Origin of the sequence: Vibrio sp. ZF57 (assembly GCF_001691235.1) — a bacterium.
In the GTDB taxonomy this organism is placed as follows: Bacteria; Pseudomonadota; Gammaproteobacteria; order Enterobacterales; family Vibrionaceae; genus Vibrio; species Vibrio crassostreae_C.
Genome location: NZ_MAKD01000046.1, coordinates 1 through 43,235 on the forward strand (window position 1 = coordinate 1; position 43,235 = coordinate 43,235).

The following is a 43,235-nucleotide window of genomic DNA, read 5'->3' on the forward strand; positions in this document are numbered from 1 at the left end:
ATATCGAAGATCAGAACATTGCCATATTGGGTAAAGAAGAAGATGCGGTTGATAACCTAGCAACCGTGCTACTGCTTAACTACGTAGAGCATGGGGCCGACGCTGCTATCAGCGCTGCAGACATGTTCGCTTTCGAGTCAGAAGACCGCCCAGAGTATTACGACTTGGGGGAATACATCGACGAGCACAGTTTCGACCTGCAGCGTTACTTCTCCACGTTATGCTTGGTGTATGGCAGCGATCCCGATGCCTATAAGAACTTGCTCGATGAAGTGGAAAACGACTATTTGAAAGACAGAAAAGAGTTCTGCGTTGAGCACTTTGACGTGATCAATGAAAATTGGCATCAGTATTTAAAAAAGAGTGACGATGCTTAGATGCTTAAAGGTTAGTGTCGAGAACTAGGAAAACGGCTTTGGCATCAAATTCCAAAGCCGTCACTCGATAGATTGGCTTAAGTCTTACGTGTTAAGAGTTAAGAGTTAAGAGTTAAGAGCTTAAACCCTAGACGTTCACTTTGTACTTCAAATCTTGTGCTTCATCGCCCGTCATCCCTCGAAAACCCCAACAATGTGAAGGCTGCTCTTTAATGGTGATTTCAATATCAATCGGAGAGATAGAGAGCTGCTTTTCAATCTCAGAAAAGATCTTCTTGATTAGACGCTTTTTGGTGTTTACCGCTCGACCTTCCATCATGTTGATCTCAATGACGGTATAGGCTTCTGTTCTTCCTTCTGGGTAAAAGAAGTCATCCCGTTCCAATGGCACAAATCGATGTGCTCGCTTGTCATCGGGTAAACCCATTTCACTATTCAAGCACTGCTGCAACACATTAGAGAGCTGCAACTTAATTGGATTTAAGCACTCTTTGATACCATAAATAACAATCATGACCATTCCTTTGATGCGATGTTAGGTATAGAAGAACGTCAGATAGAAGCATCGTCTGGCAACTACCCATTCGCTTACTATTTGTTCATATATTACCTAATGACGCGTATGAGAAAAGGTAAAAACAATGAATTTATAAACAGGTGCAACAAAATATCTATCCCTTTGCGAACATAAGCCGAAGCGAATTGATCGAACACCACCCTCCCCGCGTATATCTTCTCGAATCACATCTGAACTAAGGAGTACTATGTGCCGAATTCACCTAGGAAGACCACGCGGACAGACGCCGAACCAGAAACACCCGTAGAGTCTTCTCTGGAGCTCGCTGTGTTTCCCCTCCCCATCTTCCTTTTACCGGGAGGCAGACAAAGACTGCGCATTTTTGAGCCAAAGTATCTCGCGATGGTCGCTCACGCAGCGCAGGGCGATGGTTTCATTATCGCCACTCAAGACAAATCTAACTCTGATCATCTCAGCTCTTGGGGAACAAAGGTGACCATCGTCGACTTCAATATGTCGGACGACCAGATATTAGAAATTGATGTCGAAGGCGAAAAGTTGGTGCAATTGCATGGGTCGTTTCGAGACGATGATGACCTGATTAAAAGTAAGTTCAGCTTGTTGCCTCACTGGCCTACAGATGAATATAAAGTGCCTAACGTGTTTACCGCTTTTTTGGTTCAGTTGTTTCGCGACCACGATTCGATAAGAACACTCTATCCCACTCCTGATTTTGAGAGCCCACAATGGATCTGTGCGCGATTGCTCGAAATGATGCCTATCCCACTGGAAAAGAAAACAGAATTTACTGAGCCAGCCAGTTTTCCGTCTCTAGTTCCTTTTTTGAATCAAATCATTACGGGGCAATAAGCACTTTTCTTCACTATAATTTTGTATAGTAGAAATTAATTTAAATTAAAGTGATCCCGACTTTCTCCTTTCACGTAGTGCCCATCAAATTCGCATGATGGTTAGTTACTATGCAAGTGGAAAGCAGAAGTTCAGGGAACGGCAAGGAGCATGTCATTATTCCCGATAACAAAGTACCTACAGACAACAAAGTACCGACAGAGCTCTCGAGCTGGCTGGTGTTGGTTGGTACAGACCGAGACAAGCAGGCGTTCACCTGTTTGTTCAAGTTCTTCGCTCCTAAGATCAAGCGTTTTGGTATCAGTAAGTTGGGTGGCGAAGCTGCTGCAAACGAGCTAGTTCAAGACACGATGACTAATGTTTGGAAGAAAGCACATCTCTACAATGTAGATAAAGGCGCTGCGACCACTTGGGTCTACACGGTAATGCGTAATGCAGCATTCGACATGTTGCGCAAAGTGAAAGCGAAAGCCGAACAAACGATAGCCGACGATATCTGGCCAATCGATGCGATGGTAGCCGAGTCTCAAAGCGAAGATTTGCCATTCGGTGACCATTTGATGAGCCGACACGTAATGACTCAAATAGAAAAGTTGCCTCTCGCTCAGAAAACCATCGTCAAAGGCGTTTACTTTCAAGAGCTCTCTCAAGAGCAACTCGCTCAGCAACTTGGCGTCCCACTTGGAACAGTGAAATCACGTCTGAGACTCGCTTTAGCCAAATTAAAAGTTCACATGGGGGAACAAGACCATGATTAAACATCACCCAAACGCGGCAATCTTGAAAGACTTCGTCGATGGCACGTTGGCTGATTCAGTTTCTTTGATTGTTTCTAGCCATGTAGAGCTGTGTGAACACTGCCAACAACAAGTCAAGCAGCTTACAGCTGTAGCAGCGAATAATGCTTTTGACGCAGAGCCAGTATTCTCAAATGAAGATCTAGACAGCTTCTCAATGGACGACATGGACTTTGATTTTGACGCGATAGAGCAAATCACAGCTGATACTTCTCAGTCTGTTGAAGTGACTCCAGAGGTTCAGAAAGTAACTGTTGCTGACACGACATTCACAATCCCTCGCGCTCTAAACTCAGTAGCGAGAAAGGACTGGATGAACCTAGGCAAAATTTCACGAGCAAGACTCGATTTTGCTGACGAAGCACACCACACCAGCTTGTTGCACATCGACAAAGATGGACAAGTGCCTTGCCACACCCACAAAGGCTTCGAGATCACGCTTCTTCTAGAGGGCAGTTTCGAAGACGAAATGGGCGTTTACAACAAAGGTGACTTCATCTGGTTGGATGGCAATCACACTCATCAACCGGCAACAAAAGAAGGTTGTGTCTGTTTAACCGTTTCAAGTGATGCGCTTTACTTCACAAAAGGTGTGAGCCAACTATTCAATCCACTTGGAAAATATATCTATTAACCCAGTTGCAGGCTATAAATATACAGGATGGCATAAAGCTATCCTGTATATCGTCAATACATCTGAATAAAAACAACTACGGTGTCAAAGTAAAAACACACCCAGCTCTGTAAATACGATTAGCAATGTTGAACTATAAGAAAAAGCTCAGAGCAAGAGCAAAGGAGTTGGCCAATGGAAAAGAAAATCAAAATCGGTATCAGTGCATGTGTTGCTGGACATAAAGTACGTTTCGACACAGGTCATAAACGCTCTCGTTTTTGTACAGACGACCTAGCAGACTACGTGGAATTGGAACCTGTTTGCCCAGAGATGGCTGTTGGTCTTCCAACCCCTCGTCCAACCATTCGTCAAACAAGAATGCTAGATGACATCATCCATGTTTCTCGCCCTGATGGCTCAGGTGATGTGACCAACGAACTGATCGAGTTCGGTCAAAACTACTCAAAGAAAAACCAACACATTGCTGGCTTTATTGTGTGTCAAAAAAGCCCAACCTGCGGCATGGAGCGCGTGAAGGTGTACCACCACCATGGTCGCGGCTCTGAATCGACAGGCATAGGCATGTTCACCCAACAAATTATGGACGGCAACCCGTTACTTCCCGTTGAAGAAAACGGCCGCCTTAACGATCCCATTTTGCGTGAAAACTTCATGACTCGAGTGTTCACTTACCAAAAATGGCTCGATCTTGTGGATGAAGGTGTGACCAAGCACAAACTGATTCAGTTCCACAGCGCCCACAAATATCTAGTCATGTGTCACCACGTTGAGGGTTACAAAAGCTTAGGCAAACTGCTAGCGGGTAATGATTTAGATATCGACGAACTAGCGGCTCAATACATCGAAGGCTTGATGACGGCGTTGTCTCATCACGCGAATCGAGGCAGTCACGCCAATACGCTGCATCATTTGCAGGGTTACTTTAAAAAACAACTGAGTAGCGCTCACAAGCAAGAGCTGACCAACCAGATCGCATCATTCAGAGAGGGCGTTGTTCCACTGCTAGTGCCACTGACACTGATCAATCACTACCTGATGGAATACCCGAACGAATACCTAGAATCACAGGTTTACCTAAACCCGCACCCTCAAGAACTTAAACTGAGATACGGATATTGAGCGACATACTATGGATACGACGAGACCTGCGGATTCACGATAACCCAGCGCTCGTCGCGGCAGTTGAAAACGGCGTAACGACCGCCGTTTTCATTTCAACGCCTCAAACGTGGCGGCAACACCACCTTGCGCCGATCAAAGCTGATTTCATCTATCGTCATCTAAAACAACTCGATTCCCAGCTCGCTGAATTCGGGATAACGTTGCTTCACCTGAAAGCTAGCGACTTTGACGACCAATCCAAACAGCTCATCGATTTGTGCCAGCAGCTTGATGCCAAGTGCGTCTACGCTAACTCTGAACCAGAGGTCGATGAACAAGCTCGCGATAAAAAGCTGATTTCAAGCGGCCTAAACCTGAAGATCAGCGATTGTGACGTTATGCTGCCACTCGGTAGCGTTCTCAACAAACAAGGCGAGATGTTCAAAGTCTTTACGCCCTTTAAGAACGCTTGGTTAAAAGAAGTTCAGGTGAAAGGCATCATCTGCAGTCCAGCTCCTGTCGAGTCAGCTGAACGTTCACAAACACAGCTTCCTGACGACTTACAAGCCTTAACCATCTCTGCTGACTATGATTTCGATTTTCCGCGTGTTGATTCGAGTCGCTGGCCATTAAGCCAAGATGTATTGGGCAATGTGATTCCCAATTTCTTAGGCAATAAAGTCAACGACTACGCACGTCTGAGAGATATTCCCTCAGTTAAAGGAACATCGGGGCTATCACCTTATTTAGCGATTGGCGCCGTGAGCCCACGTTGGTTAGCGATTCAATTGATTCAGCAGCAACCCGATCTGTTATTTGATACGCAATTACCGGCCTTTTGTTGGCTCAATGAATTGATTTGGCGAGATTTTTATAAGCATTTGATGTTCCACCACCCTAAACTGGTCAAAGGTGCTAACTTTCAGCAAAAATACAATGGTTTAGATTGGTATCACGATCATCCTAGCTTCAAAGCTTGGTGCGAAGGAAAAACAGGATATCCATTGGTTGATGCCGCAATGCGTCAACTGGTTGAAACGGGCTGGATGCACAACAGACTAAGAATGGTGGTGGCAAGCTTCCTAACCAAGCACCTGCTTATTGACTGGCGTTGGGGCGAGCGTTTCTTTATGTCGCACCTTATCGACGGAGACTTTAGCGCCAACAATGGTGGCTGGCAGTGGGCTTCAAGTACTGGCTGTGATGCTCAACCTTACTTCCGAATTTTCAATCCAATCACTCAGAGTGAAAAGTTTGATCCAAAAGGAATTTTTATTCGTAAGTACATACCAGAGCTGCAAAATATCCCAGATAAGCATGTACATTTCCCACATGACTTTATCGCTAAAAACGGAATAGACAGCGAATACTGGCAACCCATCGTTGAGCATAAAGAAGCACGATTGAGAGCCTTAGCCTTCTTCAAATAATTAGAGTGAATATTATGGATAACTCTCTATGGCTTGATAACTTTCTCAACATGTATCGAGAACTCGGAACCGACAATTTCGACGTGCTTAAGACGGTTTATCACCCTGATATTGAATTCCAAGATCCGCTGCATCATGTCAGCGGTATTTCGGCGCTTACGCACTACTTCGAGAACCTCTACACCCAAGTAACCAGCTGTTACTTTCATATCGAACACACTTTCGAAGCGAACGACGAAGCTTCCGTTTACTGGACGATGCAGTTTGCTCACAAGCAATTAAATGGGCAAAAGCCAATCGAAGTACAAGGGCACAGCCACCTTAAGATGCTCGACGGTCAAGTGGTCTACCACAGAGACTATCTTGATGTCGGCTCTATGTTGTACGAACACATTCCAGTTCTGGGCTGCGCCATCAAATCCATCAAAAAGAGAGCGAGCCAATAATGCGTATTATGATCACAGGCGCGACCTCAGGTATCGGCCAATCACTCGCTATCGATTATGCTCAACAAGGGCATCAGGTGATTGCTTGTGGCCGTAACCCAGACAAGCTGCAAGCCTTGGTTGATTCTCACAAGACAGACATCGCGCATTCATCCATTACACCGCTCTGTTTCGATCTGACCGATTACCACAACTTCCCAGAACTCGACCAAGACAAGCCGCTCGATCTGCTGATTTTAAATGCGGGTGATTGTGAGTACATCGACGACCCAGTGAATTTTGATGCCGAGCTTTTTGAGCGCGTCATCAACATAAACCTAATTTCAATTGGCTACGCCCTTAAAGCTTGGTTAAAAAACATCAAGCCCGGCGGCCGTTTGGTTTTAGTCAGCTCCAGCGCCAGCTTTTTACCTTTGCCAAGAGCCGAGGCTTATGGCGCTTCAAAGGCAGCCCTCACCTACTTAGGCAGAACACTTTCGGTTGATCTGGCAACGCACAACATTCATGTATCAATTGTGCACCCTGGCTTCGTTGAAACGCCATTAACCGAGCGAAATACGTTCTCTATGCCTATGATTATTAGTAGTGAGGCCGCAACTCAGCGAATCGTAAATGGTATCGCTCAAGGAAAGAGTGAAATCGATTTCCCAAGACGATTCATCATGTTGATGAAGCTACTAAGAATGCTCCCAACTCCAGTTTGGCAAAAACTCGCTTCAAGGATGGTATAACAATGAAGAAAATCGCCATTATTGGTTCAGGTATCTCTGGACTCACTTGCGCGCATATATTAGATAAGCACCACGACGTAACAGTATTCGAAAAGAATGATTACGTTGGGGGGCACACCGCGACCGTTGATATTGAACATCAAGGCTCGGCGTTTTCGATAGATACAGGTTTCATCGTATTCAACGATCGAACCTACCCGAATTTCAATCAGCTTCTAGAACAACTCGATGTCGAAAGGCAACCGACTGAGATGAGCTTCAGCGTCCACAACACGACGACCAAGTTTGAATACAACGGCCACAGCATTAATTCGTTATTCGCGCAGAGGAGCAACATCTTCAAACCTCAGTTCTGGTCTTTAGTGTCTGACATTCTCAAGTTCAACAAGCTGTGTAAGGCTCAGTTTGAAAGCAATGAATTCACACCAGACGTTACCCTTGGCAGTTTCCTACGAGATAATCAATTTTCCGACTTTTTCAGTCAGCACTATATTCTACCGATGGGCGCCGCTATTTGGTCGACAAGCTTGGAAGAGATGGAAGAGTTTGAGCTCAAGTTCTTCATCCAGTTTTTCTACAACCACGGATTGCTCGATATCGCCAACCGTCCCCAGTGGTATGTGATTCCAAAGGGATCGCGTTCTTATGTTGAAATCATCCTTTCACGCCTAAGTAAGCCTGTTGCACTCAATACATCGATTAAACAAGTGACTCGCCAAGAAACGGGCATCACGATTGAATTTGAAGATGGCAGCACACAAGGTTTCGACGAAGTAATCTTTGCTTGCCACTCAGACCAAGCCTTACGCCTGCTTGGTGATGCGACAGAACAAGAGCAACAGGTACTGAGCGAGATCCCATACAGCCGCAATGAAGTGGTTCTGCACACCGATACTCGCTTACTCCCAGATAGAAAACTGGCTTGGGCAAGTTGGAACTACATGTTGGTTGGCGACAGTAAACGACCTGCTTGTGTCACGTACAACATGAACATTCTGCAAGGCATCGAAAGCCAAGACACCTTCTGTGTCACCTTGAATCAAAGCGAAGCCATCGACCCAGAAAAAATTATTCGCAGCTTTGTTTATCATCACCCGGTACTTAATTCGAACACGGTCGAAGCTCAGCACAAGCGTGAGCAAATCTGTGGCAAAAACCAGACGCACTTTGCTGGCGCTTATTGGTATAACGGCTTCCATGAAGACGGTGTCCACAGTGCACTCGATGTGACCAAACGCTTCGGTTTAGATTTGAGTACGAGTTCCGCGCTATGAACAGTCAAACCCTGACACCCGAGATGGGGATCGCATCCGAAAAGAGTGAAGAGCTCAGCGGTATCTATTGGGGTAACGTCAGACATCGCCGCTTTGGCGACATCACTCATGAGTTCAGCTATCAGCTGTATATGATGGGGTTAGATCTTGATGAGCTGCCCCAAACCACAGCGCGCAGTGCGCTGTTCGGAACTCGTTGGTACAACCCGATTCGCTTTGTCGAATCGGATTATCTCGCTGAAAAAAAAGAAAATGTCACCACGGATGAACCAAAATCACTTAAGCAACGTATAGCTTCCAAAGTGCAACAACTTGGTGGGGTTTGGTCTGATTCAAACCGTGTGACGATGCTGGCTCAGTGCCGCTGTTTAGGCATCTACTTCAGCCCAATCAACTGTTTCTTCTGTTATGACGAGACTGGAGATTGTAAGTACATGTTGGCTGAGGTGAGTAACACGCCTTGGCGAGAAAGACACTACTATCTCATCGACATGCACCAAGAATTGAAGGTAAAAAAAGAGTTTCACGTTTCGCCGTTCATGGATTTGAACATGACTTATTTTTGGAAGATTAAGCCACCAGCGAAACGCACGTTAGTTCACATCGAAAGCCGCCGAGACGACAAGCTTTTCGATGCGACACTAGCCCTGACGAAGCAGTCAGTAACCAAGACAAACATTAGACGAACGGTATTCAAGATTCCGGCGATGACGATAAAAGTCGTGATGGGAATTTATTATCAGGCTCTCAAATTATTCCTGAAAAAAGTACCGTTTGTGGCGCATCCAGACTCAACGTCTTAAGCGCACATGAAAGAACTCAATTGAAGCTTGGGTTCGCTCCAATCAAGGAGCAGAACTCAGCTTAGTTGGCACAAAATATTAGAATGAGTTATCAGCGAGGTTTACATGGAACAGCTTGCCAAACAAAACAACAATATTGAACAACAGGCTAAAGCCGTTGCTGTTTCAAGCAACTGTAAATATCGAGCTTTAATCTTCAAGGTGTTAGAAAGCCTGCAATTCGCGACGCTCGAGATCATTGAGCGCGACCAGCATTCGGTGTTCGGTGATCGAGAAGCAGACTTGAAAGGTCGAATCGTGATTCATGATGCGACCTTTTTTAGAGATGTGGTCATCAACGGCAGTATCGGCGCATCTGAAGCGTACATCGATGGTAAATGGACCAGCCCAAATCTAACGCGTGTGATTCAAATCATGGCTCGTAACCAAGCCCAATTGGATGAGCTTGATGACAAGACACAATGGGTTTCTCGCATCAAAAACCTATTGCTGCGTCGTAAGAATGCCAACACCGAGCAAGGCTCTAAGCGAAATATTCTCGCCCACTACGATATTGGCAACGAGCTGTATGAGCGCTTCTTAGATAGCTCGATGCAGTACTCTTCCGCAATCTACAGCGAAGACGCAGAAACCTTGTCGAAGGCTCAACAAAACAAAATGAAAACCATCTGTGAGCGACTAGAACTGTCTGAGAAAGATAGCGTGGTCGAGATAGGCACAGGGTGGGGCGGCTTAGCCATCTTCATGGCGCAACACTACGGTTGCCACGTCACCACTACCACTATCTCAGATGCCCAACATGCACTTGCTGAACAGAGAGTAAAAGCGCTTGGTTTAACCGACAAAATCACCCTGCTCAAAGAGGATTATCGCAATCTCACTGGTGAGTATGACAAGTTGGTTTCGATCGAGATGATAGAGGCGGTCGGACATGAGTATCTACAAACCTTCTTTGAAAAATGTTCCTCGCTACTTAAGCCCTCAGGCAAGATGCTGATTCAAGCAATTACTATTGCTGACAGCCGTTACGACAAATACCGCAAAGGTGTCGACTTTATTCAGAAGTACATCTTCCCCGGCGGTTGCCTACCTTCTGTTTCAGTGATGACCCAACACCTTGCGACCAGCACCGACCTTGTGGTTCAAGAAATTGATGACATTGGCCTGCACTACGCTCGAACGCTGAATGATTGGAACATCGCCTTTGAAAATAGTTGGGAAGAGCTAGAGTCTCTCGGCTATTCAGAAGAGTTTAAACGCTTATGGACCTTCTACTTCTGCTACTGTGAAGGCGCATTCAAAGAGCGCGTGATCAGCACTCACCATGTAGTCGCAAGAAAACCTCGTTACTTTGGAGCAAAAGATGAAGCGGTTTTGGATTATTAATCTCGTACTGTTTCAAGCGACCTGGGTTTGCAGCGCTTTCTTTACCGCGCAAGCCCCGTTCGTCACACCACTGATTGTAGTGGTTCACTTCCTTCTATCACCGACTCGCAGTAGCGATTTGAAGATACTCATTTTATTACCATTGGGGCTATTGCTTGATAGCCTCTTACTCCACTTCGGCGTGTTTGCCGTCGACTCTGAAATTGCGAATCAATCGTGGTTCCCGGTGTGGCTTGTCTGCCTGTGGATCATGTTCTTAATCAGTTTTAACCACAGCCTAAATTGGCTAAAAAAATGCTCGAAAGTGATCTTGTTTGTCATAGGGTTCGTAGCAGGTACTAGTAGTTATTGGGGAGGCATCAAAGCTGGTGCTCTTCTTACTACTTGGCCAGATGCATCGGTAGTTGCTGCCCTTGCAATAAGTTGGGGGATTTTGTTGCCCTTACTGGTGGCCGCCTACTCCAACTTAATACAACCTAAAATGGCAATAACGAGGTGACTTATGGCTTATCCACGCAACCCGACACAAACGTTCAAACCTGAGCGCGGTATTGTTCGCACTCATCAGCAAGCAAAAAACACACTTCTAAGCTTTATTACTCTCTCGTTAATCTTTGCTGCGCTGTTATTTGCCGGAAATGCTAAAGCCTCTGCTGTCGATGATCTGAACAAACGTGGTGAAGGTGAAATGAGTTACCTGTTTTGGACTCTCTACTCGGCAGAATTCTACGCGACTCCAACCAACTCTGAACGAGCCTTAAAGCTTGAGTATTACCGCTCTATCGATAGCAAAGACCTCGTAGACGCTACCGAAGATCAGTGGAACAAGCTTGGCTACTCTGACAGCAACATTCAACGTTGGTTGAAACCCTTGTACGCGATGTGGCCGAACGTGGAAGAAGGAAGCACACTCACGATTCGTGTCGCTGAAGATAACGTAAGTCGTTTTTATTTCGATGAACAACCGATCGGCACCATCCAAGACAAGCAATTTGGTGAAGCCTTTCTAGCGATTTGGTTGTCTGAAAACACCTCTGAACCCGGTCTTCGTAAACAACTTTTAGGTTTGAACAAATGAATCCAAAAACAACAATAATAAAATTTGCTCTGGCATTTTTTTCACTCACTTGGCTAGTGGGCTGTGGCTCTGCAAGTTTAGAAGACCATGTCGACACTACGCCAGAGCTCAAGCTTGAAACCTTTTTTAATGGCGAGCTAATGGCCTACGGCATGGTGCTAGACCGCTCTGGTAACTTACTGCGCCGCTTTGATGCCAAACTGATCGCGACTTGGGACGGTGACAACGGAAAAATAAAAGAGTGGTTCTCTTTTGCTGATGGCGAGCGCTCAACTCGCGTTTGGAATCTGATCAAAACGGGCGAAAACACCTATTCTGGGACTGCCAACGATGTCGTTGGAACCGCTTATGGTGAAACCCAAGGTTCTGCGCTGTATTGGAAATATGATCTAGAAATTGAAGTAGACGGCAGCACCTATGAAGTGGTGCTCGATGATTGGATGTTCTTAATGGACGATAAACGCTTGTTCAACAAGACTGAGATGTCTAAGTTTGGCTTTAAAGTCGGAGAGGTCATCTTATACATCGAGAAGATTTGATGTAACTGCCGTTTCTGATTCTTAGTTTTAAAACGATGACTACATCTACAGTACGTAACAAAACAGCCCACAACGAAAATTGTGGGCTGTTTTGTTTGATCCCTCGAATAGCATACCTGCATGCTCAAGTCATTGTGCTAAGATGCGCCACCAGCATACAAATGGACTAGACTGACACTAAGCAGTCCCCATTTGTTTCGCTAAGCGTAGATTCCCTACCATGAATAATTGAAAAGGCTTTAAAGCATGAGCAAGTTGACCTCAGCGGAGCGTAAAGCTCGCGACAATGAACGTTTCTCACAACGCGTAAACGACCGCAGAGAAAAAGGTGAAGACGTAGTTGCTTACGCACTGACCAACAAAAAAGCTGTAAAATTCCTGACTAAGTCAGAGAAAAAACGTTTCAACGAAACGAGAGCGACTCTACAAGAAGAGAAGCGAGTGAAAGAACAAGAAGAGCTTAACCGAATCGAAGACGCGTTCACGATCAAACAGTTCGACGACGAATAATCACTTATGATTACTCAAAAGCGCTGGCTCTATGCCGGCGCTTTTACTTGTTAGTTCGTTGTTTTTTAACGCTGTTATTTCTTGCTAAACCCGTCGATTCTTAACGGCTTTCCCCCACTTTCTTAGCTCAGCCTTACCGCTCGACCGATCACCCAAGCTATTAACCTATCAACCTATCAACCTATCAACCAGGCTATCGATCAACTTTAGCCATAGATCTCAGAAAATCTTAGCCTAGCCCCTTACTATCTCGAATCAACTCTACAAATTGAAGACAGTATGATTTTAATTACCGGATCAAGCAGCGGTTTAGGCGCAGCTCTCGCGAAACAATATGCTAACGCCGACGCTCAGCGCGTAGCCATTACAGGTCGCAATGCACAACGTTTAGCAGAAGTGGCGCAAGGCCTACCTGCGAATACCATTAGCCAAGCGTGTGATCTCTGTGACCCGCACTCAGTGAGCGAGTTATTGGATGCGTTACCTGAAATGCCGAAGCTGGTGATCCACAGCGCTGGCAGTGGGTACTTCGGTAAGATAGAACAGCAAGATCCAACCATCATCAGCGACATGCTGAAGAACAATATTGAGTCTTCGATCTTTTTGATTCGCGAGCTTGTACAGCGCTACAAAGATCAATCGGTCACCATCGCTGTGGTGATGTCGACGGCGGCACAAGGTGCTAAAGCGGAAGAGTCCACCTACTGCGCGGCAAAATGGGCCGTGAAAGGCTTTATCGAATCGGTAAGGTTAGAGCTAAAAGGTCACCCGATGAAAATCGTGGCGGTTTACCCTGGAGGAATGGCGACCGAGTTTTGGAATACAAGCGGTAAAGGCATGGATACCTCGAGCTTTATGACCGCGCAAGAAGCCGCTCAGATGCTACAACAGGCGTTGACCAGCACAGAGCATGGATTCGTGTCAGATATCACGATAAACCGCGGCTAGCAGGTAAACAGCTCGCTTAATCGGTAAATAGAGCGACACATTACCAAAGAAATGATTAGAGTAATTATTTGTGAGGGTGAGCATGAAAGTGTGCGACAATGCTCGGCGTAAATTCATATTCAAGGTTTATTATGAAACTTCTAGTTCGTAACCTATCGCGCTCTACCTCTGAGCAAGACATCCGTGTGCTATTTTCTGAGTTTGGCTCAGTAAAAGAGTGCAGCCTAGTTTTAGACCAAGAAACTGGCGACTCAAAAGGCTTCGCTTTTGTTGAAATGCCAGAGCAAGAAGAAGCTAAAGCGGCACTAAACAAGCTGAACTTGTCAAAGCTTGGCAAAAACACGATTCGTGTAAAAGTAGCGAACTCTTAATCGATTCAATGCTTCATCAGCCGCATGGCTTAGCTTAACAGCAGCACAGATGATAAAGCCCGTAACGATATGACGTTTTCCAGCGCAATATCGTTACGGGCTTTTTGCTGCTCGCAATTCTCTTTTCACACGATTTGAATACGCCTACAGACCTTCATGTTCATCAATAGCACGTCTTGCTTCGGCCATTGAACATCCAGATTCCATCACCAGCTGAGCCACAGTCATTGAAGGTGTAGCGGCCAACAGAGATGCCAAACACACCACGGGTTTAGGCAGCACTTTGTCGATTGCAATTGCTATCCAACCGTCTTTTTCATGGGTTAACATCGTTTTAAATTCAACGAGTTGATACTCTTGAGCGACCAACAGCCAATTACGCGAACGACGAACTCGTTTCAACTGACATCCACATTCCGCAGCATTCACCATCACTTGGCTTTTATCACTCACACGATGTACAAAACTATTCAATGGGACGCTAAACATAACTCTCTGCTAATCAATCTATTCCTACCATTCAAGAGCTCTCTACCTATCTCTCAAAACTTTCTAACTGTCACTCAATTAAAACCGTACGTAGGATTACACAGACACAAAAAAACCGCCAGTGATGCACTAAGCAACCTCGCGGTTTTTGGATGTTAACGTGTGTGGTTTACGCTTTAGTTTCTACCACAATGTCCGTTTTTACCGAGTTCGCGATAAAGCAGTTTTTGTGCGCCAAGTGGTGCAGTTTGTCGAGCTGCTTGGCGGTGGGCTTTTTGGTACCTAAAAACACAATTTTAGGGCGCAGAGTCACCTTAGTGACCGATGAGCGGCCAGATTCATCTTCTTCCAGCACACCAATCGCATCATCGACATAGGAGTCGATCACGTACTTCTGCTTTGCGGCAATGCCCAAAAACGTCAGCATATGGCAGCTAGAAAGTGCCGCGATAAACGCTTCTTCTGGATCAACATTCGCTTCCACCGAAAACGGCAGTGGCACAACATGTGGAGAGGACGAAGCAGGCACAGTGACACCACCATCGAACTCCCACGTATGACCTCGACTGTATTGATTGTCGCTAAAGACTTCATCTTCTGCTTTTTTCCAGCGAATGACCGCTCCATATTCAGACATAATTTCTTCCCTTTTTAAAGCTCAATAAATTAACGATCAGCTGGATGATTGACACCATCGTTGGTCACCACATCACCAATATCAAAAGGATTTACCCCTTCCAAACAGCCGATGTTAAAACCGTATTCATTTGGGCTAGAACGGCGTTGATGATGGGTATAGATGCCGCAGTTTGAGCAGAAATAATGCTTTGCGGTGTTGGTATTGAATTGATAAAGCTTGAGATGCTCCGCACCTTTGAGGATCTTGATGCCGTCCAGTGCAACAGAGCCCACAATCGCTCCCCTGCGACGACAGATAGAGCAATCACAGCGGCGTGGTTTTTCTATCCCGTTAGGTAAGCTGAACTCTAGTTCAACCGCACCGCAATGGCAGGTTGCCTTGTGAAAAGGTTGGATAACCGTATCTCCGACGACTTTCATTTTTCTCTCCAATCACATCCTTATGTTGGTCGTATCATAACCAGTTCAATGTTCTCTGTCCGTACCCGGGTGTTGAGTTCGAGAGATCTGTCATGCGCTGCTTCTCGGCTAATCTAACTAGACTTTTCAACCAAATCGCCAAACCGCTCAAACAAGAAATCAAGAAACAACCGGATACGCTTGGGCTGATATTTCTTGCTGATGTACACCACATTCAAATCGGCACTCGACACCGACATCGCGGTATTGAAGTTTTTCATGTAACCATTCAGCAGAGTAACAAGGCGTTGGTTATTGATGTCGTCTTGCACATCCAACACCGATTTAAGCGCAATGCCCTCACCTTTTAATGCCCAGTACCGAATCACTTCACCATCATCTGAAAATCGCTTCGGCACAACCGTCACCGACTTCTTCATATCATTGTCTTGGAAGTGCCATGTCTTGAGCTCTTCATTGCTACGCAGCATGGCTAAACAGTCGTGTTCGACCAAATCTTGTGGTGTTAACGGTGTTCCATGTTTAGCAAGATATTCAGGAGAAGCGCACAACACACGTCGGCTTGGCGATAAGCGTCTGGATATCAAACTGCTGTCGACCAGTTCACCATAACGGACCACGATATCCATGCCAGATTCAGCAATGTTCGAGAGGTTATCGTTCAAATACAGGTAAGGAATAACGTCCGGATACTGCTGGCAAAACTCCGACAAAATAGGAAGAATGTACTGCTTTCCGATGTCTTTTGGCGCGGCGATTTTTAGCGAGCCTTTGACTTCTTTTACGCCATTTTGAATCAGGTTTTCGGCCTCACTGACGTTGTCTAAAATCTCCAAACATGCCTTGTGATACAGATCTCCAGAGTCGGTCAAAGACACATGACGCGTACTTCGATTCAACAACTTCACACCATATCGTTCTTCAAGCGCCTGCAGCCTTGCTGTCATGGTCGCAGGCGATAAACCCAGTTCGCGCCCCGCCGCCGCTAACCCGTGATGCTTAACAATACTGACGAACATCGCCATATCTGAAAACTTATCCATACGATTCTCGCTTCCACCTCTTCGTCTTACTTCTCGATCTTAATGCTCGATTTGAATACTCAGTCACACTATTCAGCTTAACCGAATAATGAATTTATATTTTAACCAATTATCAAATTTAGTCGAATAAATATAATGGCAAACATCAACAGAACAACGCAGGAATTCAGAGAATGACTAACGAATCGACTAAACAAGAGCAACGCACTTTCGTCATCATTGGTGGCACATCAGGTATCGGCAAAGCACTAGCGATGCAACTAAGAAACGAGAACAACACGGTACATATTGCCAGCCGACACACAGGCGTTGATATCACCGATGAAAAGTCGATTTGTGAATACTTCGAATCGATTGGCGTGTTTGACCACTTAATCGTAACGGCTGGCTCATCCGCTCCCGCAGGAAAAGTAACAGACGTAGCAACCGCAAACGCTAAGACAGCTTTTGACACTAAGTTTTGGGGCAGCTTAAACGTAGCCAAACATGCCGCACGCTACATGACGCCAAACGGCTCTATCACCTTCACAACTGGTATGTTGTCACGCAAAGTTGTTGCTGGTACTTACGTAAAAACCGCCATCAACGCCGCACTAGAAAGCGTAACCAAAATACTGGCGAAAGAGCTATCACCCATTCGAGTCAATGCCGTTAGCCCGGGTTTAACCATGACGGAAGCCTACAAAAACATGGACGATTCCGCTCGTGCAAACATGTACGACAACGCCAAAAACAACCTACCCGCAGGTAAGGTTGGCGAGCCTTCAGAGATAGCCATGGGTTACCTGTTCGCAATTAATAACCCATACGTCACTGGGTCAATCATCGATATCGATGGCGGCGCTCTACTCGGCTAACACTCCGCAAAGAAGCAAAGAAGCAAAGAAGCAAAGACATAAAGAACAATCGTTAGGGCGTGTATCTCACGTCCTAACAAACAAGAATTAACACAGGTACTTCACTATGAAATCAGAAGCGATCCATAAAGAAAAGATCCCATTCCAAGTTTGGATACTGACACTCGCAGCTTTTGCCATCGGCACCGCTGAGTTTGTTATTGCAGGCATCCTTCCACAAATTGCCACATCCCTTTCGATCACCGAAGGTCAAGCCGGATACCTAATCAGTGCTTACGCATTGGCTATCGTTATTGGTGGCCCGATCTTAACCATCTACCTCGCACGTTTTAACAAGAAGATGGTACTGATTGGCTTAATGGCACTGTTCATCATCGGTAATGTCTTATCAGCCCTTGCTCCTAGCTACCCACTTCTACTTGCCAGCCGTGTTATCGCAGGCTTAGTGCAAGGCCCTTTTTATGGTATCGGTGCGGTTGTTGCAACCAACTTAGTGTCTGAAAAAATGGCAGGTCGTGCCGTTGGCCAAATGTTCGCAGGCTTAACACTCGCTAACGTTCTTGGCGTTCCAGCTGGTACATGGGTCAGCTTGCAATTCGGCTGGCACACTACTTTCTTTACCGTGGCAGCACTTGGCACTATCGCGATGCTTGCCATTTTGATATCGATTAAATCGACAGGTCACAGTGAAGCGAAAGACATCAAAACTCAGCTTCTAGCGTTCAAAAACCCAATGCTGCTGATCAGCTTGGCAATCACTGCTTTTGCTTGGTCTGGCTTCATGACGCTATACGGATACCTTGCGCCAATCGCTATGCACATCACCGGCTACGGTCAAGAGTCTGTTACTTGGATCTTAGTGATTGTGGGTGTCGGCTTAATCATCGGTAACACCTTGGGCGGACGCTCTTCAGATAAAAACCTAGGCAAAGCTTCAATGTTTTGGGCCGTTGCAATGATCGTGTCATTGGTTGTAGTTGGCCTTGTGGTAGACAACAAAATCCTCTTCGTTGCAGCTGCATTTGTCTTTGGTATTGCATCATTTGCGAACGTCCCTGCCATGCAACTTCGAGTAATGAACCACGGTGGCGAAGGCCAAGAGCTAGCAGCAACTGCGAATATCTCAGCGTTTAACTTAGCCAATGCCTTTGGTGGATTCCTTGGCGGCATGGTACTCGACAGCCAACTAGGCGCAGGCATGATTCCATTCGCAGCCGTTGTTGTCCCAGTGATTGGTTTGCTGCTTATCGCCAAAGCCAACCGAGCGGGCAAGCCACAAAGCAACTCTATTTTCAGCCCAGCAGAAAGCAAATAACGCGACTTCTCGCCCCAATACAAAACGAAAGATCACAGCATTAAAACAAGGTAGAAACCATGAACAAATTATTTGAAAAATCAGAACTGAAAGGCCTAGAACTGCAAAATCGCGTGGTTATGGCACCCATGACACGCGCTCGCACTAGCCAACCTGGAAACGTGCCCAACGACATGATGGCGACTTATTACCAACAACGAGCAAGTGCAGGACTTATCATCACTGAAGCCACACAAATTTCAGATGACTCTCAAGGTTACTCATTCACACCCGGCGTTTATACCGATGCGCAAATCGAAGGTTGGAAATCAGTCACCACAGCAGCAAAAGAGCAAGGTGCCGCGATCTTCTGCCAACTATGGCACGTAGGCCGAGTATCACACCCTACCTTTCAAAAAGGCGAGTTGCCGATTGCACCTTCTGCACTGGCACCCATAGAAACGCAGGTTTGGATCTCTGATGAAAATGGTAACGGCAACATGGTGGATTGCATCCAACCAAGAGAGATGACCCAAGCAGACATCGATCGTGTTGTTCAAGATTTTGCTAACTCAGCGAAAAAAGCTGTCGAGGCAGGGTTCAACGGAGTGGAAATCCACGGTGGTAATGGCTACCTCATCGATCAATTCCTAAGAACCAATTCAAATAAGCGCACCGACAACTATGGTGGCAGTCGTGAGAACCGACTTCGCTTTCTAATTGAAGTCGTGGATGCGGTAATTGAAGCGATTGGTGCTGACAAAGTGGGCGTACGTTTAGCCCCATTCATCACCTTCAAAGACATGAACTGCCCAGACATCGTGCCAACGATTTTAGAAGCGTCAAAGGAACTGCAGGCTCGTAATATCGCTTATCTACACCTATCAGAAGCCGATTGGGATGACGCGCCTGTGATACCTGAAAGCTTCCGTGTCGAACTAAGAGAGTTGTTCTCTAACACCATCATCGTTGCTGGCAGCTACACACCAGAACGCGCCGAAGAAGTGTTAAGCAAAGGCTACGCCGACCTTGTCGCATTCGGTCGCCCATTCGTTGCTAACCCAGATCTAGTTTCACGCCTACAAAACGGCAGCGAACTATCCGATCTCGATGGCGCCACTCTGTTCGGCGGCAACGAAAAAGGCTACATCGATTATCCAGCGTTGTAGTGAATTTGGAGGAGGTGATGGTTTCTAACCACTAGAAACATTTCCTTCAGGCAAAAGAAAGGCTCGCATGACTAGTGCGAGCCTTATGCAGTTTAGGGGGTAAACCACAATCTGATATTAATTAGGGGTAATTATTTAACTTATGAGCCAGTATGCACCTGTGCGCATTGATGTACTATTTTTAAATGATTCACTGCAATTAATCAATCGATAAAAGTTAGCGTTTGGTCAATTTAAACCACATAGATAACAGTGGTTTAGTTAGTGATGTCTAGAAAACCATCATAAAACCCATAAAAATCAGATCTATAAGCTTCTCATTTGCCAGTAGCCTTCACCATTAGTGGCGAGTTGGCTGTGTAAATAATCGAGCGTATCTGCGACCGTTCCCGCAATGCCTTGTGGTGGATTGAACAACAGCAAACCACTGCCGATCAGGCGATCATCACCCTTGGGCTCTCTAAGGCGAAGTTCGGACTTGATCGGACTTGGTAGCAAGCCATCTTTTACCGCTGTCACGCAGTGGTTCAAAATCAGTGAGCTCTTATCATCCGTGTAAAGCGGGTACCAAATTAATGCTGATACCTTCTCAGATTGCTGATACGCCTTAACTAAGGCATCAATCACCGCGAGATATTCTGAATCGGTTTCATAGGGTGGGTCGATAACAATCAGATGGTGGTTGTCATGTTTAGCAACGTCATCAGGTAACGCTTTAAGCCCATCACCTGCGCTAATCGTAAGCTTGCTTGAAATATTTAGGTTACATTGTAACTTCTCAATATTGGTTTGCAGTAAATCAGCTTCATCTTGCTGAATGTCTGAAAAATAGAAACTATCTTGGCTGCGACCTTGTTGGTAAGTGATGGCGGCAGAACCCGGATACAAAGAGATAAGTTGATTCGGATTGTAGTATTCCAGTACCGACATAAATGAAGCGAATGCCGGAGGAAGATAAGCCTTATTGCACCACAAGTACCCGACCCCTTCAGCAAACTCACCTGCATGATTACTTGGTGCGGTGGTTAGGTCATAACACCCTGTACCTGAGTGCGTGTCGATAACGTTGAGGCGTGAATGCTGCTGCATTAATGACTGAACAAGTGCACTCAATACTGGATGCTTCAGTGCATCACCATGGTCGCCTACATGACATTGATGTCGATATTCCATTCCCTTGCCTCATTTCTACTAACGTCATCTAAACATACTTCATATCATGAGGGCTTGCCTGCTCAATCCATCGTTTTTTGAAATAGGCTCTCTTTTCTGTAACTGTTTGACTCTTATAAAAAATAAAGCCCCTCGTTTTACTATAAACGAAGGGCTTTGTTGACGTTACTGACTAAGTTGTACTGTTAACCAATAGATAACCTAAGGGTACTCACCCTCAACTTCTACCGGCGCTTTCACTTGGTAGTGACAAGGCTGTAGACCAAGTAACTTAGGCAGTGTGATACCTACTGAAACTGAAGACCACGTACCGCTGACAATACCTACAACCAGTGCAATCGCGAAACCTTGCAGCGCAGCGCCACCAAGTAGCCAAAGCGCAGATACGGTGATTAGGGTTGTACCTGAGGTCACCATGGTGCGTGAGAAGGTCGCTTTAACCGATTCGTTAAGCAGGTTATCAGTGTCACCATTTGGATTACCACGCAGCATTTCACGAACACGGTCGGCAATGATGATCGAGTCATTCAATGAATAACCTAAAATCGCCAACACAGCCGCTAACACAGTCAGGTTGAACTCGAACTGAGTAAAAGCGAACAGACCCAAGATAAGCGTCACGTCATAGATGATTGCGGCTAGGGCGCCGAGTGCTAAACGCCATTCAAAACGTACACTCAGGTACAGCATGATCATTAGGAAACACACCAATACCGCTAAGCCACCTTGGTCAACCATGTCTTGACCGACTTGAGGGCCAACCACGCTGCTGTTAAGCACTTTTACTTGGTCGCTGACAGAAGACAAAGCATCCACTAAGTTTGGCTGTGGAGCATCTGTCAGTTGGCTATAACGGATTGTCCAGCGATCCTGTTCTGCCATACCAACCACTTGCACGTCTTGTTGGAAAGCTGTATCAAGTTTTGTTTTTAACGCATCTTTGGTGACTTGATCAGAGAGCTGAACCTCGGCAACCACACCACCTGTGAAGTCCAAGCCCCAGTTAAAACCTTTCACCGCCACCAGCATCACAGAGCTCATGAACAGCACAATAGATATCGCAGACATCACCTTACGAAGGCGAGTCATATTCTTATCCGAAATATAGCTATTTGAAAAATAGCGGTCTGAAATAGTCATTTTTGAAGTACTCATGCTTAAATCCTTACATCGTGGCGTTGGTCACGCCCCCAAACCAAATTGATGATCGCTCGTGAAGCAAAAATGCCCGTGAACATACTGGTTAGAAGACCTAAGCCTAGAGTCAGAGCGAAGCCCTGAATCGGTCCATTACCAATGGTGTATAGAGCCACAGCAACGATCATGGTGGTGACGTTAGCATCGAAAATTGACGAGAATGCGCTATCGAAACCACGATCGATAGAGCTAGCAAAGCTGCGCCCTTCTTTCATCTTGTCTCGAATACGCTCGAAGATAAGCACGTTAGTGTCTACCGCCATACCGACGGTCAGTACCAAGCCCGCAATACCCGGCAGAGTTAACACCGCACCCGGTAGCAAGGCAATCAAACCAAACAACGTGGTCATGTTAACCACCAATGCACAGTTCGCGACCCAACCAAGGCGGCGGTACCATAGCGCCATAAACGTGAGAGTCAGACCAAGGCCAAGAGCCAAAGCAGCAAAGCCATTCGTTACGTTTTCAGCACCCAGAGATGGGCCAATAGTACGCTCTTCAATGATGGTAACAGGCGCTGTTAATGAACCGGCACGTAGCAATAGAGCAAGCTCTTGTGCTTCTGCCATGCTGCCTGCACCAGTGATTCTGAAGCGGCTACCCAGTTGAGATTGGATGTTCGCCACACTGATTACTTCGCTGGTTTTTTCGCTGTTACCGGCTCTGTCACGGCTGTATTCGCTGTAAACGGTCGCCATTGGCTTGCCGATGTTATGGCGAGAAAACTCAGACATTTTCTTACCACCAGAAGAATCAAGCGTGATGTTTACTTCTGCACTGCCCATTTCACCAATGCCACTGCGTGCATCGATAATGTGTTCACCGCTCAGCACTGCTTTGCGAGCAACCACTACGCGATTACCATCTGAATCTTTCAGAGTTTGAGTATTGCGCGTTGCGTTGTCGTACACAGAGTAGAACGCTAATGAAGCCGTAGCACCAATCACGTCTTTCGCAGCTGCAGGGTCTTGTACACCCGGTAATTCGATACGGATACGGCTTTCACCTTGGCGTTGAATCGATGCCTCAGTGATGCCTAGCTCTTCAATACGGCTGCGCATGATCTGCAGGTTTTGTTGAACCGTTAGATTACGTAGCGTTCTTTGCTCTTCTTCAGACTGAGTTAACGTTAGCGATTTATCTGAACGGTCACGTTGCCATTGTGGGAACTCTTCGCGAATCAGTTTCTGTGCTTTCTCGAAATCGGCATCAGTACGGAAGTTAAACTCAACTTGGTTGTTCACCACTTTACCGCGTGCATAACGCACTTGGCTGGTGATTTCATCGACTACAGATTGCGCTTGTGCGTGGTAAACCGGTTCCATGTCTACTTCTAACAGGAACTGCACACCACCACGTAAATCAAGGCCTAGCTGAATCGGTGCGAAGCCCATGTCAGTCAGCCATTTCGGAGCTGCTGGCTCCATCGCTAGCGCAACCGTCGCGTTGTCCAATAGGCGCTCATTCAGCACCTCTTTAGCCTTCGCTTGTTGTTCTGCGTCTTCCAAGATTACGACTAAACGTTGGTCTTTTTGAAATGCCGATTTGGCTTGAATGCCTTCGCTCGCAAGGTATTGGGTAATTTGGCTAGCATCGATGGTCTGTTCAGAACGGTTGTTAATTTGAACCGACGCATTCTCGCCATACCAAGAAGGTAAAGCACTCAGAACCATGATGATAATGGTGGCGATAAGCACCGCGTATTTCCACTTTGAGTAGTGGTTAATTTGTTTTCTTTGAATGCGTTTTTTCACAGTCAAGATCTCTTCTTTCTACCAATCACCGTAAATACGTGCTCAAAAATAGCACCAGAAAAAAGCAGTGATCGAGCATTTTAACCAGCTAGGGTGACCAGTTATTTACTACGATTGGTATGTCTAATATTTTGCGAACACGAGCGATGGCTAATCACGACCAGAACAAGCTGATTGAAAGATAGTGATGCTAAAGCTGATGTCGCTATGTTTGTCTTGGTTAACTGGCGAGTTCAATGGGCACTAGGCGACCATCGATACGACCAATTTAGGGTCAAACGATTAGCTAAGAAGTTCTCGAAAATGCGAGTATTGGATGTTGCCCTCTTTCCACCCCGAAAGCCGGGAAGACGGAGAACTCACAATACTGGTCCAGTGCAGCTTGGAATCCAACAACGGCGTGTTGAAGAGCAGGGAAGCCAGTATTGAGGGGGGAGAGAAGTCAATCAGTAGATGATAAGCAGGCTCAAGATCGGCCACGCTTTCTTGCTCGTTACTGAGCATACGTCTGAAGTTTGCTGCTTGAAGGCTTGATTCGGTGTCGTGATAGTTAGAACTGTCACCAGAAGGCACGGTGCCAAACTGAGCCTTATCGCACTCTAAGTAGCTCGACGGATTATCCGTATCAGCTTGTTTACAAAGATCATTCTGTGAAGATTGCTCTTGAGCCGAGTATATTTGAAATGGCTTAGAAGGCAACGAATAGCCGTTAGAATTCACTAAGCCAAAGCTCAGTAAAAACAACATTAAGACTAATCGGGTACCCAGTTTAAGCAATCTAATATCCAAACAACATTCTCGTAGATCGTCAATCTACAATACAAATGAAACGCTGTCTTGATTTAAAACATTTTTTTAGAAAATGATACGATGCAACCGATTAAGCGATCTCAAAATTTAGATTTACATAGATCTAAAACGGCTTAACAACAGGTGAGGCATAGACGTTATGAATGGTGGGAAAACAAGAAAGCCAAGCGGTGCTCGCTTGGCTTTGAGTTGTCTCTTTCTGTTGGTTTCAAGCTTTAGGCTTTAGGCTTTAGGCTTTAGGCTTTAGGCTTTAGGACGCATGATGTTCTTAACCTTACGGCTATTTTCACCAAAGATGCGTTGGACAAGTTGATTCATGTCTTCCGCAGTGATCGACCTTGCCACTCGCTCAACTTGAGACAAAGCTTCGATATCGTAACCATGAAGTAAATAACGAGACAGGTACCATGCTTGGTCAATAGAGCTCGTCTCGAGAGGCGTGAAGTCCGCTTCAAACTGTTTCACGACTGCGTGCATTTCCTTTTCAGAGACGCCTTGTAAAAGGTCTGCAATCACTTTATCGATCGCCACTTCGACTTGGTCAACGTTCTCCGGCGCTACCATCGCCCCGATAACCCACTCACCACTCAGCTCACTATCTGCGGATGCTGAATACGCATATGGCGAGTAATCTAAGCTCAACTCTTCACGAATATAGGTATCTAAACGAGTCGCCAGCAAGCGCTGCAGCAAGTCTTCCATGAAAACATCTTTTGCCGACATTTTAACTTCAACGCTAGGCTCAGAGATAACTCGTAGGATGTACTCTGCACTATTCACATTGTTGATCGCTAAATCAATGCGTGATTCAGATGGCTGCTTGTAAGCCACCTTAAATTCAGGAACCTCAGCTTTTTCTAATGGAATCGAAGCCAAGTATTGCTCAACCAAAGGCTTTAATTCACTTGGGTCGATGTCACCCACGATCACCAATTGGTTATGCCTCATTTGACCAAACAATTGCTGATGAAGATTAGCGACGTCTTCCACAGAAACCGCTTCAACACGTTCTTTATCAACAAAGAGGTGGCCACTGTCTTGACGATAGATATTCTGGTTTCTTGCGCGCTCAAACTGACCGACAGGGCTGCTCAAGAAAGATTCTTGACCTTGTACAAACTCCTGTTTCACTGCCTCTAACTGCTCGGGAACAATTTTAGGCGCAGTTATGAAGGTATAAAGCGCAGCAAACGTATCTTTAAGTCCGTCTTTATTGATATTAAATTCAATACCATGACGAGTATTACCAATGAAAGAATCGGCGCTAATATTTTCACGATCAAAGTACGCTAAAAGCTCAGAGCCCGTAAACTCACCGACACCACTTCGAGCGAAGGTAGGTAACGCAACCTCAACAGCTGGGTACAAGCTCGGATCCAAAGCGGCTTTTCCGCCGAGGCTCATGTACATCACCCCAACATCATCACCTGCCTCATAATCACGCAGGTACCACATGTCGATGCCATTGCTTAACGTCCACTTTTGGATGTATGGGTCAATAGACATTTGTTCAGCAAGTACAACCTCGCCTTGCGAGCTAGGTACAGCAAAAGCGCTGGCTGTTCCAATCGCAAGCGGCGCAACTCCCGCCTCGCTATACGTGGCTTTTAAACTATCGAGAGAGTTGATGATCGCGGTTCTGTCTTCGGAGTCATCCATCCCAATAACAATAAAGTAATCATCAGAAAGTAGATTCTTGATGTTGTCGTTAATCACTTCAAGGCTCAAGTTAGCGATGAAAGCTTCCAAGCTTGCTTGATAATCTTTCTGTGATTGGACTATTCGATCATTGACTAACGCACTCACTTTGTAATTCGCGTGTTCAACACTGTCCATTTTATCCCAGTTATGCTCGATGTTATCCAGCAAGTCTTGGTAGTAGTACAGTTCGCCAGCAATATCCGTTTCCGAAACACCAAAATCACGCAATGATGCCAATGTAGAAAGCAGATCTTGTTGGATTACTTCACGGTCTCCAGCCGGAAACCCAACACTTATTGCCGAATAGTGCAGAGCACCCATTCGATAGCCATCAGACGCTATCCATTGAGTCGGCAGCGCGGCATCATTAAATACTGCTTCTAATCGTTGTCGAATCAATTGCTGAGAGGTTTCATCTAACCAACGTTGATGCTGCTGAGCATGATTTTCAACTCTATTTAAACCTCGGTTAAACGTCAGAGTGATGCTTGGCGCTTCTCTTCCTGCGTACTCAACATAATCATCTTCATTGAATGAGGTCATTTTCTGTTTCTCTGGTCTCGGCGTATCGCCACGCTCCCAGCTAGAAAACTTTTCTTCAATAAGTGGAATCACAGTTTTGATGTCCACATCACCAGAAACGACCAGCTCAACTATTTGAGGTTGATACCAAGTCTGATAAAAGTTGCTGATGCCTTGAGGAGTAGCATTCACGATCGACGATTTAGTCCCTAATGCATCTTGCGATTGGTACGGGCCGCCTTCAATGAAGTGGTCAAAGAATTTCTCTCCGAATGACTTATCATCGAGGCGAGCCATACGAAACTCGCCAAGAACCACGCCTTTTTCTTTTTCGACTTCTGAACTTGATAGATCCAGGCCATCACCAATGTCACGCATCCACGTCAAAGCAGACTGCAATTGGATGTTATCTGGCAAATCTAACTGGTAGACCGTCTCTTCATAAGAGGTGTAGGCATTAATATCAGCACCAAAGCTAGCGCCTGCGTCTTCGAATAGACGAATCACATCGTTCTGAGAGAAGTTTTTACTGCCATTGAATGCCATGTGTTCCAAGAAGTGCGCGTAGCCTTCTTGTTGAGAAGTCTCTTGAATCGAACCGGCGTGCACGACTAAACGAACAGATACGGATTCTTCATGATCTGGATAAACATGATAAGTAAGGCCATTTTCTAGTTGGCCTGAAGTCCATGCCGGATCCGGCTGGATTGGCGTTTCGGTAGTTTTTGATGTTGAGCTACAGCCAACTAAGGTGAGGCATAGAGCCGTCGCTAAATAATATGTTTTCATAACAACCTCTTAATGTCATTCATCGACAATATACAGATTGAGCTAACGATTATTATTTAATATTGAACCTGATGAGTATCTTTGTGATCTAGATCTTTATTTTATAAATCATAAATCGTTATGTAAGATCGCTGTGCTCATTTAAAGTGGTGTTTTGATAAGAGCCTAATACATCGATTTTAGACTCGCTAACTACATCTATTTAAAATCAATAAGCTACATAAATTTCAGCCAGTTCTCTACATACCCTTAAACAACGCTTGCGAGGCACGGCTGATCGGTAGCTTTTCCCCTGACACATACGCCGACATCTGACCTGAGAGCCCTTTCTTCACCTTATCAATGGCGGAAACTTTCACTACCACTGAACGGTGGATTTGCCAAAACTCATCAGGATTGAGTTGCGCTATCAACTCTTTTAGTGACACGCGAAGAATATACTCCTCTAGCGATCCCCCTTGACCCTTCTTAAATATAGACACGTACTTGTCTTCTGCTTTGAAGTAAGCGACATCATCGACGGCGATTAGGTGAATGTCTTCCCCTACACTGGCTTTGAGCCATGTGAGATACTTTTTCTCCGATAGATAAGGAGGCTGCGTTTGCTGTGACGTCGACTGGGATAGTTGTTGAAGCTGAGCCATTAACGCCGTGATATCGGGCTGTTCTGGCGTGGTACCTGTTTGTGTTTGATTGCTCGACAGACGCGCTTGCACTTTCTGACATGTGGCCAGTAAACGCTCTTCATTGATTGGCTTAAGCAGGTAGTCCATCGCATTGTGATCAAAAGCTTTGACCGCGTATTCGTCATAAGCCGTGATAAACACAATCAATGGCGGTGAATCTAACTTGTTGAGTTGTTTCGCCAGAGAGATACCATCCAGTTCCGGCATACGAATATCGAGAAAAGCCACGTCGGGCTTAAGCTGCTGAATACTCTCCATCGCCTCCAAACCGTTTTGTGCTTTACTGACGATTTCTAACTCCGGCCAAACCTCAGCAAGGCTCTTGTCTAAGTGGTGCCTTAACAGTGCTTCATCGTCTGCTATTATCGCCGTTACGCTCGGCTGTACTGTTGGGTTGTTCATGGTTAGTCCTTTAAATTCACACTGTAAATCGTCTATTTTGCGTCACTGTTCGGTGTTTTCTGATCTGTAATTCTAGGCGGCTGCCTCAGTCAACGGTAACAAGATCGTCGAGACTACCCCGCCTTCAGCGTGTTCAGTAATCGTTAGGCTCGCCTTATCACCATACAGGGTTTCGATTCTTTGACGAATATTGCTTAACCCAACACCGTGACCCGTATTCGCAGAAGGCGTTTTCAACCCAGCGCCATTATCAGCCACTTCAATTTTTAGCTGCTGTGCTTGTTGAGTAATACGAATATTCACTTGGCCACCAGCGGCTTTGGGCTCGATGCCGTGCGTGAGTGCATTCTCGACCAAAGGTTGAATCAAGAACGGTGGAATCACCTGCAAATCGCTAATCTCGTGTGTTTCAATCGAGAACGTTAAGCGCTCACCCAAGCGTATCTTTTGGATATTAAGATAAGCGTCTAACAAGTCGACCTCTTGTGCGATGGTCGATTGTTCAGTGCGGCTGTTTTTCAGAGTTACACGCAATAAGTCAGTCAGTTTTTCGAGCATCAACTTGGCTTTCGCGCTGTCACTCTCAATCAATACATTGATGGTCGCAAGCGTGTTGAACAGGAAGTGCGGCTCAATTTGGCTTTGCAGCTGTTTTAACTGGCTAAGTACAACGACCTTTTCTTGATCAGATTGGCGACGCTTCGCCACCTCTAATTCATTATCGGCACGTAGCTGCTGCTCTCTTGTGTAGAAATAGTAATAACAAACGGAACAAAAGATCACACCAAGCAGAATCACAGACTTAAGATCGGAAAGGTTAGAGCCGAAATACCCGTTCAACCAATAGTGTGCGTTCAAGGTACCAAAGGTCATCGCGATCACCATTGAGATACCCACCTCAAGCGTTCGAGATGTCCTCTTAAACAACTTCACCAAGATGAAAGAAGAACCCACGGCGCTGTAGCCAAAGCCAAAACTGATTGCCAGGTTAACCGTTAATCCGCCGCCCCAAATCGTATGGGTTGTAATCGCAATAAGAACACAAAATAGCGTGGTGAACGCGAAACTCTTAATCCATGAAAATCGACTGTTTGAAGAAGTGTCCATTAAAATCGTCCTTTGATATTTAAGAGAATCATATGACTATCGGGTAAACTGGCGTAAGCAGAATCACTTTTACCACCTAGAAAGCGTGCAGCAAGTTCCAATTCCAACGATGAATCGCCATTATCGAAAGCCTGATAATTGAGCCACTGAGTCGCAATAAAACCGCCATCTTGAGGAGACAACATGACATCGAATGTTGGCGTGATATCTTCAAGCCAGCCATGTGTCGAATCCAAAGACCAGTGAAACATGATGTTGTGTTGAACCAAATTGGCGTGCTGATAGCCTTGCGCATAAGAACCTACCAACGAAGATGTCATCGGATTAACCGACAAAGACTCTGCACTTTCTATCGCGCTTTGCCACTCAGAATGACTCCAAGCACGGCTATCAAACCAGTATTCCAGCACCACATTATGGCCCGTGTCATTGGCCCATGTTAATCCTGCTAACGCTTGATAAGCCTCGCCCTGCTCTTCAAGATAAACCGGTTTAAGCAGTGAGTTAGGCTGGCTGTAACCCAAACTTTGTCGCTGATAAACCATCGAACCGTGAAACTCCCACGCGAGATTTAATACCGACACCAAGCTCGCCCCAAGTAAGCCATGGCGTACATCGTCGTAATAAGCGACCCACTGATATTCGTGGTCGCCAACCAGATTGTAACGACGTATCCCAAAGCCTTGTTGCTGATTCTGCTTTTCGAATTCATTTACGTCTTGGGAAGTCCATGACGAATCGCTGTAAAGCAGTGTCCATTCGCCCGTCATATCGAACAGTGACGCTGAAGCCACACCGGCGCCCTCTTCTGCGACAATGCCCACTGGGTTTTGTCGATAAGGTTTGATGATGTCTAACGGTCGATAGCCATAGCCCACGCCCCAATCCAAACGAACCTTGCCAAGCGTGACATCAAGATAGTGGTCACCGAACGCTGAATTAGACAGTTCAACACCACCTTGCCAAAACAGCTCGCGCACAATGAATTCCGATTCAAAGCTCGCCTCATTCCCCTGTGGGTCATTGCTCAAAATGTCGTTGGCTTTCATTGCAAACAGGCCAAGCCAATTGTCATATCCAACCTCAAGATCCAAAAAACCATTGAGTGACTGGCGATTGTCAGATACGAAAGGGTTAAATGGCGACTCTCTCGATTCAACGGCCTCAGCACTCAATTGCCAGTCCCAGGCTAGGTTCAGATCGTCCGCTTGAGTCGTATTACTCATACAAGGCAGCACAAGGAAAGTAACGATTAAAGGCTTGATGTGGAATCGACGACTAGAAGCTTTCATGGCACCCACCTAAAGCCCAGACACGCTATTACGTGATAAGTAAGCAGGGTTGTAGTATTTGTCCGCTAAAGCTTGTTCGCTTACCTCGCGGTACTCAATCACGGTTTTCTTACTTGGTTGAATCTTATCGAGCAAAGTCATCGAAACTACACTTGGCAAGCCATCTCGCACGCCTTCAGTAAACCAAGCTTGCTTGGCTAACTTACCTGAACGCAGATACAGATCCGCTTTAACAGGAAACGCTCGGTCTGCCGTTAACCACAGATCAATCGATTGATAGCTGGCACCCTTGGTTTTCGCCGTTAGCTTTAGATGATAAGTATCGAGTGTCTCGCCAGTCGACCTCTCAACCTGTTGCTCGGCAACCCACTTACCTTGGTAATCTTCGCTCCAAGTGAGCGTCGAAATGTCCCCTACCGAAGCTTCACCCAAGAGTTTCTGCATTGGTGTGATTCGGATAGGTCGGCGCGATTTCGGCATCAGTAACCAATAGTTGTCCTCTATCATCAGCATCTTTTGACCCGCCTCGACCGCCGACTTGAACACGACCAGCGACTCTCGGTTTGGTCTTGTGTAGACGTTGTATTCGCGGGTTTTGTCTAGTTGCTCGTCTTGATATAGCGCGACCAGAGATACCACTTTTGATGCCTGTTCGCTGTTCAAACGGTAGCTGTCTGCCTTAGCAATCATCTCGGTAACTTGCTGTGAATCGATAGCCCAGCTTGGTGCCGATGCTAGAGCCAACGCAGAACCTAAAATAGTGAGTGAACGAGTAAATTTATACATAAACCAGCGCCTCCGTGATTGGCTTATTTACGCCTTTGCGAGCAGAGAAATAAGCGGCTAGCAAACAGATCGTCAGTACACCCAAGGTGGCGTAACCAACCAATTCCAATGAGAAGTAAATATTGAGTGGGTAACCTTCGGTTCTGCCGGGAGGTGGTGGCATTTGGATATCCACCACCAGCAATAACACCGACACGAAGCCACTCACTAACGCGCCGATCGCGCTGCCAATCACAGCCAACAATCCCGCCTCTTTTAAGAAACCTGCGACGATTTCAGACGGGTAACTGCCTAGTGCCGACAAGGTGCCAATTTCACGAGTACGCTCGGTCACCGACATGGTCATGGTGTTAAACAACGACACAAACACTACCAATGCCATCACCGCGCCCATGATGCCGAAGATACGGTCGTAAAGATCTTTCACCTTGGTGTAGAAAAACGCGCGATCTTGCCACGGGGTGATCTCGATCTCTGTGCCTTGATCGCTTTGGCTCGCACTATTTCGATCTAAAGCTGTTTGGATACGCTGTTGAACGGTTGAGGTCTTGCTTGTTTCAAATAGAAACACCGACAAGGTACTGACTTTGTCTGACGCTAAAAGCTCTTGGGCAGTGGTGATGTGTACGTATAACTGACGCTTATCCAGCTCAGGCACTCCTGTCGAGTAAATACCCTGCACCTTAAAATCAAAAGCGTTCAATGCGCCGTCACTGGTGGTGGCGAGCAGTGTCACCCAATCATCAACCGCAACTTTGAGGTTGCGAGCAAGGTCGGTTCCCAGCATCACTTGTGGCTCTTGGCTGTCGTATCTGGGAGATTTCACATCAGAGAGAGTTTGACCGCTGCGCACGTCAAGGAAAGGTCCTTTCATGTCGAACTCGCGCTCATTAACGCCTGTTCCCATAAAGATGCTCGACTTGCTTCCGTTAGACACCAAACCACTAAAATAGACTCGCGGCTGCACCCCACGCACATTGCTGTCGCCAATAATGCTCTTGGTTAGGGCTTGAACATTGTCTAGACCATTGCTCAGCGGCATGTCTTCATCTTGCTCAAAATATCCCGGCGTACTCAAAGTAAGATGACCAGTATCGCGCGCGGTCGATTCACGCAGAGATTCATAGGTATAAAGCCCATAACCTCCAGCCGAGGTCAGCGCAAATACGGCAATTGCGATGATCAATACCGAAAGCAGACTACGGCGACCGTTTCTCAATAAATTAAGCCACGCCAAACGCACCGAGGTAGGAAGCAAAAAAGTGCTCATTCTTTGTGTTAACTTGCCCATGAGATTGCCTCCATTGCTGTGGCTTGTAGTGCCAGTTGACCATCGATAAGTTCAATGACTCGGTCACAACGCTGCGCCATTCTTGGGTCATGCGTTGCGACAATAAAGGTGGTGCCCATTTCGTGGCCGAGCTCTTTCATAATGTCGATCACAAGGTTGGCGGTGTGACTGTCTAAGCTAGCGGTCGGCTCATCGGCAATGACTAAGCTTGGGTTGTGGATTAGCGCTCTGGCTATCGCGACACGTTGCTGCTGGCCGCCTGAAAGATTGTCTGGGCGATGATGTACATATTCGCCTAGCCCAACACGCTCCAACATCTCTTGTGCTCTGGTCTGCTGTTCTTGTTTCGAACATTGGTTCAACATCAATGGGTAGGCCACGTTCTCAAGTGCCGTCATCACTGGAACCAGATTGAAGCGCTGAAATACAAAACCCAACGACTGACGGCGAAAGCGTGCAGCGGCGATTTGCTCTGTCGGATACGGTTGGCCATCAATATTGATCTGTCCTCGATAGCTCATATCCAACAAACCAAGAATATTCAAAAGTGTGCTTTTTCCAGAACCCGACGGGCCACACAACGCCACCATTTCACCGCGCTGGATATGGCCATCGACCCCGTTTAATGCATCAACACGTTGACCGCCTGTGACATATGCTTTGCCGATATCTTTAAATTCAATCATCCCGTTTTCCTCTGATTACTAACCAACTGTTTAGCTTCCATGCCCTTTATTTCGCTTTCGCTATTAGGGCCTTCGCAGTCATCGTTTCGATGTTGTCGGCATCGGCCGTTTCCATTTGCTCTAGCCACGCTTGTGCTTGCGTTAGGTCTTCAGCACGAATCGATGCCTCAATCGCATAACGGTAAATCCACGATGTCACAGCGAAATGCTGTTGCTGGAAAGCATCTTCAGCCAATAGCGAGAGGAACAGGTCATAACCACGATCGAAATGATTAAACATGTCTGGCAGAGAGGTGTAAGTAACGGCGGCCATTGCGCGAGTTAGGTAAGAATCTGGCAGCCCTTGAACACGGGGTTGTTCATGAATTGGTTGGTCTTCGTCTTTCAGCAGCACCAGTGATTTATCAATGGTTGATAAGCCTCTCTCCACATACTTCATCTTGTTCCAAGGTAAGAACGCATCACGCCCCATCAGGGTTTCTGTGCTTCCTAAATAAACTAAAGTCAGTGGCGTAGCGCCGTCTTGTTGCAGCGTGTCATTAAGGCGTTCATAAGCCACCTCAACCAAGTCTTCATTGCCTTGCGCCGCTTGGTTGTAGATATCGAGCACGTCTGAACTCGGGTTCGCTAAAGCTAACGACGGTGCAAACGAAACAAGAGCAATCAGCAATGAACGCTTAAGCACAGAAGTTGTAGAGCCTGAATTAAATGAGTGTGAAGTAGTCATGATTTCTAATCCCTTTCAAATGTTGACGTTGAAAGGTTAACTAGAATTTGTCGTGCAGTTTTACCAATGCGACGAATGGTAATTATAAGGAGTGAATGGTTGAGAGGCGGTGTGAGTGGGGTCTCAACCTTATAGGAACTAGACGAACACTATTCGCATAATTAGCCATAGTTACCTCCCCCTCTAACTCCCCCTCAATCTGGGTCCATCAATATCTCTAGATCTTTAGCAGAGGGGGAGAACTTTCTTTAGCACTGAACATACATCGACACTTTTAACGATCGATGTTCTATTCCTCCCCTCTCCACGATCAGCAAGGGATCTACATATGAATCAAGGGGAGGCTAGGAGGGGATTTATTTTGGATTAACGCACTCGGCAGAGCTCAAACCAAAAAAATAGCCGCTAATCAGCGGCTATTTTTAATTATCCAAGCGAAGCTTCTATTACTTCTAGCTTTCTACTTCTTTGTCTCTTCAACCACGGCTTTCATCAATACTGATGTATCCATGCGGCCTTGTCCTTCGGCAGACAGTGCCTTGTAGGCGTTGTTGGTCTTTTCAGTCAGTGGAAGCTGGATGCCTTGGCGCTCAGCTTCATCTAGACAGAAACCTAAGTCTTTGATCATCCAATCAATTGCAAAGCCAAAATCGAACTTGTCTTGTGCCATTGTGGTAGCACGGTTTTCCATCTGCCATGAGCCAGCAGCGCCGTTTTTAAGGCAATCAACCAGAGTTGGGATATCCAAACCTGATTTTTCAGCAAGCACTAAGCCTTCAGATAAGCCATTCAACACTCCTGCAATGCAGATCTGGTTAACCATTTTCGCGCGTTGGCCTTGGCCGACTTTACCCATAAGAACTGACGACTTACCGTAAGCTTCGAACACAGGTTGAAGGTCGTTGAAAAGCGCTTGTTCGCCACCACACATGATGGTTAGCACGCCATTTTCTGCGCCCGCTTGGCCACCAGATACAGGTGCATCCATAAAGCGAATACCGGCTTGCTTCGCTGCCACTTCAAGCTCTTCAGACAGAACTGCAGACGTTGTAGTGTGATCGACAAGAATCGCGTTTGGCTTCATCGCTGCCAATACGCCTGTTTCGCTGGTTGTCATGCTGCGTACGTCGTCATCGTTACCCACACAAACCAATACCACGTCAGCTTCCGCTACACACTCAGCCACAGATTCAGCCGCTTTACCTTGGTGTTTATCAGCCCAGCCTAGCGCTTTGCTGTGAGTGCGGTTAAATACCGTTACTTCAAAACCGGCTTTGACTAGATGGCCTGCCATTGGGAAACCCATAACGCCTAGCCCGATAAAACTTACTTTCATTTCTTTCTCCTTTTATTTGACCAAACCATCGCTATGAAAAGATCGAACACTCTCAATCAATGCATCAATAAGCAGGGTCAAAGCCTTTGGCTGATATTTTCTTTCTTTGTACACTAAATACGCTTGGCGATCACCCCGATGATACTCAGGGAGTACTTAAATCAGATTCATGTCGGGATAAGACGAACAATATAATGAAGTTCAGCGATAAATCGCGACCAGAGAACGCTTTGTCAGCCGTACATTATGGAACGATGATCAAGGAAAATCAGGTATAACGTTCATAAAAAAACCGAGCACTAGGCTCGGTTTTTTAATAACTGTTGTTACTGTAAAGATTACAGCTCAGCGTTGTGGTAAACCTGCTGAACGTCATCACAGTCGTCAAGCATGTCTAAGAACTTCTGGAACTTCTCAGAATCTTCTTCAGCTACTGGTGTAGTCGTTTGAGGAACGAAAGTGATTTCCTCAACGTCTAGCGTTAGCTCTGGGAACGCAGTGTTTAGTGCAGTCTTCGTTTTGAAGAACTCAGTCGTTGGAGCGAATACAGTGATTACACCGTCTTCTAGCTCAACGTCAGTCACGTCTACGTCTTCCATCATAAGCGTTTCTAGGATGATCTCGTCATCTTCGCCTTTGAACTGGAATACAGCTTGGTGAGCGAACATGTGAGAAACAGTACCTTCAACACCGATTTTCGCGCCAGTCTTAACGAAACATTGGCGAACGTCTTGGAAAGTACGGTTGCCGTTGTCAGTTAGACAGTCAACGATTACGCTTGTGCCACCTGGGCCAAAACCTTCGTAGCGAGCTGGTTGGAAGTCTTCACCGCCGCCGCCGTTCGCTTTATCGATCGCTTTTTCGATAACGTGTGCTGGTACTTGGTCTTTCTTCGCTTTAGCAATCAGGTGCTTAAGAGGTAGGTTCATGTCTGGGTCAGAGCTGCCGTTCTTAGCCAGTACGTAAATCTCTTTACCGTATTTAGAATAAACTTTAATTTTTGCGCCTGCAGTTTTCGCCATTGAGGCCTTGCGCACTTCAAAACTTCTTCCCATCGGGATCTTCTCTCTGATTCAATTAACGGTGCAAATTCTAGCAAATTACTGTGTCATTTCAATTCTACAGCACTGCTGGGCAAGGTTTGTCTGCGTTTATGCGACACCCATTACCCGTTTGTATTTTTCTACAGACTGTTCAAACCACACCTTTTCATCTGGGTCACCTAGCTTCATTGCTTCTTCAACAATGGCTTCAGGGCCACATTTCGCTTGCTTCAGTTTCCATACAAGAAACGATGCTTGCTTATCCAGTTCGATTTTATTTTTCTCGCTGGGTGGAAGGAGTGAAAGGTTGATAGACATTGCTAGCCTTCGTCTGTAATACACTTGGCTGAGAAATATATCATAGAGCAGCCTCATAAAACCAATACTATGAGTAACCGAAAGGGTTTATGAGACAAGAAACTAAGCAAGTCACTGATGCAGGTCAAGCTAGTTTGGGAAAGTGCGTTTAGTTAGAACACTCCATCAACTAGCTTGTTTAAGCTGTAGTGCTTTATTCACTTCAATTCGCGCTTTACGATATGAAACTTCAACCGACTCATGACAATCGTGTGCAAACATAAGCACTAAATATATTAAAGACAACTGTTTGTCGATGATTTTTAACGCAACGGCTTTACTAACTTCTGGCAATTTAAATGAGTTCCTTAAGTGTAAGTCGTTATAAATATAGTTACATTCATTCAAAGCTTGGGTGCACCCCATAAGGCTTGAATCTTTGTTAAGTGTATCGATTATATTATTACATGAGCGAGTAAATTGGACTGCCACATTAAGATCTAGACTCATCTCCCCGTTAAGTGACCGTGGAAACATCTTTTTATGTAGCTTACGAAGCAGTACGTCATCAAAATCATCTAGCTGCAAGATATCCACATATTTTTTAAATTCCTCTAGATGCTTGTAATGATTTGAGAACGTATTTTGTTGATTTGTTACCCTTATCTGCTCTTTCGTTTGTTCAGATCTGTGGTTAGCAGCCAACAATGCAATGATTGGTATAATTAGAGCCAAAATTCCAAGAGGAAAACGAAAGACTGAAACGAAATTATTAAAACCCGCTGCGGATAAATCCCAACGTAAGGGAGTATGTACCACTATCAAAAATGCACAAATAGAAGATGTAATTATAATCGCTAATGTAACAATCCAAACAATTGGAAGCGCTATAAAGCTTCTATGTGGATTAAACTGAACGTCTAGCAGTGACAAAAGTTTCACCTCAACCCCTTAGATTTTAAATTACTAAATATTCAATAATCATAATAACTTAGACAATGAAATGTAAAGCGTTTATAGCTTGGACTTTAATACATTATCAACAAAAAACCACCAACATTCAGTCTGAACATTGGCAGCTTTTAAGTATAGGAATAGGTGTATAGATCTACTTCGGCAACAGATAGCGCGTGCTTCTACCACCAGAACCAGATTTAACTAAGCAGCCATGTCCAATCAATGCGCTCAAATGACGTGTTGCGGTGGCACTACTCACCTTTGCTACTTTCTGATATTGGCTGGCATTGATACCTTCTGAAAAATCACCATCGAGCATCCTATTCAGCACTTTTACTTGCTCTGCTGTAAGCTTGGTTTGGTCGATGCTGCGCCAATAGTTGGTCTTATATACAGTTTGGTCGACCTCAGCGAAAACCCCTGTAAACGTCTCGTCTAACGTATCTAAGAACCACATCAACCATTCGCTAATATCGAGTCCCCCTTTCTGGGTTCGCTCCAATATCTCGTAGTAATGCTTGCGGTTAGCGAGAATTCCCACCGACATCGCATAGAAGCGTACCGACTGCTGCTCGGCCTGTGCTAACGCCAAGTCGGTCAACAATCGAGTAATACGACCATTACCATCATCTAACGGGTGTAAGGTGATAAACCAAAGGTGAGTGATTGCGGCTCGCAATAGAGGATCGAGTGTGGCGTCGGTAAGTGAATCATTAAACCATTTGATAAATGTATCTAGCTCAGCATCAAGAATGTCTCGGCTAGGCGCTTCAAAGTGCACGGTTGGGCGGTCAATTCTTCCTGATACCACTTGCATCGGAGCGTCACCTCGTAGCTGACCTCCAACTACAGGGTTAAACATGGTGTAGCCTTGAGGAAACAGTCTATCGTGCCAATGTAAGATCCTATCAAGCGCTAGTGGCTCTGTTAGGTTCTGCACCGCATCCAACATAATTTCAGCTAGGCCATCGGTTTGTTCTGTCGTTGGAAAAGGTCGATCTTCACTGACACCGAGTTTATTGGCTAAAGAAGACCGGACCGAGAAAGCATTAAGCTTTTCTCCCTCAATCGCACTGGAATGGACTATGTTCGCTAATAAGGTGTCGAGCATGGTTTGGGATTGATCTGCCGACTGTGAGGTAATCTTGCCCAATAGAATGCCCTGATTAAGCCGTACTTCTCTTAACCTCACGCCTATTTTCTGATTATCCCAAACAAAGTTTGGCCAATTATCTTGCTGCCAAATCCACATATTACACCCCATGATGCGAAAGTATCACTTATTCAACTCACACTATGAGCTGTTTAAGGCAATTATTCAACTCACATTATGAGCCGAATAATGAGTTAATCGCATCACAGAGGTTGCAAGAGTAACTCCTAACCTACAAAACTATTCACTCACCGCGAACACATCGCAGCGTGAGGCGCAGATGAAGTCATTTTTGTGCAGGCCTTTGATTGAGTGGCTCCACCAAGTGACGGTGACTTTGCCCCACTCCAATAAGATCGAAGGATGGTGGAACTCTTCTTCTGCCAGTTCTGACACTATGTTGCTGAATGCCCATGCTTGCTTGTAGTTCTTAAACTTGAACACCTTCTCAAGCTGCGGGATGCCGTCTCTTTCGATGATCTGCCAGTCTGACAACTCCAACAGTAAAGATTGTTGTTCATCTTCACTTAGGGCAATCGCGTCGATACTGCAGGCTTCGCATTTTTGTTCATTCAACATGTGTTGGTTCCTTGGGTTCAAAAAGTGGTGGTAGTAACCCCGCATCGATGGCGAGATCAGCTTGCTGTAATAGGTTTTCCTGACTGATTTTAAAGAGCTCAGATAGCTCGTCGACCACGTAATATTTCGGCTGCATGATGTCGATACGATAAGGCGTTCTTAAAACCGTTTGCAGATCGAACCGCTCGCGAACGGCCAAATCCCCTCCCAACGCATACATAGTTTCCGCTGGAGACGAAAGAATGCCACCGCCATAGATTTTCAGTTGTTGGCCTTCTTTTACTAAACCGAACTCAACCGTAAACCAATACAAACGGGCAAGATAAGCGCGCTGTTTAGATGTGGCGGCTTGGCCTAGTTTTCCATAATGCTCAGTGAAAGCCGCGAAATCGGCATTAGTGAGCATGGCACAATGGCCGAAAATTTCATGAAAGAAATCAGGTTCTTGTAAGTAATCGAACTCGTCTCGCGTTCTCAGAAATGTCGCAACTGGGAATTTCTTATTGGCGAGCAAATCAAAGAATCGGTCGAAATCGATCAATGCAGGCACAGGCTGAACTTGCCAACCGGTTGTTTCCATTAGCACTTTATTTATCTCTGGCAGCTGGGGAACTCTGTCTAATGGTAGATCCAGCAAGGTCAGACCGTGCAAATAGGCATCGCAAGCGCGGTCACTAATGACGTCCAGTTGCCTTTTCACCAAGTCGTGCCAAATGGCATCTTCTTCGAGGCTCCACTCAACCCATCCCTCTTGGCTCACGGGCTTAGAATGATATTGAGTCATTACACACCTCCTTTCGAATGTCTCACTTTAAGCCTATCTCCACTCCTTATAAGCGCCAATTTGCGCGATTTTTCGAAACAAGCGATCGTGTAACATTTTATTTACACAATTCCACCAAGCGCTTATTTTGCTGAACTTTTGACTTTGTAAAACCTAAATACCAGACTGAAAACGTTAACTTTTTGTTAAAGGTAAAGGAATGCACGAAAGCAATAAGCCAATTTGGCAACCTAGCGACCAGCGTATCGCACACGCCAACGTAACCCGATTTATGGATAGCCTTGAACAGTCTTGGTTAAACCTAGATAGGGACGTAAAAAACTATGCCGAACTCCACCAATGGTCTGTAGTTCAGCCGGAATCGTTTTGGCAAAACGTGTGGCAGTTTTGTGGAGTAGTCGGCTCACAAGACTCTATTAACAAGGCAGAAAGCGAGACCATCAAAGCTCAAGGTGGGAGCCGCTGGCAGCAGCCTAAATCGAACCGTGATGCGGTTTGGTTTCCCAATGCACAAGTAAACTACGCCGAGAACTTGCTGCGTTTGGCACACACCATGCCTGATGAGCTTGCGATTTGGTTTGAGAATGAACGTGGCGAACAACAGAGTTATACATGGGAAACCCTGTGTGAAGCTGTCTCTAGTGTTCAGCAATGGCTTGTCGATAGCGGAGTGAAACAAGGTGATATAGTTGCTGCGTATACTCCCTATCTGCCACAAACCGTGATAGCCATGCTAGCCGCCACCAGCTTAGGCGCGATTTGGACATCGACCTCGCCTGATTTTGGAGTAGAGAGTGTGATTGAGCGATTCGGACAGGTGAAACCTAAGGTGCTGTTCACCTGTGACGGTTACACCTTCAATGGCAAAACGTTCGATATGGCGGGCAAGAACCGTGAAATCATCGAACACTTAAACGAATTAAAACAGGTGTGTGAGATCGGTTATTTGAAACCGAGTAATGACTTAGAGAAGAGCGATTTAGAGAAGAAAAAAGTTGAACATGATGTGTCGATTCTAAGCTGGCACAGCATCATTAATCACTATCAGACAAAACCTCTTCGATTTACTCGTGTCGGCTTCAATGAACCGTTGTTTGTACTCTACTCTTCCGGCACCACAGGCAAACCCAAATGTATAGTGCATTCTGTCGGTGGCACTACCATCAACCACCTAAAAGAGCATCAGCTTCATTGCGATATTAAACCAAGAGATCGCGTGTTCTACTACACCACTTGTGGTTGGATGATGTGGAACTGGCACGTATCTGCGCTCGCCAGCGGTGCTTGTTTGGTTATCTTTGATGGTAGCCCGGTTTACCCGCAACCTAACGTTCTATGGGATTTAGCGCAGCGTGCTGACGTATCGACATTTGGCACCTCAGCCAAGTACATAGAAGCGATTGAGAAAGCCGAACTCTCGCCAATAGACAGTCACTCGCTTCCTCATTTGAGAACACTGTGCTCGACGGGTTCTGTGCTTTACCCAGAGCAGTTCGATTACGTTTACAAGCACATCAAGCAAGACCTGCATTTAGCGTCGATTTCTGGCGGCACGGATATTTGTGGCTGCTTTGTTTTGGGTAACCCAATCTCGCCTGTGTATCGCGGTGAGTGCCAACAGGCCGGGCTCGGCGTCGACATCAAGGTGTTCAATTCGTCTGGTCAAAAGGTCGATCACGAACGTGGCGAATTAGTATGCACCAACTCCCTACCCAACTTCCCCGCTGGCTTTTGGAATGACACCGGAGAGCGCTATCACAGCACCTATTGGGATAGGTTCGACAATGTGTGGCATCACGGTGATGAAGTCGCACAGAGCGAACATGGCGGCTACCTGTTCTACGGGCGAGGCGACACCACACTCAACCCCGGTGGCGTGCGAATTGGTACGGCCGAAATCTATCAGCAAGTGAACACCATTGACGGCATCATCGATTCGATAGCAGTCGGTAAAAACATCGACCGCAATGAACAGGTATGGCTGTTTGTTCAGCTGCAGCAAGGTGTGAGTTTAGATGAAAAGTTACTGACAGCCATCAAAAGCAAACTCAAATCCTCTTGTTCGCCAAGACACGTGCCAAGCCAGATATTTGCGATCAGCGACGTGCCAAAAACACGCTCTGGCAAACTGGTGGAGTTGGCTGTGAAACAGGTGATCAATGGCAAAAATGTAGAAAACCTCGGGGCTATCGCTAACGCCGAGGTTTTGGAAGAGATAAAGAGTGTTGTTTCGCTTTAGTGTTGAGCCTTAGAAAGTGGCTAACTATCTCCGATTTTCATTTGGCTGTCAGATAACACCTAGAGTAAAGGCAGCCGATTGAAAACCGAATCGAAGCCACTATTAAAGCTCATGAACCCTCTCATCAGTTTGGCTTCGTGCCTTGGCTTTGTTGCGTAATTAAATTTAAAGATAGAACAACCCCGTTTCGCGTATTTC

General features: G+C 45.9%; 45 protein-coding genes and 1 pseudogene. 21 read left to right on the forward strand and 25 right to left on the reverse strand.

Annotated elements, in window-relative coordinates:
- Positions 1-377, forward strand: a 377-nt coding sequence (locus A6D97_RS05055) for a DUF4344 domain-containing metallopeptidase (protein WP_240492693.1), incomplete at its 5' end; no start/stop codon positions are given.
- Between the two features lie 127 nt (positions 378-504).
- Here the strand turns inward: A6D97_RS05055 and A6D97_RS05060 are convergent.
- The gene (locus A6D97_RS05060; RefSeq protein WP_017060969.1) at positions 505-891 is read right to left on the reverse strand and encodes a tautomerase family protein; all 387 of its coding nucleotides are present in this window, start codon (positions 889-891) and stop codon (positions 505-507) included.
- A gap of 252 nt (positions 892-1,143) precedes the next feature.
- Here A6D97_RS05060 and A6D97_RS05065 point away from each other — a divergent pair, with 252 nt between their 5' ends.
- The 16 genes from A6D97_RS05065 (at position 1,144) to A6D97_RS05140 (ending at position 13,815) form a co-directional block, all read left to right on the forward strand.
- On the forward strand, positions 1,144-1,764 hold the full coding sequence (locus A6D97_RS05065) for an LON peptidase substrate-binding domain-containing protein (RefSeq protein WP_017065084.1): 621 nt from the start codon (positions 1,144-1,146) through the stop codon (positions 1,762-1,764).
- A 110-nt stretch (positions 1,765-1,874) separates the two neighbouring features.
- On the forward strand, positions 1,875-2,522 hold the full coding sequence (locus tag A6D97_RS05070; protein WP_017060967.1) for a sigma-70 family RNA polymerase sigma factor: 648 nt from the start codon (positions 1,875-1,877) through the stop codon (positions 2,520-2,522).
- The gene (locus A6D97_RS05075) at positions 2,515-3,195 is read left to right on the forward strand and encodes a ChrR family anti-sigma-E factor (RefSeq protein ID WP_017060966.1); all 681 of its coding nucleotides are present in this window, start codon (positions 2,515-2,517) and stop codon (positions 3,193-3,195) included. Before A6D97_RS05070 ends, A6D97_RS05075 begins: the two co-directional genes overlap by 8 nt.
- Before the next feature lie 174 nt (positions 3,196-3,369).
- Positions 3,370-4,317: a DUF523 and DUF1722 domain-containing protein gene (locus A6D97_RS05080; RefSeq protein WP_017060965.1), complete on the forward strand. Its 948-nt coding sequence runs from the start codon at positions 3,370-3,372 to the stop codon at positions 4,315-4,317.
- The gene (gene phrB, locus A6D97_RS05085; RefSeq protein WP_065583940.1) at positions 4,314-5,729 is read left to right on the forward strand and encodes a deoxyribodipyrimidine photo-lyase; all 1,416 of its coding nucleotides are present in this window, start codon (positions 4,314-4,316) and stop codon (positions 5,727-5,729) included. The genes A6D97_RS05080 and phrB overlap by 4 nt, the downstream gene beginning before the upstream one ends.
- A 14-nt stretch (positions 5,730-5,743) precedes the next feature.
- Positions 5,744-6,175, forward strand: a complete 432-nt coding sequence (locus A6D97_RS05090) for a nuclear transport factor 2 family protein (RefSeq protein ID WP_065583941.1) — start codon at positions 5,744-5,746, stop codon at positions 6,173-6,175.
- Entirely contained in the window at positions 6,175-6,906 is a 732-nt protein-coding gene (locus A6D97_RS05095) for an SDR family NAD(P)-dependent oxidoreductase (protein WP_065583942.1), read from the forward strand. Before A6D97_RS05090 ends, A6D97_RS05095 begins: the two co-directional genes overlap by 1 nt.
- A gap of 2 nt (positions 6,907-6,908) precedes the next feature.
- Entirely contained in the window at positions 6,909-8,180 is a 1,272-nt protein-coding gene (locus A6D97_RS05100; RefSeq protein ID WP_017067825.1) for an FAD-dependent oxidoreductase, read from the forward strand.
- Positions 8,177-8,983 carry a DUF1365 domain-containing protein gene (locus A6D97_RS05105; RefSeq protein ID WP_017061280.1) on the forward strand — a complete coding sequence of 269 codons (807 nt, stop codon included), beginning with the start codon at positions 8,177-8,179 and terminating at the stop codon, positions 8,981-8,983. The genes A6D97_RS05100 and A6D97_RS05105 overlap by 4 nt, the downstream gene beginning before the upstream one ends.
- 105 nt (positions 8,984-9,088) lie before the next feature.
- A complete protein-coding gene (locus A6D97_RS05110; protein WP_065583943.1) occupies positions 9,089-10,369 on the forward strand; it encodes a cyclopropane-fatty-acyl-phospholipid synthase family protein in 1,281 nt (426 codons plus the stop codon).
- Positions 10,347-10,868, forward strand: coding sequence for a DUF2878 domain-containing protein (locus A6D97_RS05115; protein WP_065583944.1), 522 nt, complete (start codon positions 10,347-10,349; stop codon positions 10,866-10,868). The genes A6D97_RS05110 and A6D97_RS05115 overlap by 23 nt, the downstream gene beginning before the upstream one ends.
- A gap of 3 nt (positions 10,869-10,871) precedes the next feature.
- Positions 10,872-11,447: a chalcone isomerase family protein gene (locus A6D97_RS05120; protein ID WP_065583945.1), complete on the forward strand. Its 576-nt coding sequence runs from the start codon at positions 10,872-10,874 to the stop codon at positions 11,445-11,447.
- A complete protein-coding gene (locus tag A6D97_RS05125) occupies positions 11,444-11,986 on the forward strand; it encodes a DUF3833 domain-containing protein (RefSeq protein WP_065583946.1) in 543 nt (180 codons plus the stop codon). Before A6D97_RS05120 ends, A6D97_RS05125 begins: the two co-directional genes overlap by 4 nt.
- A 246-nt stretch (positions 11,987-12,232) precedes the next feature.
- Entirely contained in the window at positions 12,233-12,496 is a 264-nt protein-coding gene (locus tag A6D97_RS05130; RefSeq protein ID WP_017061275.1) for a hypothetical protein, read from the forward strand.
- 279 nt (positions 12,497-12,775) lie between these two features.
- Complete coding sequence (locus tag A6D97_RS05135; protein WP_017065090.1) at positions 12,776-13,444, forward strand: SDR family NAD(P)-dependent oxidoreductase; 669 nt, start codon at positions 12,776-12,778, stop codon at positions 13,442-13,444.
- Positions 13,445-13,575: 131 nt separating this feature from the next.
- On the forward strand, positions 13,576-13,815 hold the full coding sequence (locus tag A6D97_RS05140) for an RNA-binding protein (RefSeq protein ID WP_017061273.1): 240 nt from the start codon (positions 13,576-13,578) through the stop codon (positions 13,813-13,815).
- A gap of 144 nt (positions 13,816-13,959) precedes the next feature.
- On the opposite strand, the gene A6D97_RS05145 is transcribed toward A6D97_RS05140, so the two are convergent.
- The 4 genes from A6D97_RS05145 to A6D97_RS05160 all read right to left on the reverse strand — a co-directional run bounded on the left by A6D97_RS05145 (position 13,960) and on the right by A6D97_RS05160 (position 16,406).
- On the reverse strand, positions 13,960-14,304 hold the full coding sequence (locus A6D97_RS05145) for a ribosome recycling factor family protein (protein WP_017061272.1): 345 nt from the start codon (positions 14,302-14,304) through the stop codon (positions 13,960-13,962).
- A 169-nt stretch (positions 14,305-14,473) separates the two neighbouring features.
- Complete coding sequence (locus A6D97_RS05150) at positions 14,474-14,941, reverse strand: OsmC family protein (protein WP_065583947.1); 468 nt, start codon at positions 14,939-14,941, stop codon at positions 14,474-14,476.
- A 29-nt stretch (positions 14,942-14,970) separates the two neighbouring features.
- On the reverse strand, positions 14,971-15,363 hold the full coding sequence (locus A6D97_RS05155) for a GFA family protein (RefSeq protein WP_017061270.1): 393 nt from the start codon (positions 15,361-15,363) through the stop codon (positions 14,971-14,973).
- Between the two features lie 113 nt (positions 15,364-15,476).
- A complete protein-coding gene (locus tag A6D97_RS05160; RefSeq protein ID WP_065583948.1) occupies positions 15,477-16,406 on the reverse strand; it encodes a LysR family transcriptional regulator in 930 nt (309 codons plus the stop codon).
- A gap of 173 nt (positions 16,407-16,579) precedes the next feature.
- Here A6D97_RS05160 and A6D97_RS05165 point away from each other — a divergent pair, with 173 nt between their 5' ends.
- The 3 genes from A6D97_RS05165 (at position 16,580) to A6D97_RS05175 (ending at position 19,726) form a co-directional block, all read left to right on the forward strand.
- Entirely contained in the window at positions 16,580-17,263 is a 684-nt protein-coding gene (locus A6D97_RS05165; RefSeq protein WP_065583949.1) for an SDR family oxidoreductase, read from the forward strand.
- A gap of 106 nt (positions 17,264-17,369) precedes the next feature.
- Entirely contained in the window at positions 17,370-18,578 is a 1,209-nt protein-coding gene (locus A6D97_RS05170; RefSeq protein ID WP_065583950.1) for an MFS transporter, read from the forward strand.
- A 59-nt stretch (positions 18,579-18,637) separates the two neighbouring features.
- Positions 18,638-19,726 (forward strand): alkene reductase, encoded by a 1,089-nt coding sequence (locus A6D97_RS05175; RefSeq protein WP_065583951.1) that lies wholly within the window; start codon positions 18,638-18,640, stop codon positions 19,724-19,726.
- 306 nt (positions 19,727-20,032) lie between these two features.
- Here the strand turns inward: A6D97_RS05175 and rlmJ are convergent, their stop codons facing one another.
- The 20 genes and pseudogenes from rlmJ to phhA all read right to left on the reverse strand — a co-directional run bounded on the left by rlmJ (position 20,033) and on the right by phhA (position 40,798).
- Positions 20,033-20,899 carry a 23S rRNA (adenine(2030)-N(6))-methyltransferase RlmJ gene (gene rlmJ, locus A6D97_RS05180; protein WP_065583952.1) on the reverse strand — a complete coding sequence of 289 codons (867 nt, stop codon included), beginning with the start codon at positions 20,897-20,899 and terminating at the stop codon, positions 20,033-20,035.
- A gap of 201 nt (positions 20,900-21,100) precedes the next feature.
- Positions 21,101-22,054: a protein translocase subunit SecF gene (gene secF, locus A6D97_RS05185; protein ID WP_017061264.1), complete on the reverse strand. Its 954-nt coding sequence runs from the start codon at positions 22,052-22,054 to the stop codon at positions 21,101-21,103.
- A gap of 2 nt (positions 22,055-22,056) precedes the next feature.
- A complete protein-coding gene (gene secD, locus A6D97_RS05190) occupies positions 22,057-23,856 on the reverse strand; it encodes a protein translocase subunit SecD (protein ID WP_065583953.1) in 1,800 nt (599 codons plus the stop codon).
- Between the two features lie 276 nt (positions 23,857-24,132).
- Positions 24,133-24,597: a hypothetical protein gene (locus A6D97_RS05195; protein ID WP_065583954.1), complete on the reverse strand. Its 465-nt coding sequence runs from the start codon at positions 24,595-24,597 to the stop codon at positions 24,133-24,135.
- 306 nt (positions 24,598-24,903) lie between these two features.
- Positions 24,904-27,672, reverse strand: coding sequence for a M16 family metallopeptidase (locus tag A6D97_RS05200; RefSeq protein ID WP_065583955.1), 2,769 nt, complete (start codon positions 27,670-27,672; stop codon positions 24,904-24,906).
- A gap of 239 nt (positions 27,673-27,911) precedes the next feature.
- The gene (locus tag A6D97_RS05205) at positions 27,912-28,760 is read right to left on the reverse strand and encodes a LytTR family DNA-binding domain-containing protein (RefSeq protein ID WP_017066907.1); all 849 of its coding nucleotides are present in this window, start codon (positions 28,758-28,760) and stop codon (positions 27,912-27,914) included.
- Positions 28,761-28,832: 72 nt separating this feature from the next.
- Complete coding sequence (locus A6D97_RS05210) at positions 28,833-29,867, reverse strand: sensor histidine kinase (RefSeq protein ID WP_065583956.1); 1,035 nt, start codon at positions 29,865-29,867, stop codon at positions 28,833-28,835.
- Complete coding sequence (locus A6D97_RS05215; protein ID WP_065583957.1) at positions 29,867-31,159, reverse strand: hypothetical protein; 1,293 nt, start codon at positions 31,157-31,159, stop codon at positions 29,867-29,869. The genes A6D97_RS05210 and A6D97_RS05215 overlap by 1 nt, the downstream gene beginning before the upstream one ends.
- Positions 31,160-31,168: 9 nt before the next feature.
- Positions 31,169-31,945 (reverse strand): outer membrane lipoprotein-sorting protein, encoded by a 777-nt coding sequence (locus A6D97_RS05220; protein WP_065583958.1) that lies wholly within the window; start codon positions 31,943-31,945, stop codon positions 31,169-31,171.
- On the reverse strand, positions 31,938-33,236 hold the full coding sequence (locus A6D97_RS05225; protein WP_065583959.1) for an ABC transporter permease: 1,299 nt from the start codon (positions 33,234-33,236) through the stop codon (positions 31,938-31,940). The genes A6D97_RS05220 and A6D97_RS05225 overlap by 8 nt, the downstream gene beginning before the upstream one ends.
- On the reverse strand, positions 33,224-33,922 hold the full coding sequence (locus tag A6D97_RS05230) for an ABC transporter ATP-binding protein (protein WP_017067011.1): 699 nt from the start codon (positions 33,920-33,922) through the stop codon (positions 33,224-33,226). The genes A6D97_RS05225 and A6D97_RS05230 overlap by 13 nt, the downstream gene beginning before the upstream one ends.
- 46 nt (positions 33,923-33,968) lie before the next feature.
- The gene (locus A6D97_RS05235; protein WP_017065104.1) at positions 33,969-34,649 is read right to left on the reverse strand and encodes a hypothetical protein; all 681 of its coding nucleotides are present in this window, start codon (positions 34,647-34,649) and stop codon (positions 33,969-33,971) included.
- Between the two features lie 460 nt (positions 34,650-35,109).
- Positions 35,110-35,985 (reverse strand): NAD(P)-dependent oxidoreductase, encoded by an 876-nt coding sequence (locus tag A6D97_RS05240; RefSeq protein WP_017067010.1) that lies wholly within the window; start codon positions 35,983-35,985, stop codon positions 35,110-35,112.
- A gap of 12 nt (positions 35,986-35,997) precedes the next feature.
- A pseudogene (locus tag A6D97_RS21425) lies at positions 35,998-36,156 on the reverse strand (LysR family transcriptional regulator); the annotation flags it as partial.
- 167 nt (positions 36,157-36,323) lie between these two features.
- The gene (locus tag A6D97_RS05245; protein ID WP_010432326.1) at positions 36,324-37,040 is read right to left on the reverse strand and encodes a YebC/PmpR family DNA-binding transcriptional regulator; all 717 of its coding nucleotides are present in this window, start codon (positions 37,038-37,040) and stop codon (positions 36,324-36,326) included.
- A 96-nt stretch (positions 37,041-37,136) separates the two neighbouring features.
- Positions 37,137-37,346 carry a DUF3283 family protein gene (locus A6D97_RS05250; RefSeq protein ID WP_008216860.1) on the reverse strand — a complete coding sequence of 70 codons (210 nt, stop codon included), beginning with the start codon at positions 37,344-37,346 and terminating at the stop codon, positions 37,137-37,139.
- 165 nt (positions 37,347-37,511) lie between these two features.
- On the reverse strand, positions 37,512-38,258 hold the full coding sequence (locus A6D97_RS05255; protein WP_170791805.1) for a hypothetical protein: 747 nt from the start codon (positions 38,256-38,258) through the stop codon (positions 37,512-37,514).
- Positions 38,259-38,433: 175 nt separating this feature from the next.
- Positions 38,434-39,534 carry a Fic family protein gene (locus tag A6D97_RS05260; RefSeq protein ID WP_065583961.1) on the reverse strand — a complete coding sequence of 367 codons (1,101 nt, stop codon included), beginning with the start codon at positions 39,532-39,534 and terminating at the stop codon, positions 38,434-38,436.
- 141 nt (positions 39,535-39,675) lie between these two features.
- A complete protein-coding gene (locus tag A6D97_RS05265; RefSeq protein WP_017065112.1) occupies positions 39,676-40,014 on the reverse strand; it encodes a 4a-hydroxytetrahydrobiopterin dehydratase in 339 nt (112 codons plus the stop codon).
- Complete coding sequence (gene phhA / locus A6D97_RS05270) at positions 40,004-40,798, reverse strand: phenylalanine 4-monooxygenase (RefSeq protein WP_065583962.1); 795 nt, start codon at positions 40,796-40,798, stop codon at positions 40,004-40,006. The genes A6D97_RS05265 and phhA overlap by 11 nt, the downstream gene beginning before the upstream one ends.
- A 199-nt stretch (positions 40,799-40,997) precedes the next feature.
- On the opposite strand from phhA, the gene A6D97_RS05275 reads away from it, so the two are divergent.
- Positions 40,998-43,037: an acetoacetate--CoA ligase gene (locus A6D97_RS05275; RefSeq protein WP_065583963.1), complete on the forward strand. Its 2,040-nt coding sequence runs from the start codon at positions 40,998-41,000 to the stop codon at positions 43,035-43,037.
- Positions 43,038-43,235: the final 198 nt, after the last annotated feature.

Coding starts and splice junctions, on each gene's coding strand:
- A6D97_RS05060 (WP_017060969.1), bottom strand. CDS start 891: ATGATTGTTATTTATGGTATCAAAGAGTGCTTAAATCCAATTAAGTTG.
- A6D97_RS05070 (WP_017060967.1), top strand. CDS start 1,875: ATGCAAGTGGAAAGCAGAAGTTCAGGGAACGGCAAGGAGCATGTCATT.
- A6D97_RS05075 (WP_017060966.1), top strand. CDS start 2,515: ATGATTAAACATCACCCAAACGCGGCAATCTTGAAAGACTTCGTCGAT.
- A6D97_RS05080 (WP_017060965.1), top strand. CDS start 3,370: ATGGAAAAGAAAATCAAAATCGGTATCAGTGCATGTGTTGCTGGACAT.
- A6D97_RS05090 (WP_065583941.1), top strand. CDS start 5,744: ATGGATAACTCTCTATGGCTTGATAACTTTCTCAACATGTATCGAGAA.
- A6D97_RS05095 (WP_065583942.1), top strand. CDS start 6,175: ATGCGTATTATGATCACAGGCGCGACCTCAGGTATCGGCCAATCACTC.
- A6D97_RS05100 (WP_017067825.1), top strand. CDS start 6,909: ATGAAGAAAATCGCCATTATTGGTTCAGGTATCTCTGGACTCACTTGC.
- A6D97_RS05105 (WP_017061280.1), top strand. CDS start 8,177: ATGAACAGTCAAACCCTGACACCCGAGATGGGGATCGCATCCGAAAAG.
- A6D97_RS05110 (WP_065583943.1), top strand. CDS start 9,089: ATGGAACAGCTTGCCAAACAAAACAACAATATTGAACAACAGGCTAAA.
- A6D97_RS05115 (WP_065583944.1), top strand. CDS start 10,347: ATGAAGCGGTTTTGGATTATTAATCTCGTACTGTTTCAAGCGACCTGG.
- A6D97_RS05120 (WP_065583945.1), top strand. CDS start 10,872: ATGGCTTATCCACGCAACCCGACACAAACGTTCAAACCTGAGCGCGGT.
- A6D97_RS05125 (WP_065583946.1), top strand. CDS start 11,444: ATGAATCCAAAAACAACAATAATAAAATTTGCTCTGGCATTTTTTTCA.
- A6D97_RS05130 (WP_017061275.1), top strand. CDS start 12,233: ATGAGCAAGTTGACCTCAGCGGAGCGTAAAGCTCGCGACAATGAACGT.
- A6D97_RS05135 (WP_017065090.1), top strand. CDS start 12,776: ATGATTTTAATTACCGGATCAAGCAGCGGTTTAGGCGCAGCTCTCGCG.
- A6D97_RS05140 (WP_017061273.1), top strand. CDS start 13,576: ATGAAACTTCTAGTTCGTAACCTATCGCGCTCTACCTCTGAGCAAGAC.
- A6D97_RS05145 (WP_017061272.1), bottom strand. CDS start 14,304: ATGTTTAGCGTCCCATTGAATAGTTTTGTACATCGTGTGAGTGATAAA.
- A6D97_RS05150 (WP_065583947.1), bottom strand. CDS start 14,941: ATGTCTGAATATGGAGCGGTCATTCGCTGGAAAAAAGCAGAAGATGAA.
- A6D97_RS05155 (WP_017061270.1), bottom strand. CDS start 15,363: ATGAAAGTCGTCGGAGATACGGTTATCCAACCTTTTCACAAGGCAACC.
- A6D97_RS05160 (WP_065583948.1), bottom strand. CDS start 16,406: ATGGATAAGTTTTCAGATATGGCGATGTTCGTCAGTATTGTTAAGCAT.
- A6D97_RS05165 (WP_065583949.1), top strand. CDS start 16,580: ATGACTAACGAATCGACTAAACAAGAGCAACGCACTTTCGTCATCATT.
- A6D97_RS05170 (WP_065583950.1), top strand. CDS start 17,370: ATGAAATCAGAAGCGATCCATAAAGAAAAGATCCCATTCCAAGTTTGG.
- A6D97_RS05175 (WP_065583951.1), top strand. CDS start 18,638: ATGAACAAATTATTTGAAAAATCAGAACTGAAAGGCCTAGAACTGCAA.
- rlmJ (WP_065583952.1), bottom strand. CDS start 20,899: ATGGAATATCGACATCAATGTCATGTAGGCGACCATGGTGATGCACTG.
- secF (WP_017061264.1), bottom strand. CDS start 22,054: ATGAGTACTTCAAAAATGACTATTTCAGACCGCTATTTTTCAAATAGC.
- A6D97_RS05195 (WP_065583954.1), bottom strand. CDS start 24,597: ATGTTGTTTTTACTGAGCTTTGGCTTAGTGAATTCTAACGGCTATTCG.
- A6D97_RS05200 (WP_065583955.1), bottom strand. CDS start 27,672: ATGAAAACATATTATTTAGCGACGGCTCTATGCCTCACCTTAGTTGGC.
- A6D97_RS05205 (WP_017066907.1), bottom strand. CDS start 28,760: ATGAACAACCCAACAGTACAGCCGAGCGTAACGGCGATAATAGCAGAC.
- A6D97_RS05210 (WP_065583956.1), bottom strand. CDS start 29,867: ATGGACACTTCTTCAAACAGTCGATTTTCATGGATTAAGAGTTTCGCG.
- A6D97_RS05215 (WP_065583957.1), bottom strand. CDS start 31,159: ATGAAAGCTTCTAGTCGTCGATTCCACATCAAGCCTTTAATCGTTACT.
- A6D97_RS05220 (WP_065583958.1), bottom strand. CDS start 31,945: ATGTATAAATTTACTCGTTCACTCACTATTTTAGGTTCTGCGTTGGCT.
- A6D97_RS05225 (WP_065583959.1), bottom strand. CDS start 33,236: ATGGGCAAGTTAACACAAAGAATGAGCACTTTTTTGCTTCCTACCTCG.
- A6D97_RS05230 (WP_017067011.1), bottom strand. CDS start 33,922: ATGATTGAATTTAAAGATATCGGCAAAGCATATGTCACAGGCGGTCAA.
- A6D97_RS05235 (WP_017065104.1), bottom strand. CDS start 34,649: ATGACTACTTCACACTCATTTAATTCAGGCTCTACAACTTCTGTGCTT.
- A6D97_RS05240 (WP_017067010.1), bottom strand. CDS start 35,985: ATGAAAGTAAGTTTTATCGGGCTAGGCGTTATGGGTTTCCCAATGGCA.
- A6D97_RS05245 (WP_010432326.1), bottom strand. CDS start 37,040: ATGGGAAGAAGTTTTGAAGTGCGCAAGGCCTCAATGGCGAAAACTGCA.
- A6D97_RS05250 (WP_008216860.1), bottom strand. CDS start 37,346: ATGTCTATCAACCTTTCACTCCTTCCACCCAGCGAGAAAAATAAAATC.
- A6D97_RS05260 (WP_065583961.1), bottom strand. CDS start 39,534: ATGTGGATTTGGCAGCAAGATAATTGGCCAAACTTTGTTTGGGATAAT.
- A6D97_RS05265 (WP_017065112.1), bottom strand. CDS start 40,014: ATGTTGAATGAACAAAAATGCGAAGCCTGCAGTATCGACGCGATTGCC.
- phhA (WP_065583962.1), bottom strand. CDS start 40,798: ATGACTCAATATCATTCTAAGCCCGTGAGCCAAGAGGGATGGGTTGAG.
- A6D97_RS05275 (WP_065583963.1), top strand. CDS start 40,998: ATGCACGAAAGCAATAAGCCAATTTGGCAACCTAGCGACCAGCGTATC.